Annotated in this window: 56 protein-coding genes (1 of these 56 running past the window's edge); 29 read left to right on the forward strand and 27 right to left on the reverse strand. The window is 64.2% G+C overall.

Translation table 11 applies throughout. The annotated features are described in order from the left end of the window. From D3242_RS20335 to bcoG, 7 genes are all read right to left on the reverse strand, one after another. Positions 1-790 (reverse strand): alpha/beta hydrolase (locus D3242_RS20335; protein WP_147377471.1); only part of this gene is annotated, 790 nt, incomplete at its 3' end. 216 nt (positions 791-1,006) lie between these two features. Next, a complete protein-coding gene (locus D3242_RS20345) occupies positions 1,007-1,789 on the reverse strand; it encodes a carnitinyl-CoA dehydratase (protein ID WP_064985154.1) in 783 nt (260 codons plus the stop codon). Further along, complete coding sequence (locus D3242_RS20350; RefSeq protein WP_027047642.1) at positions 1,782-3,860, reverse strand: acetate--CoA ligase family protein; 2,079 nt, start codon at positions 3,858-3,860, stop codon at positions 1,782-1,784. The genes D3242_RS20345 and D3242_RS20350 overlap by 8 nt, the downstream gene beginning before the upstream one ends. A gap of 82 nt (positions 3,861-3,942) precedes the next feature. Then, a complete protein-coding gene (locus D3242_RS20355; protein ID WP_019862645.1) occupies positions 3,943-5,106 on the reverse strand; it encodes an acyl-CoA dehydrogenase family protein in 1,164 nt (387 codons plus the stop codon). A gap of 4 nt (positions 5,107-5,110) precedes the next feature. Then, positions 5,111-6,205, reverse strand: coding sequence for a carnitine 3-dehydrogenase (locus tag D3242_RS20360; protein WP_019862643.1), 1,095 nt, complete (start codon positions 6,203-6,205; stop codon positions 5,111-5,113). Beyond that, a complete protein-coding gene (locus tag D3242_RS20365; protein WP_019862641.1) occupies positions 6,202-6,831 on the reverse strand; it encodes an HD domain-containing protein in 630 nt (209 codons plus the stop codon). The genes D3242_RS20360 and D3242_RS20365 overlap by 4 nt, the downstream gene beginning before the upstream one ends. 14 nt (positions 6,832-6,845) lie before the next feature. Further along, the gene (bcoG, locus tag D3242_RS20370; RefSeq protein ID WP_032933947.1) at positions 6,846-7,769 is read right to left on the reverse strand and encodes a 3-dehydrocarnitine:acetyl-CoA trimethylamine transferase BcoG; all 924 of its coding nucleotides are present in this window, start codon (positions 7,767-7,769) and stop codon (positions 6,846-6,848) included. Positions 7,770-7,848: 79 nt separating this feature from the next. Here bcoG and D3242_RS20375 point away from each other — a divergent pair, with 79 nt between their 5' ends. Beyond that, positions 7,849-8,829: a GlxA family transcriptional regulator gene (locus tag D3242_RS20375; protein WP_064985393.1), complete on the forward strand. Its 981-nt coding sequence runs from the start codon at positions 7,849-7,851 to the stop codon at positions 8,827-8,829. A gap of 14 nt (positions 8,830-8,843) precedes the next feature. On the opposite strand, the gene D3242_RS20380 is transcribed toward D3242_RS20375, so the two are convergent. The 3 genes from D3242_RS20380 to xylA form a co-directional block, all read right to left on the reverse strand. After that, positions 8,844-9,047, reverse strand: a complete 204-nt coding sequence (locus D3242_RS20380) for a hypothetical protein (RefSeq protein ID WP_019862638.1) — start codon at positions 9,045-9,047, stop codon at positions 8,844-8,846. 226 nt (positions 9,048-9,273) lie between these two features. After that, positions 9,274-9,486 carry a hypothetical protein gene (locus D3242_RS20385; protein WP_223217824.1) on the reverse strand — a complete coding sequence of 71 codons (213 nt, stop codon included), beginning with the start codon at positions 9,484-9,486 and terminating at the stop codon, positions 9,274-9,276. An 89-nt stretch (positions 9,487-9,575) separates the two neighbouring features. Next, positions 9,576-10,901, reverse strand: coding sequence for a xylose isomerase (xylA, locus tag D3242_RS20390; RefSeq protein WP_038651459.1), 1,326 nt, complete (start codon positions 10,899-10,901; stop codon positions 9,576-9,578). Between the two features lie 136 nt (positions 10,902-11,037). On the opposite strand from xylA, the gene D3242_RS20395 reads away from it, so the two are divergent. Next, complete coding sequence (locus tag D3242_RS20395; RefSeq protein ID WP_019862634.1) at positions 11,038-11,400, forward strand: nuclear transport factor 2 family protein; 363 nt, start codon at positions 11,038-11,040, stop codon at positions 11,398-11,400. Positions 11,401-11,432: 32 nt separating this feature from the next. Here the strand turns inward: D3242_RS20395 and xylB are convergent, their stop codons facing one another. Together xylB and D3242_RS20405 are read right to left on the reverse strand one after the other, a co-directional pair. Continuing rightward, positions 11,433-12,887: a xylulokinase gene (gene xylB / locus D3242_RS20400; RefSeq protein ID WP_064985156.1), complete on the reverse strand. Its 1,455-nt coding sequence runs from the start codon at positions 12,885-12,887 to the stop codon at positions 11,433-11,435. An 82-nt stretch (positions 12,888-12,969) separates the two neighbouring features. Continuing rightward, entirely contained in the window at positions 12,970-14,292 is a 1,323-nt protein-coding gene (locus D3242_RS20405) for a tetratricopeptide repeat protein (protein WP_019862632.1), read from the reverse strand. A gap of 227 nt (positions 14,293-14,519) precedes the next feature. On the opposite strand from D3242_RS20405, the gene D3242_RS20410 reads away from it, so the two are divergent. Then, on the forward strand, positions 14,520-17,366 hold the full coding sequence (locus tag D3242_RS20410) for an autotransporter family protein (RefSeq protein WP_081296164.1): 2,847 nt from the start codon (positions 14,520-14,522) through the stop codon (positions 17,364-17,366). A gap of 49 nt (positions 17,367-17,415) precedes the next feature. On the opposite strand, the gene D3242_RS20415 is transcribed toward D3242_RS20410, so the two are convergent. Both D3242_RS20415 and D3242_RS33590 read right to left on the reverse strand, forming a co-directional pair. Next, positions 17,416-18,039 carry a LysE family translocator gene (locus D3242_RS20415; RefSeq protein ID WP_019862631.1) on the reverse strand — a complete coding sequence of 208 codons (624 nt, stop codon included), beginning with the start codon at positions 18,037-18,039 and terminating at the stop codon, positions 17,416-17,418. Positions 18,040-18,195: 156 nt separating this feature from the next. Further along, a complete protein-coding gene (locus D3242_RS33590) occupies positions 18,196-18,477 on the reverse strand; it encodes a hypothetical protein (protein ID WP_167470444.1) in 282 nt (93 codons plus the stop codon). Positions 18,478-18,557: 80 nt separating this feature from the next. Between D3242_RS33590 and D3242_RS20425 the strand changes: the two genes are divergently transcribed. From D3242_RS20425 to D3242_RS20440, 4 genes are all read left to right on the forward strand, one after another. Next, positions 18,558-19,325 carry a L,D-transpeptidase gene (locus D3242_RS20425; RefSeq protein WP_019862629.1) on the forward strand — a complete coding sequence of 256 codons (768 nt, stop codon included), beginning with the start codon at positions 18,558-18,560 and terminating at the stop codon, positions 19,323-19,325. Between the two features lie 166 nt (positions 19,326-19,491). Beyond that, on the forward strand, positions 19,492-20,658 hold the full coding sequence (locus D3242_RS20430; protein WP_064985157.1) for a diphosphate--fructose-6-phosphate 1-phosphotransferase: 1,167 nt from the start codon (positions 19,492-19,494) through the stop codon (positions 20,656-20,658). Between the two features lie 35 nt (positions 20,659-20,693). After that, positions 20,694-21,413, forward strand: coding sequence for an MBL fold metallo-hydrolase (locus D3242_RS20435; protein ID WP_064985159.1), 720 nt, complete (start codon positions 20,694-20,696; stop codon positions 21,411-21,413). 196 nt (positions 21,414-21,609) lie between these two features. Then, positions 21,610-23,151, forward strand: a complete 1,542-nt coding sequence (locus D3242_RS20440) for a DegQ family serine endoprotease (protein WP_064985161.1) — start codon at positions 21,610-21,612, stop codon at positions 23,149-23,151. Positions 23,152-23,351: 200 nt separating this feature from the next. Here the strand turns inward: D3242_RS20440 and coaA are convergent, their stop codons facing one another. Genes coaA through hisB form a run of 8 tightly spaced genes read right to left on the reverse strand, consistent with a single transcriptional unit; the run spans position 23,352 to position 28,827 of the window. Beyond that, on the reverse strand, positions 23,352-24,311 hold the full coding sequence (gene coaA / locus D3242_RS20445) for a type I pantothenate kinase (RefSeq protein WP_019862624.1): 960 nt from the start codon (positions 24,309-24,311) through the stop codon (positions 23,352-23,354). Between the two features lie 24 nt (positions 24,312-24,335). Next, positions 24,336-24,659, reverse strand: coding sequence for a phosphoribosyl-ATP diphosphatase (locus D3242_RS20450; protein ID WP_064985163.1), 324 nt, complete (start codon positions 24,657-24,659; stop codon positions 24,336-24,338). A gap of 35 nt (positions 24,660-24,694) precedes the next feature. Beyond that, entirely contained in the window at positions 24,695-25,489 is a 795-nt protein-coding gene (gene hisF / locus D3242_RS20455; RefSeq protein ID WP_064985396.1) for an imidazole glycerol phosphate synthase subunit HisF, read from the reverse strand. Next, the gene (locus D3242_RS20460; protein ID WP_064985164.1) at positions 25,486-26,322 is read right to left on the reverse strand and encodes an arginase family protein; all 837 of its coding nucleotides are present in this window, start codon (positions 26,320-26,322) and stop codon (positions 25,486-25,488) included. The genes hisF and D3242_RS20460 overlap by 4 nt, the downstream gene beginning before the upstream one ends. Then, a complete protein-coding gene (gene hisA / locus D3242_RS20465) occupies positions 26,319-27,068 on the reverse strand; it encodes a 1-(5-phosphoribosyl)-5-[(5-phosphoribosylamino)methylideneamino]imidazole-4-carboxamide isomerase (RefSeq protein ID WP_019862618.1) in 750 nt (249 codons plus the stop codon). The genes D3242_RS20460 and hisA overlap by 4 nt, the downstream gene beginning before the upstream one ends. 27 nt (positions 27,069-27,095) lie before the next feature. After that, complete coding sequence (gene hisH, locus D3242_RS20470; RefSeq protein WP_038651438.1) at positions 27,096-27,746, reverse strand: imidazole glycerol phosphate synthase subunit HisH; 651 nt, start codon at positions 27,744-27,746, stop codon at positions 27,096-27,098. A gap of 1 nt (position 27,747) precedes the next feature. Continuing rightward, positions 27,748-28,224: a DUF2628 domain-containing protein gene (locus tag D3242_RS20475; protein ID WP_064985166.1), complete on the reverse strand. Its 477-nt coding sequence runs from the start codon at positions 28,222-28,224 to the stop codon at positions 27,748-27,750. A 3-nt stretch (positions 28,225-28,227) separates the two neighbouring features. Next, entirely contained in the window at positions 28,228-28,827 is a 600-nt protein-coding gene (gene hisB / locus D3242_RS20480; RefSeq protein ID WP_010912875.1) for an imidazoleglycerol-phosphate dehydratase HisB, read from the reverse strand. Between the two features lie 237 nt (positions 28,828-29,064). Here hisB and hslV point away from each other — a divergent pair, with 237 nt between their 5' ends. The 5 genes from hslV (at position 29,065) to D3242_RS20505 (ending at position 33,187) form a co-directional block, all read left to right on the forward strand. Beyond that, positions 29,065-29,616 carry an ATP-dependent protease subunit HslV gene (hslV, locus tag D3242_RS20485; protein ID WP_019862614.1) on the forward strand — a complete coding sequence of 184 codons (552 nt, stop codon included), beginning with the start codon at positions 29,065-29,067 and terminating at the stop codon, positions 29,614-29,616. Further along, positions 29,606-30,127 carry a GNAT family N-acetyltransferase gene (locus D3242_RS20490; protein WP_019862613.1) on the forward strand — a complete coding sequence of 174 codons (522 nt, stop codon included), beginning with the start codon at positions 29,606-29,608 and terminating at the stop codon, positions 30,125-30,127. The genes hslV and D3242_RS20490 overlap by 11 nt, the downstream gene beginning before the upstream one ends. A gap of 4 nt (positions 30,128-30,131) precedes the next feature. Next, on the forward strand, positions 30,132-30,731 hold the full coding sequence (locus D3242_RS20495; RefSeq protein ID WP_027047639.1) for a DUF2585 domain-containing protein: 600 nt from the start codon (positions 30,132-30,134) through the stop codon (positions 30,729-30,731). 2 nt (positions 30,732-30,733) lie between these two features. After that, entirely contained in the window at positions 30,734-32,044 is a 1,311-nt protein-coding gene (gene hslU / locus D3242_RS20500) for an ATP-dependent protease ATPase subunit HslU (protein WP_027047638.1), read from the forward strand. 168 nt (positions 32,045-32,212) lie between these two features. Next, complete coding sequence (locus D3242_RS20505; protein ID WP_019862610.1) at positions 32,213-33,187, forward strand: DUF1402 family protein; 975 nt, start codon at positions 32,213-32,215, stop codon at positions 33,185-33,187. Positions 33,188-33,193: 6 nt separating this feature from the next. Here the strand turns inward: D3242_RS20505 and D3242_RS20510 are convergent, their stop codons facing one another. From D3242_RS20510 to D3242_RS20520, 3 genes are read right to left on the reverse strand one after another with little or no spacing between them, the layout of a single operon-like run. After that, on the reverse strand, positions 33,194-34,423 hold the full coding sequence (locus D3242_RS20510; protein WP_080643853.1) for an NAD(P)/FAD-dependent oxidoreductase: 1,230 nt from the start codon (positions 34,421-34,423) through the stop codon (positions 33,194-33,196). Positions 34,424-34,428: 5 nt separating this feature from the next. Further along, on the reverse strand, positions 34,429-34,743 hold the full coding sequence (locus D3242_RS20515; protein WP_019862608.1) for a Rieske (2Fe-2S) protein: 315 nt from the start codon (positions 34,741-34,743) through the stop codon (positions 34,429-34,431). A gap of 38 nt (positions 34,744-34,781) precedes the next feature. Beyond that, positions 34,782-35,873: a fatty acid desaturase family protein gene (locus tag D3242_RS20520; RefSeq protein WP_027047636.1), complete on the reverse strand. Its 1,092-nt coding sequence runs from the start codon at positions 35,871-35,873 to the stop codon at positions 34,782-34,784. Positions 35,874-36,038: 165 nt separating this feature from the next. On the opposite strand from D3242_RS20520, the gene D3242_RS20525 reads away from it, so the two are divergent. The 7 genes from D3242_RS20525 (at position 36,039) to D3242_RS20555 (ending at position 43,693) form a co-directional block, all read left to right on the forward strand. After that, on the forward strand, positions 36,039-37,070 hold the full coding sequence (locus D3242_RS20525; protein WP_019862606.1) for a LacI family DNA-binding transcriptional regulator: 1,032 nt from the start codon (positions 36,039-36,041) through the stop codon (positions 37,068-37,070). Between the two features lie 315 nt (positions 37,071-37,385). Then, the gene (locus D3242_RS20530; protein ID WP_019862604.1) at positions 37,386-38,327 is read left to right on the forward strand and encodes a sugar ABC transporter substrate-binding protein; all 942 of its coding nucleotides are present in this window, start codon (positions 37,386-37,388) and stop codon (positions 38,325-38,327) included. Between the two features lie 106 nt (positions 38,328-38,433). Further along, entirely contained in the window at positions 38,434-39,510 is a 1,077-nt protein-coding gene (locus D3242_RS20535; RefSeq protein ID WP_019862603.1) for an ABC transporter permease, read from the forward strand. 2 nt (positions 39,511-39,512) lie between these two features. Next, entirely contained in the window at positions 39,513-40,280 is a 768-nt protein-coding gene (locus D3242_RS20540) for an ATP-binding cassette domain-containing protein (protein WP_010912863.1), read from the forward strand. 121 nt (positions 40,281-40,401) lie between these two features. Further along, positions 40,402-41,403 carry an inositol 2-dehydrogenase gene (iolG, locus tag D3242_RS20545; protein ID WP_064985168.1) on the forward strand — a complete coding sequence of 334 codons (1,002 nt, stop codon included), beginning with the start codon at positions 40,402-40,404 and terminating at the stop codon, positions 41,401-41,403. A gap of 75 nt (positions 41,404-41,478) precedes the next feature. After that, a complete protein-coding gene (locus tag D3242_RS20550; RefSeq protein WP_064985170.1) occupies positions 41,479-42,273 on the forward strand; it encodes an SDR family oxidoreductase in 795 nt (264 codons plus the stop codon). A gap of 328 nt (positions 42,274-42,601) precedes the next feature. After that, a complete protein-coding gene (locus D3242_RS20555) occupies positions 42,602-43,693 on the forward strand; it encodes a 3-deoxy-7-phosphoheptulonate synthase (RefSeq protein ID WP_038651418.1) in 1,092 nt (363 codons plus the stop codon). Between the two features lie 32 nt (positions 43,694-43,725). Here D3242_RS20555 and D3242_RS20560 read toward each other — a convergent pair whose 3' ends face one another. Beyond that, on the reverse strand, positions 43,726-44,361 hold the full coding sequence (locus D3242_RS20560) for a LysE family translocator (RefSeq protein WP_064985172.1): 636 nt from the start codon (positions 44,359-44,361) through the stop codon (positions 43,726-43,728). Between the two features lie 129 nt (positions 44,362-44,490). Between D3242_RS20560 and D3242_RS20565 the strand changes: the two genes are divergently transcribed. Then, on the forward strand, positions 44,491-45,186 hold the full coding sequence (locus D3242_RS20565; RefSeq protein ID WP_027047635.1) for a helix-turn-helix transcriptional regulator: 696 nt from the start codon (positions 44,491-44,493) through the stop codon (positions 45,184-45,186). A gap of 11 nt (positions 45,187-45,197) precedes the next feature. Here D3242_RS20565 and D3242_RS20570 read toward each other — a convergent pair whose 3' ends face one another. After that, a complete protein-coding gene (locus tag D3242_RS20570; RefSeq protein WP_064985173.1) occupies positions 45,198-46,307 on the reverse strand; it encodes a Gfo/Idh/MocA family protein in 1,110 nt (369 codons plus the stop codon). Between the two features lie 240 nt (positions 46,308-46,547). Between D3242_RS20570 and D3242_RS20575 the strand changes: the two genes are divergently transcribed. The 9 genes from D3242_RS20575 to phnN form a co-directional block, all read left to right on the forward strand. After that, positions 46,548-47,393 carry a MurR/RpiR family transcriptional regulator gene (locus D3242_RS20575; protein WP_064985174.1) on the forward strand — a complete coding sequence of 282 codons (846 nt, stop codon included), beginning with the start codon at positions 46,548-46,550 and terminating at the stop codon, positions 47,391-47,393. A 155-nt stretch (positions 47,394-47,548) separates the two neighbouring features. Beyond that, entirely contained in the window at positions 47,549-49,483 is a 1,935-nt protein-coding gene (locus D3242_RS20580) for a bifunctional 5-dehydro-2-deoxygluconokinase/5-dehydro-2-deoxyphosphogluconate aldolase (RefSeq protein WP_064985175.1), read from the forward strand. A 36-nt stretch (positions 49,484-49,519) separates the two neighbouring features. Beyond that, the gene (iolD, locus tag D3242_RS20585; RefSeq protein ID WP_064985177.1) at positions 49,520-51,370 is read left to right on the forward strand and encodes a 3D-(3,5/4)-trihydroxycyclohexane-1,2-dione acylhydrolase (decyclizing); all 1,851 of its coding nucleotides are present in this window, start codon (positions 49,520-49,522) and stop codon (positions 51,368-51,370) included. Positions 51,371-51,558: 188 nt separating this feature from the next. Next, the gene (gene iolE, locus D3242_RS20590; protein ID WP_038651404.1) at positions 51,559-52,476 is read left to right on the forward strand and encodes a myo-inosose-2 dehydratase; all 918 of its coding nucleotides are present in this window, start codon (positions 51,559-51,561) and stop codon (positions 52,474-52,476) included. Between the two features lie 43 nt (positions 52,477-52,519). After that, positions 52,520-52,738: a hypothetical protein gene (locus D3242_RS20595; protein ID WP_019862591.1), complete on the forward strand. Its 219-nt coding sequence runs from the start codon at positions 52,520-52,522 to the stop codon at positions 52,736-52,738. A 4-nt stretch (positions 52,739-52,742) separates the two neighbouring features. Further along, positions 52,743-53,555 carry a 5-deoxy-glucuronate isomerase gene (gene iolB / locus D3242_RS20600; protein ID WP_064985179.1) on the forward strand — a complete coding sequence of 271 codons (813 nt, stop codon included), beginning with the start codon at positions 52,743-52,745 and terminating at the stop codon, positions 53,553-53,555. Positions 53,556-53,706: 151 nt separating this feature from the next. Next, on the forward strand, positions 53,707-54,414 hold the full coding sequence (locus D3242_RS20605) for a DUF1045 domain-containing protein (RefSeq protein WP_064985180.1): 708 nt from the start codon (positions 53,707-53,709) through the stop codon (positions 54,412-54,414). Between the two features lie 35 nt (positions 54,415-54,449). Next, positions 54,450-55,589 (forward strand): alpha-D-ribose 1-methylphosphonate 5-triphosphate diphosphatase, encoded by a 1,140-nt coding sequence (locus tag D3242_RS20610; protein WP_064985182.1) that lies wholly within the window; start codon positions 54,450-54,452, stop codon positions 55,587-55,589. Further along, positions 55,586-55,940, forward strand: partial view of a phosphonate metabolism protein/1,5-bisphosphokinase (PRPP-forming) PhnN gene (gene phnN, locus D3242_RS20615; RefSeq protein ID WP_064985184.1) — the 5' portion only. The gene runs 275 nt beyond the window's last position; only the first 355 of its 630 coding nucleotides appear in the window; its start codon is at positions 55,586-55,588; its stop codon lies off the right edge, out of view. The genes D3242_RS20610 and phnN overlap by 4 nt, the downstream gene beginning before the upstream one ends.

Below are 55,940 nucleotides of genomic sequence, written 5' to 3' on the forward strand. Positions count from 1 at the left end.
CGATGATGCGGTCACGATAGGCCTCGCCGTCTGAAGACAGCGGATCGCACTGCGCGGTGACCAGCACGGTCGGCGGCAGCTTGGCGAAGTCGGTGTCGGCAAGCGGCGCCAGTGTGGCATCGCCGCTGCGATCCTGCCCGCCGGTGCGGATATGCTTGTAGAATTCGAGATCGCGCATGGTCAGCATCGGCGCTTCGGCATGTGTCACATACGAACCCTTCGAGCGGTCGCCGCCGAGGCCGGGATAGATCAGCACCTGGCCTGCCGGCCGTTTCGCATGGCCGCGCGTTGCGTGCGCAGTGGCGGCGCAGAGATTGCCGCCGGCGCTGTCGCCGCAAAGCAGGATGGGTCGGTCGTGGGTGGAGGCAGCCCATGCGAAAGCGCTCATGGCGTCGTCAAAGGCGGCCGGATGCAGATGCTCCGGCGCCAGCCGGTAATCGACGGAGACAATTTCGTAGCCAGTGCGGGCGCAGAGCTCGGCGCAGACGTCGTCATGGCTGTCCAGCCCGCCAAGGATGAAGCCGCCGCCATGGATGTAGAGCACTGTCGCCGCCGGTCGCGGGGCGCTTCGGTAGGTGCGGATCGGGATATTGTGCGTTGGTGTTGTAATGGCCGAGGTTTCGACCGTCACGCCCTGGGGATAGCCAGCAAAGAATTCCCGGCACATACGGTCATAGATCTCGCGCTGCTGCGCGATCGTGTAGTCGATCGTATCGGGCGGATAGTAGGAATTGGTCCGCTCGATGAAGGCCCAGGTCTCTGCGTCGATGAGTTTTGTGTAATCGGTCATGCTGGACACGCCGACTGCAAAGGTCGAGCCCAGTCACCCCCCTCTGTCCTGCCGGACATCTCCCCCGCAAGGGGGGAGATTAGCAACTTTGATCGCGGCGCTTTTCTTGCGGCGCTGGTCATTGGAGAAAGCAGAGATAACATCCGATCTCCCCCCTTGCGGGGGAGATGCCCGGCAGGGCAGAGGGGGGTGCTTCGCGCTGTCATCTCCGCGGAGTCACTTCCCCTTCCACACCGGATCGCGCTTTTCGGCGAAGGCGCGGAAACCTTCCATATTGTCTTCCGACCCATACAGCGCATCGACCGTCGCCAACTGGCGGCGCGTTACCTTGTTCATGGCGTCCTGGAAGGTCAGCGCTTCGGCCACGCGCGCGGTCTCCTTGATCGCGGCGAAGACCAGCGGCGGGCCGCTGGCGAGCAGGCGGGCGATCTCCCAGACGCGGTCCTCGAGCTTTTCCTTGGGCAGCACTTCGTTGACCAGGCCCCAGCGATGCGCCTCAGTGACATCCATCCAGCGGCCGGTGAGCAGAAGGTCCATGGCGACATGATAGGGAATGCGCTTCGGCAGCTTGATTGTCGCCGCGTCGGCCAGCGTGCCGGCACGGATTTCGGGCAGCGCGAAAGAGGAGTGGTCAGAGGCGTAGATGAGGTCACAGGACAGCGCCAGTTCGAAGCCGCCACCCACCGCCATGCCGTTGACGCAAGCGATGACCGGCTTGTTCAAGTCGCGCAATTCCTGCAGGCCGGCAAAGCCGCCGACGCCATAGTCGCCGTCGACCGCGTCGCCGCCGGCGGCGGCCTTCAGGTCCCAGCCGGCGCAGAAGAACTTGTCGCCGGCTGTCTTGACGATGGCGACGCGCAGTTCCGGATCGTCGCGGAACGCCTTGAAGGTTTGCCCCATCAGCCGCGAAGTCTTCAGGTCGATGGCGTTGGCCTTGGGCCGGTCGAGCGTGACCTCGAGGATAGAGCCTTCGCGGCGCGTCGAAATGACGTCAGACATTCTTGTTCTCTCCCAGCACCAGCAGCGCGTCGGCGATCCAGGCACCCTTGCCCTCGACGCAGACGATCAGCGGGTTGATGTCGAGTTCCTCGATCTCGCCGGCATTCTTCTGCACGAAGCCGGCAATGCCCGCGATGGCGTCGATGGCGGCCGCGACATCGGCCTTCGGCCGGCCGCGATAGCCTTCGAGCAGCGGGAACAGCTTCAGGCCGCGCAAAGCCGCCTCGATGTCGTCGCGGGTCGCCGGCAGCATCAGCGTGACGCTGTCGCGCAGCAATTCGACCAGCACGCCGCCAGTGCCCAGTGTCATGACAGCGCCGAACATCGGATCCCTGGTGAAGCCGACGATCAGTTCGGCGACGCCGTCGCGCACCATGCGCTCGACATAGAGGCCGGTGCCGAGCGGCAGCAGATCATGCGCCGCCGTGCTGACGGATTCGGCGTCCTTGAGATTGAGCCGGACGGCGCCGACCTCGGATTTATGGGTGACGCCCAGCGCCTTCAGCGCCACGGGAAAGCCGAGCGCCATCGAGGAGATCACCGCCTCGACCGCATTGCCGGCGCGCTCGCCCTTGGGCACCGGAAGCCCGGCCTTGATCAGCCGCGCCTTGGCTTCGGCTTCGTCTGGCGTGACATGCTCACCGCCGGCAGCACCTGCAGCGGATGTGTCGACCGGCTGCGCCTGCGGTTCAGCCCATGCCCAGCCGATGAAGGCCGCTGCACCTGCGGCATCCATGGCCTCGGAAATGCCGAACAAGGGCACCATGCCGCGCGCCATCAGTTCGGCGGTGTATTCCTCGGGCAGGTTCTCCGGCAGCGAGGAGACGATCGCGCCATGCGCCCTGTTGGTCTTCAGCGCCGATTCGAAGGCGCGCAGCGTCGCCCACCAGTCGGTGACCGAACAGCGGTCGGGGCGCGGAAAGTCGAGCACCAGCATGTTGAGGTCGAAACCGCCCGACACCATGGCGGTGAAGGTGGCGGTCATCGCCGGCTCGTTGTTCCAGATGAAGGTGTGATAGTCCAACGGATTGGCGACCGCGACCAGCGGCCCGAGCGTCGACTTGACATGGGCGCGATGGCTCTCGGTCAGAACCGGGAAATTGACCCAGCGGCCTTCGGCGCTGTCGGCCATGACGGAGGCCTCGCCGCCCGAACAGCTCATCGACGACAGCCTGTAGCCGGGCAGCGGCCCGGTGATGTGCAGCAGCTTCAGCGCCTCGATGAAGGCGGGGATGGAATCGACGCGCGCAATGCCGAGCCGCCTCAGGAAGGCACCCGAGGCCGCGTCCGAGCCGGCCAGTGAGGCGGTGTGCGAAACGGTCGCCTGCCGCGCCTGTTCGGAGCGGCCGACCTTCATGGCGATGATAGGCTTTTTCAGTTCGCGTGCGCGCGCCGCCAGCCGCTCGAAGCCGGCTACCGAATCGAAGGCCTCGATGTGCAGGCCGAGCGATGTCACCCGCTCATCCTCGATCAGGCCGAGCGCCATTTCGGAGAGGCCGGTCTGCGCCTGGTTGCCGGCGGTCATCAGGAAGGCGATCGGCAGGCCGCGCTTCTGCATCGTCATGTTGATGGCGATGTTGGAGGACTGGGTGATGATGGCGACACCCTTGCCGCCCTCCTCCAGCCGGATGCCGCCATGCTGGTCAGGCCACAAAAGCGCGCCGTCGGCATAGTTGATCAGGCCGTAGCAATTCGGCCCGATGATCGGCATCTCGCCAGCGGCCGAGACCAATTCGGCCTGCAGCCGCTCGCCGTCATCGTCATAGGCTTCGGTCTCGAGGAAGCCGGCGGCAAAGCAGACGGCGCCGCCGGCGCCGCGTTCGGCCAGCGCCTTGACGACCTCGATGGTCAGATGCCGGTTGACGCCGACAAAGGCGGCATCCGGCGCGCCGGGCAGATCGGCGACGGACCGGTAGGCCTTACGTCCGGCAACCTCGTCCTTGGTCGGGTGCACCGGCCAGATCTCGCCGGCAAAACCCATCTTGATCGATTGCGCGACGACGGCGGCGGCCTGCACGCCACCGAAGACGGCGATCGATTTCGGGCGCAGGAGACGTTCGAGTTTATGCATGGTCATCTTTTCGTTGGAGCATCTCAGGACAAACGATCTCGTTTGCCCGACAAAACCGAATCTCGGCTTTGGGGATCATGCTCTAAGCACCGAACGGACGCAGCAGCGCCCGCGAAATAATATGTCGCTGAATCTCCGACGTGCCCTCCCAGATGCGTTCGACGCGAGCGTCGCGCCAGATGCGCTCCAGCGGCAGGTCGTCCATCAGCCCCATGCCGCCATGGATCTGGATCGCCTCGTCGGCAACGTATGCGAGCATTTCGGTGGCCTTCAGCTTGGCCATGGCCATGTCCTGGTCGGTGACGGTGCCTTGATCGTACTTCCAGCCGGCTTCGAAGACCATGAGGTCGGCGGCCTTCAATTCGGTCGCCATGTCGGCGAGCTTGAACGACACGCCCTGGAACTTGCCGATCTGCTGGCCGAATTGCTGGCGCTGCGCGGCATACTCCACCGCATGGCCGAGCGCCCGCTCGGCGCGGCCGAGACAGGTGGCGCCAACCTGCAGGCGCGTGGCGCCCAGCCAGGAATTGGCAACATCGAAGCCCTTGTGCACTTCGCCGAGAACCTGGCTTGCCGGCAGCCGGCAATCGTCGAATTCGAGGATGGCGTTGGTGTAGCCGCGGTGGGAGACGTTGCGGTAGCCATCGCGCACCGTGAAACCCTTGGTGCCCTTGTCGACAAAGAAGGCGGTGATCTTCTTGCGCTTGCCACGCGGCGAATCCTCTTCGCCGGACGCCATGAAGACGATGGCGAAATCAGCGAGATCGGCGTGAGAGATAAAATGCTTGGTGCCGTTGAGCACCCAGTCATCGCCGTCCTGCACGGCTGACGCCTTCATGCCGCGCAAATCGGAGCCGGCGCCAGGCTCGGTCATCGCCAGGCAGTCCCATTTCTCGCCACGGATGCAAGGAAACAGATATTTTTCGCGCTGCTCGGGGGTGCCGGCCAGGAGGATGTTGGAAGGCCGCGCGACGCAGGTCCAGTGCAGCGCATAATTGGCGCGGCCGAGTTCCTTTTCGTAGAGCAGCCAGGTCACCGTATCGAGACCCGCGCCGCCGACGTCCGCCGGCATGTTGGCGGCATAGAGCCCGGCCTCGATCGCCTTGGCCTTGATCTCCTCGATCAGCTCGCGGCGCAGCACGCCGGTGCGCTCGACCTCGCGCTCATGCGGATAAAGCTCGTTCTCGACGAAGGCGCGCGTCGTCTCGACGATGAGTTTTTGTTCCTCCGAAAGACCGAAATCCATGGCCTCAGCCCTTCTTCTTTTTCTTCGGCTTCTCCGCCTTCTTCACCGGCTTGGAGGCCTTGGCCTTCTCGGCGGCCGTGGAAGCCGTCGGCTTCTTCGCCGCCAGCTTGGCCAGCTGCTTCGTATAATCCTTATGCAGCGCGCCGGCGCCCCAGCCCTTGCCCTTGTTCTGCTTCGACAGCGCATCCATGATCGCGACAAGATTGTCGTCGCGGATCTTTTCCAGCTCGCGGATCGACAGGCCATGCGCCTGGTCGTCCGACTGGGTGGCGATCAGGTCGACCAGCTCGTCGTTGAATTCCGGCACGTCCATCAGCTTGGTCCACGGCCATTTCAGGCACGGCCCGAACTGCGCCATGAAGTGGCGCATGCCGGCCTCGCCGCCGGCGACGCGGTAGACCTGGAACATGCCCATCTGCGCCCAGCGCAGGCCGAAACCGTAGCGCATGATGTCGTCGAGTTCCTCGACCGTGCAGATGCCGTCCTTGATCAGCCACAGCGCCTCGCGCCAGGCTGCTTCCAGCAGGCGGTCGCCGACGAAGGCCTCGATCTCCTTGCGGATGACGACAGGCTTCATGCCGATCGAGGCATAGATCTCCTTGGCGACCTCGATGGCCTCGGGAAAGGTCTGCTCGCCGCCGACGATTTCGACCAACGGCAGGAGATAGACCGGGTTGAACGGATGGCCGACGACCAGCCGCTCCGGGTGCTTCTTCATCGCCACCTGCATGTCGGTCGGCTTGATGCCGGAGGTCGAGGAGCCGACAATCGCGTTGGCCGGCGCATGGGCGTCGATCTCGGCCAGCACCTTGTGCTTGAGATCGAGACGCTCCGGCACGCTTTCCTGGATGAAATCGGCATCGGCGACCGCCTCGGCAATGGTCTTGGCGAAGGTGAGCTTGCCCTCTTTCGGCAAGCCGCCGGGCACCATCTGCTTGTAGGCGCGGCGCGCGCCCTTCATCACTTCCGAGACCTTGCGCGAGGCTTCGGGATCGGGATCGAAGATCGACACGTCGATACCGTTGAGCAGCAACCGCGCCACCCAGCCGGCGCCGATGACACCGCCGCCAATGGCGGCCGCCTTGTTGATGATGCTCATGCGGAAGCTCCGGTTCTTGTCCTGGCTGTTTCGGGATCGACGAGAGGCACGCGCTCGCCGGCGCGGATCACGGCCGGGTCGTAAGCCTTGCGGGCAAAGACCTCGAGCACGAAGGGTCGGAAGAAGTCGATCGGCAGCGTCTCGTAATCGGGATCGAAGCTCGACTGGTCCCAGCGCTCGCAAAACTGGTCGCAATCGTCGAAATAGGCGTGGCCGGCAAAGCGATCGCGCGCATGGCGGTTGCCGCCGAGATGATGGGCGTAGTAGAGCCGCTGGAAGTCACCGTGCTTTTCCACCACCCAGGTGCATTGCTCGCGCACGAAGGGCTTCAGGATCGAAGCGGCGTATTCGTCGTGATTGTAGGGCGCGTAGATGTCGCCGATATCATGCAGCAGCGCGCAGGCGATCCAGTCGGTGTCGGCGCCGTCGCGCCAGGCGCGCGTCGCCGCCTGCAGCGAATGGCCGAGCCGGGTGATCTTGTAGCCGGACAGCCCCTCGTCGAGCTGGACCAGCGCGTCGAGCAGCCGCTCGCCGGTTTTGGCGGCATAGTCGATTTCATGGGCGGTCAGGAACTCGTAATCGTCCCTGTCGCCATCCTTCATCGCGGTGAACTTGACGGTAGCCATGATCAGACCCCGTTTTACGCCGCGGCTGCGATCGGCGCCCGCTTGGTCAGGTTGAGCTTCTTGCGCACTTCCTCCGGCCCCAAGATCCGGGCGCCGAGATTGGTGACGATGCTGGCGGCGCGCTCGACCAGCTGCGCGTTGGTGGCCAGCACGCCCTTGTCGAGCCAGAGATTGTCTTCCAGACCGACGCGGACGTTGCCGCCGGCGAGCACGGCCGCGGCGGCATAGGCCATCTGGTTACGGCCGATGGCGAAGGCCGACCAATTCCAGGTCGACGGCACATTGTTGACCATTGCCATGAAGGTGTTGAGATCGTCGGGCGCGCCCCACGGCACGCCCATGCAGAGCTGCACCAGCGCATCGGGGTTAAGCACCTTTTCCTCGACCAGTTGCTTGGCGAACCAGAGGTGGCCGGTGTCGAAAGCCTCGATCTCCGGCTTGACGCCGAGCGCCGTCATCATGCCGCCCATGGCGCGCAGCATGCCGGGCGTATTGGTCATGACATAGTCGGCTTCGGCGAAGTTCATGGTACCGCAGTCGAGCGTGCAGATTTCCGGCAGGCACTGGCGCACATGTTCCATGCGGTTGGTGGCGCCGCCCATGTCGGTGCCCTTTTCGTTGAGCGGAAGCGGCGCTTCCGGCGAGCCGAACACCATGTCGCCGCCCATGCCGGCGGTGAGGTTGAGCACCACGTCGACATTCGCGTCGCGGATGCGCTCGGTCACTTCGCGGTAGAGATGCACATCGCGCCTGGGTTTGCCGGTCTCAGGGTCGCGGACATGGCAGTGGACGATTGCCGCACCGGCCTTGGCCGCGTCGATGGCCGAATCGGCGATCTGCTTGGGCGAACGCGGCACATGCGGAGAGCGATCCTGCGAACCGCCGGATCCGGTCACGGCACAGGTAATGAAGACCTCACGGTTCATCGCAAGCGGCATGGAATTCTCCTCCCAATCGAAACAGAAGCACAGCATTGCGCGACTTGCACGCGACTGTTTTGCGCTTTACGAAGGCTGCATGCCAAAAAACGAAAAAACGACAATCTTTCGCGCCGAGCAGTCGCCGCTCAAGGTGACGTTGCTGGTGTTTTCCGGGGCATCCATCATGTGCGTGGCGTGCGCCGTCGATCCGCTGCGCGCCGCCAACCGCATCGCCGGCGAAACCCTGTTCGACTTCAAGCTGGTTTCGGTAACCGGGGAGGCGCCGGTCACGACATGCGGCCTGCCCGTGGCGGTCAGCGGCCGATTCGATGCGACGGAACCAACCGATGTCCTGGTCGTGGTCGCGGGCTTCGGCACGCAGAACTATGCCACGTCTGCCTTGCTCGCCGGGCTGCGCCGCGCGGCGCGGTCGGCCCGCGCCTGCGGCGGCGTCGAGGCGGGCACCTGGCTGGTGGCGCGCGCCGGCTTGCTGGAAGGGCGCAGCGCCACCACCCATTGGGAAGACATGGAAGATTTTTCGTCGGCCTTTCCCGGCGTAGACGTGCGCCCCGATCGATACATCATCGATGGGCCGGTGTTCACCACGGGCGGCGCATCACCGACCCTGGACCTGATGCTGCACCTGATTCGCACCCGGCTCGGCATGGCCGTTGCGCTCGATGTGGCAAGCGCATTCATCTACGATCAGGCGCGCGTGGCGACGGATGCGCAACCGCTGGTCTCGCTTGGTCGGCTCGATGGCTACGATCCACGCCTGGCGCAGGCCATCCGGCTGATGGAAGCGCATGTCGATCAGCCGCTGACCATCGAAGCAATAGCCAAGCGTGCCGGCGTGACGGCGCGCACCCTGGAAAGCATCTTCCGCAAGTCGATTGGCGAGACGCCGGGCGCCTATTATCTGAGGCTGCGGCTAGGGGCCGCGCGCCGGCTGGTGGTCGACACGCGCGTGGCCATGGCGGATATTGCCGGGCGGACGGGATTCTCGTCCGCCGCGGCATTTTCCAGAGCGTTTTCAAGAGCTTTTGGCGAAGCCCCGGTCAGGTTGCGCCGGGGCTAAGTCAGTTCAGGGAATCAAGCAGCGTTCTGGCGATCGCTGCCGGCGTCGATCTGCGAGCGCATCTGTCTCACCAGCCGGACTTCAAAACGGTTGCTGACGGCGCGATCCCATTGGTTTTTCACGTCGTCGGTCGGCCGCGGCAGCGCCATCAGCCGGTCGATGATCGATCCGGTCTCCCCAGATGAGAGCAGGGCGTCGATTTCGCGTTCGTGCTGCATATCGGTTCGCCTCCTTCCTTTTCACCCGCCACAGGCCCCTCTTATACGAGATACGTGACGGCAGTTTGAAGGCAAGAGCGAGGTCATTGAGGGGCGGCCAAGGGCAAAACCTTGTCGCCGGATGAGCGCTTCGGCGCAAAGCCGTTCCGCGCGCCAAAACCCGAGTCAGGAAGATCAGCCGGGCCGTTTCACGAACAGCACGGTGGCGAAGCCGCTGTCCCATTCATCATCGGGATAGCGGTCTTTTTCGGATGTAGCCGACCGCCTTGTAGACATTGCGGGTGCGCTCGTTGAACGTGTCGGTCTCGACATAGCGCCGCGCCGATGCCTGGGTGACGTGCGGCAGCCAGGTGCCTTCAAAGGTTTCCCGCAGCGCCTGTGTCAAGGCTGCGACGTCGCCCGCCTGCGCCTTGCGCACCGTGATCCGCCCGTTTGCCATCGTCATCTCCCTTAGGAAGAGCGGATTAGCAAAAGGCGATCACGGCGGCTTTCGGCCACATCGGGCAGCTGTCTGTCCAGCGTCCGCCCTCAGACGTAGCGGTTGACGATGTTTTCCAGCAATTCCTGACGGCCGGAGCGCGGCTGCGGTTCGATCTTCTTCTTGACCACGCGCTCGGCGATGTCCTCGAGCGTGCGCTTGCCCGACAGCATTGCCTTGCCCTCTGCCGTGTTCCAGCCGGCATAGCGCTCGGCCAGCGGCGCCGACAGCGCCTTGTCCTCGACCATGCGGGCCGCGGCCTTGAGGCCGCGCGCACAAGAATCCATGCCGCCGATATGGCCGATCAGCAGGTCCTGCGGGTCGAGCGACTGGCGACGCAACTTGGCGTCGAAATTGGTGCCGCCGGTCTTGAAACCACCGGCCTGCAGGACCTGGTAGTAGGCCAGCGCCATTTCCGGCACGTTGTTGGGGAACTGGTCGGTGTCCCAGCCCGACTGGTAGTCGTTGCGGTTCATGTCGATCGAACCGAAGACGCCAAGCGCATTGGCGAGCGCCAGCTCGTGCTCGAAGGAATGGCCGGCGAGGATGGCGTGGCCCTGCTCGATGTTGAGTTTTACTTCCTTCTCCAGGCCGAAGCGCTTGAGGAAGCCATAGACCGTGGCGACGTCATAGTCGTACTGATGCTTTGTCGGCTCCTGCGGCTTTGGCTCGATCAGGATGGTGCCCTTGAAGCCGATCTTGTGCTTGTAGTCGACGACGAGGCTGAGGAAGCGGCCGGCCTGTTCCTGCTCGCGGGCAAGGTCGGTGTTGAGCAGCGTCTCATAGCCTTCGCGCCCGCCCCACAGCACATAGTTCTCACCCTTCAGCCGCTTGGTGACGTCGATGCAGCTCTTCACCGTCGCCGCCGCATAGGCAAAGACATCCGGATCGGGGTTGGTGGCGGCGCCCGACATGAAGCGGCGATGCGAAAAAAGGTTTGCCGTGCCCCAGAGCAGCTTGACCCCGGTCTGCTTCATCTTGCCGGCGAAATAGTCCGCGATCTCGTCGAGGCGGGCGGCACTTTCTGAAAAGTCCTTGCCCTCGGGCCGGACATCGGCGTCGTGGAAGCAGAAATAGGGCGCGCCGAGCAGCGAGAACATCTCGAACGCAACATCGGCCTTGAGCTTCGCCAGTTCCATCGTGTCGATGCCGCCGGCCTTGGGGAACCAGGGGCGATCGAAGGTCTGGCCGCCGAACGGGTCGCCACCCGGCCAGGCAAAGGAGTGCCAATAGGCGACGGCGAAGCGAAGATGGTCTTCCAGCCGTTTGCCGGCGACGACCTCGTCAGGATTGTAGAAGCGGTAGGCCAGCGGATTGGTCGAATCCGGCCCCTCATATTTGATCTTCTGAATGTCGCCGAAAAATCCGCTGCTCATGATTTCTGTCCTCTCTCGAATAGTTCGCCCTGATTACCTCAGGTAATTCGCCTTGATTACCTCAGGCGTAATTGGTTTCGCACTGCCGTGGGGTGAAAAGGGTTGCGTCAAAGCCACTCAACGAAGGAGACAGACCATGACCGACCTCAACAAAATCGCCGAGGGCTACATCACCGCCTGGAACGAAAGCGATGCCAGCCGTCGCGCCGAATTGCTGAAGGCCACGTTCACCGAAGACGTCAGCTATCGCGATCCGCTGATGCAGGGCGACGGCCATGACGGTGTCGCGGCGCTGATCGACGGCGTGCAGCAACGCTTTGCCGGCTTCCGCTTCTCGCTGAAGGGCACGCCGGACGGCTTCGCCGACAAGATCCGCTTCTCCTGGAACCTCGGGCCTGAAGGCGTTCCTTCGGTCATCGAAGGCACCGATATCGGCGTCATCGAAAACGGCCGCCTGAAGAGCATCACCGGCTTCCTCGACAAGGTCCCGGCGCAGTGAGGCCGGAAGTCGCGGCGTGGGCGAGAAATCGTTCACGCCGTGGCACCCCTGATTGCCGGATAGAGCGTCCGGTAGCGATGATAGGCATCGGCGTAGGCGCCGCCGAGCTTGGCATCCGGTTCGATCGTGGCATCCGTCCTTGGGGCGGAGCAGACGGCCAGCGGATCGGCACCCGTCGCCGCGATCAGGCCAAGCCTGGCGGCACCGAAGGCGGCGCCGAAATCGCCGTCGGCGGGAATATCCACCGGCACCTGCAGCGCGGTGGCGATCGATTTCAGCCAGTAGCGCGAGCGTGAGCCGCCGCCGATCGCCGTCACCCGCGTCAATGTGGTGCCGGCTGTCTTCAGGGCTTCGAGACTGTCGCGGAAGGCGAAGGCGACACCTTCGAGCACCGCCTGCGTCAGGACTGCCCGGCTCGATTCATGCGCCAGCCCGGTGAAGGAACCGCGAATGGCGGAATCATTGTGCGGCGTGCGCTCGCCCGAGAGGTAGGGCAGGAAGGATACACCGGTCGGCGCCTTCAGCGCGTCGCCGAGTTCAGCGGTCAGTTCACCCGCGCCCTTTCCAGTGATCTCCGACAGCCAGTTGAGCGAATCGGTCGCCGACAGGATGACGCCCATCTGGTGCCAGGTGTCGGGCAGCGCATGGCAGAAGGTGTGGACGGCACTTGCCGGGTTGGGCAGATAGGACGCGTTGGCGGCAAACAGCACGCCCGACGTGCCGAGAGAGACAAAGGCATGGCCAGCGCCGACCGTGCCCATGCCGCAGGCCGAGGCTGCATTGTCGCCGGCGCCACCGGCAATCGGGATGCCGGCCTCGACGCCCCATTTCGATGCCAATTCGCTGCGCAAACCGCCGGCCTTCTCGGTGCCTTCGACCAGGGACGGCATCTGCTTCTCGTCGAGCGACGTTGCCGCCAGCAATTCGGCCGACCAGCGGCGCTTGCCGACATCGAGCCAGGACGTGCCCGCTGAGTCCGACATTTCGGAAATGTGCTCGCCAGTCAGCCAAAGCCGCAGGAAATCCTTCGGCAGCAGCACCTTGGCCACTTTGGCGAAGACGGCGGGTTCGTTGTTCTTCACCCAGGCGAGCTTGGGCGCGGTGAAGCCGGGGAAAACGATGTTGCCGGTGAGCTTGCGGAAGCGCGGATCGGCGTCGAGCGCTGCTGCCTCGACATGGCTGCGCGTGTCGTTCCACAGGATGCAGGGGCGCAGCACATGATCAGCCGCATCGAGCAAGGTCGCGCCGTGCATCTGGCCGGACAGGCCGATGCCTTTCACCGCCGCGAACTGCCTGGGGTGCGAAGCCTTGAGTTCGGCGATCGCGTCTTCGCAGGCGCGTATCCAGTGGGACGGGTCCTGTTCGGACCAGCCGGGATGCGGCCGCGAAACGTCAAGCGAACCATGGCCGGAGCCGACGACGGTCTGTCCGGCATCGATCAGCAGCGCCTTGACGCCCGACGTGCCCAGGTCGAGGCCGAGATACATATCATCCTCCCATGCCAATTATTTTTTTCGGATCTCGAAAAAATTTGGCTGAGCCAGTTTTTAAGGCAAGATCGGCTTGCGGTCAATTCTCTGACAAATCGGCCGCGCGTCGCGCAAGCAGCACAGACAGCGGGCTATCCGGCCGCGCCATCGAACGCTCCGCCGTGAGCGCCCCGGCGAGCGCGCGGTCACCGGCCCGCAAGGCCGCTTCGATCAGCGTCAGGTCGATGACGTCGCGCTGTGCGTGGCTGCCGCCGAAGCGGTTGGCGATCGCCCGGATCGGCCGGATCAGGTGCACGGCCTCGCTGTAGTTGCCCTCGCCGAACGCCTTGATTGCCAGCGTCAGTGGATGGCCGACATCCCGCGTGAAAGCGACGTTGTCGCCGCCGCCATGCATCGCCTCGCGTTGCGCCTCGAGCAAGGCAAGGGCGGGTCCGTCGAGCCCGGCGCCAACGAAGGCCATCATCGCATGCGCATCGTTGAAGGCATAATCGCCGGCGCCGGCCTTGGGCCAATTGGCGGCGAGCGCCGTCCAGCGGTCACCGACATCGATGCCGCCGAGATGCAGCCGCCACAGGATTGCCGACGCATCGACCATGTTCAACGCCATCGCCGATGGCGTGCCATAGATCGGTCCGTCATAGAGCGCCAGCACCTGGTCGATCTCGCCGAGATCGTAGTGGAACAGCGCCAGGTGCCACCAATTGTGCACCTGCAGGAAGCTCTCCTTTGTCCAGGCTTCGGGATTGGCGCGCATCCAGGCGATACCGTCCTTTTGCCGGCTTTGCATTTCCATGACATGGGCGACCGCATGTTGCGCCCAGCCGTCGCGCGGCTCGATCTCGACCGCCGCGCGACCAAGCTTTTCGGCCCTGGTATAGTCCCCCATTTCCTCCAGCCCGAAGGCCTGCATGCCGAGGATGGCGTGGTAGCCCGGCATGCCGCTCTGCCATGACGGCAAGGCGCGGGCGATGCGATCACGCAGCATGCGGGCATTGCCGGTGAAGAAATCGATCTGGTGCCCGACCTGCAGCGCCAGCGCGTCGAGCGGGGTCTGGATGGCGATATCCTCGAGGATCCTGGCGGCGTCATGCCAGCGCCCGTTGGCGAGGTGGCCGAGGGCCAGAACATGCGCCGCTTCGCGCGCCGTCGCGGCAAGCGGCAGCGCCGCCTCGTGGCAAGCCCTGGCCACCGCCGTCGCGTCGCGCTCGGTGGCAAGGCCGAAGAGATAGCCCTTGAAGACATGCGCCATGACGAAACCGGGATCCGCCGATATGGCACTGTCGACGGAAGCGACGGGATCGCCGATGAAGCACAGCAGTTCACGCACGGCCTGGCTGTAGGGCGTGAACCCCGCTTCGGTGGCGCCCGAAAATGTCAGGCCGAATGTGTCCCTGATTGCCATGCAACATCCCTCTGATCGACCTGGAACAAGCCCCGGACCCTTCGGGCCAAGGCGATCTTAAATCATGGGCCACGGACGTGCCAATCGTGCACTGCATAAGGTCTATGCCAGCAGCCTTTGCAGTTCATCAACCATGGAATGCAGATTAGGCTTTGTAAAATCGAACGAATTGTGGCTTCATTGCGGCGCGGCGAAGGGCTTGTAATCGCGATCTGAGAGGGGACGCGATGCGGCATCTTGAAATACAGCGTCCGAACAGCCGTTCGGAAAACGTTGATGAGTCGATTTCTTTGTTGTGGCGAGAACCACGGCAAATCCATCCATGGTTTATTAGCTTACTTGCAACTACCGCGCTTGTGTTGCTGCCGAATTCCGCGGCCCTGGCGGCCTGCGTGCTGGTTCCGTCGGCTGGAAATACCACCTTCACCTGCGATAGCGGCGATTCGGGCGGCGGCCTTACTGATACAAGCGGCGACAACACGCTGACCTTTCCCGCCGGCGGCACCGGGCAGGTGAGCGGCAACGTCACCTTCGGCGCCGGTACGGATCGCATCGACATGCAGTCCGGCACCATTACCGGTACGGTCAACCAGGGCGACGGCACGGATTTCTTCACGATCGGCGGCGGCACCGTCTCCGGCAATGTCCAGCAGGGCGCCGGCATCGACGATTTCAACATGAGCGGCGGCCAGATCGGATCGCTCAACCAGGGAGACGGACTGGACACATTCACCATGACGGGCGGGCGCATCGTCGATTTCTTCGACGATGGCGACAACGCGGTGATGACCGGCGGCCGCATTGGCCGGGTCAACATGAAGCTCGACAAGAACTATTTCAACATGTCCGGCGGCACCATCGACCGCAACCTCGTCACCGGCTTCGACCAGGACACCATCATCCTCTCGGGCGGCACGATCGGCGGCAACATCAGCGTCAGCGGCGGCAATGACAGCGTGACGATATCAGGCGGCACGGTCGGCGGCGATGTGCTGATGAGCTTTGGCTCCGACAGTTTCGTCTGGAATGGCGGCGGCATCATCTATGGCGCCGTCGATCTCGGCGCCGACAACGATACCGCCAAGCTCAGCAACCTCACCAACGCCAATCTCGGCGACACGGATGCCCTGAATGGCGGCCTCGGTACCGATGCGCTGACCTTCGACAACGTCAAGCTGGAGGGGATCGCCAGAGTCCAGAACTGGGAAAGCATCAGCGCCACCAACGACACACAGCTGATGCTCGACGGCAATCTCAAGCTCGGCGACAGCGGCACCGGCACGGGCTCGCTCGGCGTCGATGCTTCGAGCACGCTCTATGGCGGCGGCTTCAACGCGACGATCCAGGCCTTCACGGCAGGCCAGTTGGCGGAAGTGACCAATGCCGGGCGCATCGACCTGACCAACGGCACCACCGGCGCGATCGATCGGCTGACGATTTCGGGCAATTATGTCGGCGCTGGCGGCGTGCTGCTTGTCCAGACCGAACTCGGCGACGATTCTTCCGCGTCCGACAGGCTGGTGCTTTCGGGCGGCACGGCTTCCGGCTCGACCGGCATTTCCGTGGTCAACGCCGGCGGCGCGGGTGCCGCGACCGCTCAGGACGGCATCATGCTCGTCCAGGCAGTCAACGGCGCCACTTCCGGCGCCTCGACCTTCGCGCTCGACGGGCCGGTCGCCGCCGGCGCCTTTGAATACTATTTGTTCAAGGGCGGCGTCAGCGCCGGCAGCGAGGAGAACTGGTATCTGCGCTCGACACTGATAACACCGACGACGCCGGCCGCGGCGCCACCGACGGTCGAGCCCTCCCCGCCGGTGGAACCCGTGCCGCCGGCGGCCGAGCCGCCACCCCCGCCGCCCTCCGAACTGCCGCCGACGCCACCGCCGAGCGAGGGTGACATCAACAATCCGCCGGTCGACCCGACACCGCCCGTGCAGGCCAGCGACCCGCAACCTGAACCGCCGCCGCCGCCGCCACCGGCGCCTCCGGCGGATCCGCCACCGCCACCACCGGTGGTGCCGACCGAAGCGCCGGCGCTTCCGGTGCCGACACTGCCTGGCCCGCCGCCTGTCCAGCCGGCGCCGCCGACACCCGGAGCGACCGCGGTGCAGGCAGCCGTGATCCCGCTCTACCGCATCGAGGTCCCGGTCTATTCGGCCTTGCCGCCGGTGGCCGAACACCTGGCGATGACGACGCTCGGCACCTTCCACGAACGGCGGGGTGAGCAAAGCCTGCTGTCGAACCCCGAGCTATCGCCGGTCTGGGGCCGCATCTATGGCCAGGACGCCAAGATGGGCTGGTCGGGAACGGTGTCGCCCTCCTTCGACGGCACGCTGTTCGGCCTCCAGGCGGGTTTCGACGTGTTCGGCCGCGACACCGCCTCGGGCGGAATCGATCGCGCCGGCCTGTTCGTCGCCTATGCCAGCATGAAGGGCGATTTGCGCGGCCAGGCGCTGGGATGGAACGATCTGTCCGTCGGCAGCCTCAACGTCACCGGCACCAGCGTCGGCGGTTACTGGACCCGGATCGGCCAAAGCGGCTGGTACCTTGACGGCGTCCTCATGGCCACGTTCTTCGGCGGCCACGCGACATCGTCGCGCGACATCGGCATCGATGTCGGCGGAACAGGCGTCACCGCTTCGCTGGAAGGCGGCTATCCCATCGCGCTGGCGCAGGGCTGGACGCTCGAACCGCAGGCGCAACTGGTCTGGCGGCATCTGTCGCTCGACGACACCAACGACCGCTTCTCGTCGGTTTCCTTCGACACCAACGACAGCGTCAGCGGCCGGCTGGGTGCGCGGCTGCAGGGCGAGACCACCATCAACGGCATGGCGCTGCAACCCTACCTCAAAGCCAACATCAGGCACGATTTCGGCGGCACCAGCCATGTCAATTTCGACACCACCGACATCTCGACCGAGGGCCGGTCGACCTCCTTCGAGTTCGGCGGCGGCGTGGTCGCCAAAGTGACCGACAAGGTCAGCCTCTTTGCCACCGGCGACTACACGACCAATCTGGGCGGCGACAAGCGCCGCATCCTCGAGGGCAATGTGGGGATCAGCGTGAAGTGGTGAACCACCATCCGAAACCGGTTCCGGTTCGGATGGTGGAATAAAGGGTCGCCTAGTTCCCCGAACGCATCGCCACCGTGGCGATGCCGGCGCCGACCAGCAGCGTGCCGCCGGTGCGGTTGAAGATGCGGATCGCCTTGGGATTGCGGACGACGTTTCGGGCGCGGGCCGCGACCAGCGCATAGCCGAAGGCATTGGCGAAGGCGAGCGCCAGGAAAGTCGTCTCGAAAATCAGCATCTGCGTCCAGAAATCGGCGTGCCGGTCAAGGAACTGTGGCAGGAAGGCGACGAAGAAGGTGATGCTTTTCGGGTTGAGCGCGGTGACCAGCCAGGCATGCGCCATCATCTTGGCCGAAGACACCACGTCGGTGCGCGGCTCGGCCTTCAGCGCGCCGCCGGCGCGGAACAGCTTTACGCCGAGATAGATCAGATAGCCGGCGCCGATCAGCTTCAAGATGGTGAAGACCGTCGCCGAAGCGGCGAGCAGCGCGCCAATGCCGAGCATCGACAAGGTCATGGCGGTGAAATCGCCGAGTGCCACGCCAACCGCCATCGGCAAAGCGGTGCGCCAGCCCTGGCCAAGCGCATAGGACACGACCAGCAGAATCGTTGGCCCCGGAATGATGAGCAGGATGGTAGACGCGGCGGCGAAGGCGGCCCAGTTCTCGAAGGACATGTCTGTCTCCCTTGGGTTAAGGAGAAGGATAAATCCTCAGCCCAGGGGCAATGTAAAGAGGCCTGATTTTTGTTTTTACGAAAATCCGGGCGGAAGACCGCCACGCACTTTCCTTGGAATTGCCGCGCCATCAATTGCGCCAAAGGCAGGTCGGCGTCAGTTCGCGCCGCTCAGCGTGCTCACGATATCGGCCAGGCTGACATCGGCACCGAGAACCAATGCGGCCGCGACAATGGCAGCGGCAAAAAGCGTGATGTCGGTTTTTAACGTCTTGCACATGGAGGCCCCTCGCTGATCGCCCGATGGGTAGGAAAGACCGGTGCCGGGATTATGACCCGGCCTGGGTCTTTTTGTGCAGGAACGCCCGGTTGCCAGTTCATTCGGCACGGTCAGGTGCCGCCAGGCCAGGCGCAAATCCAGGCAGCGCAACGCATTCACGCTTTATCAACCATGAATGATGAAAATGCCCGCTATCCGGCCGGACCGTGCTTCCCGCCGACAGCGTAGGGTTTGGGTATATGCGTGAGTTGCCGCAAGGTCTGACGCCGCCACGATACGGCGACGCAATCGATACCGATCATCATCTTTCCCGCCGCGCTATCCTGTCCGGGGCAGGCGCGCTGGCGCTGCTCAGCGCGGCCGGCTGCTCGACGTCCGGCGGCGGCATGCCGGCGCTCGAACTCGACAATACGGTCACCGGTTCCGTGCCGCCGATGCGGCCGGCGATCAGCGTCGACAGGAATATCACCAGCCCCGACCTGATGTACGCCGCCTTGACGGACAATGGTTTCAACGTGCCTGAAGTGCCGTATCTGAAGGTCAAGCCGGAATTCCGCCGCCAGATCGTCGTCGACACGACCGGCGAGGCGCCCGGCACCATCGTCGTCCATCTCAAGGAGCGCATGCTCTATCTCGTCCAGCCGGGCGGCGACGCCATCCGCTATGGCGTCGGTATCGGCAAGGACGGCTTCCGCTGGTCCGGCCGCGCCAACATCCAGTATGGCAGGGAATGGCCTACCTGGACGCCGCCGCCGGAGATGATCCAGCGCAAGCCCGAACTGGTGAAGTGGCAGGGCGGCCAGCCAGGCGGCCTCACCAACCCGCTCGGCGCGCGCGCGCTCTACATCTACCAGGACGGCAAGGATACCGGCTACCGCATCCATGGCTCGCCCGAATGGTGGAGCATCGGCCAGGCGATGTCGTCTGGCTGCGTGCGCCTGATCAACCAGGACATCATCGACCTCTACAGCCGCGTTTCGAAGAAAAACCCGGTCGTCGTCATGTGATCGTTTTGGGCGGCTCAGGCGGCCGCTTCCATCTTCCTGTTCGCGCATGAACTTTTCCCGAAAACCCGTTTCCACTTTTCGGGATCATGCTCAAGACTCTCCCGTTGCGTGACGCGGCAAGACAGGCCAAGGTGCCTTGAAAACCATCGCTCGGGAGACGTCAGGAATGGCCGGTACTTTTGTCATCGCACAAGGCGGCGGCCCGACCGCCGTCATCAACCAGACGGTGGTCGGCGCCACGCTGGAGATCCGCAAGCGGCATCCCGGCGCCAAGGTGCTGGGTTCCATCCATGGCGTGCGCGGCATCCGTGACGGTAATTATGTCGACCTTTCGGCCATTCCCGAGGATCGGCTGCGGCTGATCGCCGGAACGCCAAGCGCGGCCCTCGGCTCGACACGCGACAAGCCGGATGCCGCCTATTGCGATGTCATCCTCAACGGCCTGAAGAAGGCCGGCGCCGACGCCTTCATCTATATCGGCGGCAACGACACGTCGGGCACGCAGCAGATCCTGACCGATGCCGCCGGCGGCTCGATCGCTTTCGTCCATGCGCCCAAAACCATCGACAATGATCTGGAGGAGAACGACCATACGCCGGGATTCATCTCGGCGGCCGAGTTCGTCGCCGGCGCCTTCCTCTCGGTCGATCTCGATTTCCGCGCTTTGCCCGGCATCTATGTCGGCATCGTGATGGGCCGGCATGCCGGTTTTCTCACGGCAGCGGCGGCCGCCTGGCAGCTCGATCCCGACAGCGGCCCGCATTTGGTCTACGTGCCGGAACGGCCATTCTCGGCCGCGGGCTTCATCGACGATGTGCGTGCCACGCTCGACCGCCACAAGCGCTGCATCGTTGCCGTGTCGGAAGGGGTGAGCACCGCCGACGGCAAGGCGCTGGTCGAAAGCCTGGTACCGCCGGAGAAGCTCGAGCGCGACGCGCATGGCAACGTCAAATTGTCGGGCAGCGACCTGCCGGCAGCTCTCGAGCGCGCATTGGCCGAGGGCCTGCCGGGCAAGCGGGCCCGCGTCGACGCGCTCGGCTACATGCCGCGCGGCTATGTCGGCGCCATCAGCGCCGTCGACGCACAAGAGGCGTTCGATGCCGGCGCCTTCGCCGTGTCCGTCGCCGAACAGGGCGGCGGCTCCGTGGCGCTGCAATATGACGGCGCAAAGACCGTTCTGAAGAAGGTGCCGCTGAAGAACGTCGCCGGCAAGACCCGCCACATGCCTGACAATTTCATGAAGCCCGACGTCAACCAGCTGTCGGAGGCCGGCATGGCCTATCTCAAGCGGCTGGTGCCGGAAAAGTACAAGGTCGGGAAGCCTTTCGTTTGATGTCAGGCTTCCACCTGATACCGGGCTCACAAGTGATGCCGGAGTGGTTCAGCAAGAGCATCGTCGATGACAGGACGACGATGCTGACCGAGCCGTTCGTGCATGACTATGTGCGCGCCAACATCTGGCATCTGCGCGGCCGCGACGCCGACCTTTTGGTCGACACCGGGATGGGCATCTGCCCGCTGGCGCCGCAGATAGAGACGCCGCAAGGCAAACCGCTGCTGGTCGTCGCCACCCACATCCATCTCGACCATGTCGGCTCGCTGCACGAATTTGCGTGGCGGGCCGGGCCGAAGATGAGTGCGGCGCAATTCGAAAGCATGGATGAGGCGGCGACCTACGCCTACATGTTCCACGATCTCGAAGGCGCCGTGTCGATATTGCCGGCGCCGGGCTGGAAGGCCGCCGACTACAAGATCCCATCGGCGCCGCTGACGCGGACGCTTGACGAGGGCGACGTGGTCGATCTCGGCGACCGGCAATTGCGCGTGCTGCACCTGCCCGGGCATTCGCCGGATTCGATCGCGCTTTTCGACGAGGCCGACGGGCTTTTTTTCAGCGGCGATGCCATCTACGACGACACGCTGATCGACACGCTGCCGGATTCCGATCGGGCCGCCTATGCCAGCACCATGCAGCGCCTGCTCGACCTGCCGATCCGCATCGGCCATGGCGGCCACGGGCCGAGCTTCGACGGCAAGCGTATGCGCGAGATTGCGGCCGACTATCTGCGCCGGCATGACGATCCGTAAGCGCTCCCTGAATTAAATCTTCGTAAGGTCGGCCGAAAACCCTAATTCGGGCCGATCGGCACCCTAGATACCTCGGTGTCGATCCGGCCGGCCGCCATGTACGGCGAGACAGGCAATCCGGTCGTCGACACGCCGGCGGGCGCTTCTCCCAAGGTGCCCGCAGCGCCCGATCAACTCTCGCCCGGACAGAACGACCATGTCACCTCTTGGTATTCTTCGTAGGCATCGCGTCGCCGCCCTGCTGGGCGCTGCGCTGATCATCTCCCCCGTCGTCGTCTCGTTCGCCCAGAGCGCGAACAGTACCGGCGTCAGCAAGATTGTCGCGACGACCCAGACCCCGGTCGCCGGAATAACGGCCCCGAACGGCTCCTTTGCGCCGATCGTGGCGGCCGACAAGCCGGCAGTGGTCACGGTCACCACCATCATGAAGGCGCAGCCCACAGGCGCCGATGACGGCATGCCTCTCGGCAATTCGCCGTTCGACCAGTATTTCCGCCAGTTCTTCGGTGACCAGGGCATGCCCGCTCCGCAGACGCCGCCTCAGCAGGCACAACGGGCCGAAGCGCTCGGTTCCGGCTTCATCGTCAGTGCCGACGGCACCATCGTCACCAACAACCACGTCGTCGACGGCGCCTCTTCGATCAAGGTGACGCTCGATGACGGTACCGAACTTCCCGCCAAGCTCGTCGGCCGCGATGCCAAGAACGACCTTGCCGTGCTCAAGATCAAATCCGACAAGCCCTTGCCGACGGTCAAATGGGGCGATTCCGACAGGCTGATGACCGGCGACCAGGTGCTGGCGATCGGCAATCCGTTCGGCATCGGCACCACGGTCACCGCCGGCATCGTTTCGGCACGCGGCCGCGACCTGCATAGCGGGCCGTTCGACGATTTCATCCAGATCGACGCGCCGATCAACCATGGCAATTCCGGTGGCCCGCTTGTGGATGTGAACGGCAATGTCGTCGGCATCAACACGGCGATCTATTCGCCCAATGGCGGCAGTGTCGGCGTCGGCTTCGCCATCCCGTCGGACCAGGCGCAAAAGGTCGTCGCCAAGCTGATGAAGGACGGTTCCATCCAGTACGGCTATCTCGGCGTCGAGATCCAGTCGGTGACGCCGGACGTGGCAAGCGCCATCGGGCTCGATCACCCCGGCGGCGCGCTGGTTTCCAAGGTCAATGACAGCTCGCCCGCCGCCAGCGCCGGAGTCGAGGCCGGCGACGTCATCACCGGCTTCGCCGGACAGGACGTGAAGGATCCCAAGGATCTGTCGCGGGCCGTGGCCGATGTCGCGCCCGGCGCCAAGGAAACGCTTGATGTCTGGCGCAAGGGCAAGGCGATACAGATTTCCGTCAACGTCGGGCAAAACAGCGACGATGTTAAGACGGCATCGAGGGACGATTCCGGCGCACCGAGCACCGAGCAGGGCTCGCGCGCACCGGCGATCGGCCTCGGCCTGATGGACATCACGCCCGACATTCGCCAGGAAATGAACCTCGCCGACAATGAGCATGGCGCGGTGGTTGCGCGCGTCAATCCCGACAAGGCGGCCGCTGCTGCCGGCATTCAGCCCGGCGATGTCATCGTCGCCGTCAACCAGGCCCCGGTGAAGAGCGCCAGGCAGGTCACGCAGGCGATCGCGCAGGCGAGCAAGTCGGGCCGCAAGTCGGTGCTGCTTTTGATCGAACGCGATGGCAGCCAGATCTATGTCGCCGTGCCGTTCGCCAATGGCTGAGCCGCGATGCCGATGACATGAACGTCGAAGTGGCGGGCCTGCCGGAGGCGGGGCCGCCACCTCGGTATCTGGCTGGAGCAATTCCAGAAAAAGTGTGCGGTTTTCCCGGGAAAAGCGCGTAGCGCTTTCCCTTGGGAATTGCGCCAAAACAAAGAGTTAGAGCATTTCGCCGTTTCCATGAAACGGTGAAACACTCGGGTCTAAAGTTTGCGCAGCGCCACTTCCTCGACCAGATGGTCGGCGCCCTTGCGCAGGATGAGGTCGGCGCGGGCGCGTGTCGGCAGGATGTTCTCGCGCAAATTCTTCAGATTGATGTTGGACCACAGGCCTTCGGCGATGGCGCGCGCCGCTTCCTCCGAAAGCTGCGAGTAGCGGTGGAAGAACGAGTCCGGATTGCGGAAGGCGGTCTCGCGCAGCCGCATGAAGCGCGCGATGTACCATTCGTGGATCAGCTTCTCGTCGGCATCGATATAGATGGCGAAGTCGAAAAAGTCGGACAGGAAGGGCACGATCTTGCCGTCCTGCGGCAGCTTGCCCGGCTGCAGGACATTGATGCCTTCGAAGATCAGGATGTCGGGCCGGTCGATGGTGACGAACTCGCCGGGAATGACGTCGTAGGTTAGGTGCGAATAGACCGGCGCGCGGATATCGGGCAGCCCCGACTTGATGCCCGAGAGGAAACGTAGCAGCGCGCCGACATCGTAACTGTCGGGAAAGCCCTTGCGTTCCATCAGGTTCTCGCGGCGCAACACCTCATTGGGCAGCAGGAAACCGTCGGTGGTGATGAGATCGACCTTGGGGCTCGACGGCCAGCGCGCCAGAAGCTCCTTCAGCACGCGTGCGGTGGTCGATTTGCCGACGGCGACGGAGCCGGCGATGCCGATGATGAACGGCGTCTTGACGATATCGACGGCGTTGAAGAAAGCCTGGCGCTGCCGGAACAAGAGCTGGCTGGCCTCGACATGGGCGGACAAAAGCCGCGACAGCGACAGATAGATGCGCTTGACCTCCTCGAGGTCGACCGGATCGTTGAGCGAACGCAGGCGGCGGAATTCGTCCTCGCTCAGCGTCAGTGGTGTGTCGGCGCGGAATTGCGACCATTGCTCGGCCGAGAAGAAACGAAAGGGGGAATATTTCTCGGTTGGCGCGAGCTGATCCATCGAGATACCTGCCCTCCCTCGCGGTCAGCCCTGGGGCCGTGACGCCTTCTCGGCGATGCCCGAACGCCCGGTGCGGCTTTCGAGCTCCTTGAGCACGTCGCTCAGCGGAACACCCGAGAGGCCGAGAACGACGAGCCAATGATATATAAGATCGGCACTTTCGGAAACGAGGCCCTGTCTGTCGCCCTGGACGGCGGCAATCACCGTCTCGACCGCCTCCTCGCCGAGTTTCTGGGCCGCCTTGTCGATGCCGCGCGCGAACAGTTTCGCCGTCCAGGAGTCCGGGTCGCCGGAATGGGCGCGGTCCCTGATGATTGTCTCCAGATCGGAGAACGAAAATTCAGCCATGGCGCCTGGGGCCCTTTTCTTAGCCGGAACAGCCTCTAGGGCCGATCACCCGAGGAGTCCAGCCGCATCGGCAGGCCCGCGGCGGCCATATGCGCCTTGGCCTGGGCGATTGTATAGGTGCCGAAATGGAAGATGGACGCCGCAAGCACCGCGCCGGCATGGCCGTCGCGAATGCCTTCGACCAGGTGATCCAGCGTGCCGACGCCGCCCGAAGCGATGACCGGCGCGCGCACCGCATCAGCGATCGCACGCGTCAGCGCGATGTCGTAGCCGGCCTTGGTGCCGTCGCGGTCCATCGAGGTCAGCAGGATCTCGCCGGCGCCGCGATCGACCATTTGACGCGCGAATTCGACCGCGTCGATGCCGGTCTTCTCGCGCCCGCCATGGGTGAAGATCTCCCAGCGGTCGGCCTCGCCGGCGCCGGAGACCTTCTTGGCGTCGATGGCGACGACGATGCACTGGTTACCGAACTTGTCGGCGGCTTCGGCGACGAAATCCGGGTTCTTCACCGCCGCCGTGTTGATCGACACCTTGTCGGCGCCGGCCAGAAGCAGCTTCCTGATATCGGCGACCTGGCGCACGCCGCCGCCGACGGTCAGCGGCATGAAGCACTGTTCGGCGGTGCGGGCGATGACATCGAAAATGGTTTCACGGTTGTCGGACGAAGCGGTAATGTCGAGAAAGCAGAGCTCGTCGGCACCAGCGGCGTCATAAGCCTTGGCCGCCTCGACCGGGTCGCCGGCGTCGATGAGGTCGACGAAGTTGACGCCCTTGACGACACGGCCGTCCTTGACGTCGAGGCACGGGATGACACGGGCTTTCAGCATCAGCGGCCCTCTATCGTGGCGATGAGATCGTTTAGCAGCTCGCCGACCAGCGGCGGGACGTCGCCCTGCGCGTCGAAGGCCGGATCGTAGGCGGAAACGGTGATGCCGACGACCGGCACCGCCAGCGCCATGGCGCAGGCCGCGTCGCGCAACTGTTCCGGGCTGGGCCCGCCTGACGTGACGTATCGATTGGCCTGCAGTTCCTTGGGGTCGTGCACGTCGAGATCGAGATGCATGTGCACGCTTTTGGCGCCTGCGGCCTTCAGCTTCGCAGTTGCTGGTCCAATGCCTGGACATTCGGTGCGGATGACCGGCAAGGTCTTGAGCAGTTCTTCCTCGGCCGGATCGAGATCGCGGGCGTTGACAAGCACACAGCGTGACGGATCGATCGGCTTGAAACCTGGAATGGCCGCTGCCATCGGACGCCAGCACAGGCCAAGCACGGTCGCCAGCGCCATGCCGTCGAGAAAGCCGTATACCGAGGTCTCGGGCGTGTTGAGATCGCCATGCTGGTCGGCCCAGATGATCGCATCGGCACCCTCGCCGGCGACCGCGCCGGCCGATGTCAGGCAGTTTCCGGCCAGCACGATGGGGAACCGCCCCCTGTCGATGGCAATGCGGACCTCGCCCGAGACGACATTGCAGACGGCGAAACCGGTGGCGATCTCGCGTTCCTGGTCGTCACCGACCCTGCCGATATCCGCGACCGCGACCTCGTGGCCGGCAATGGTCAGGGCGTCGACCAGACCGCCTGCAATCAGCGCATCCGGGCCCTGTCCCATGCCACCGTGATAGTGGCCGCTGTCATAGGAGGCGAGGATGATGGTGATCTTCACGATTTCGCCTCCGCCGCCGGCCGGCCCTGCAGGATCGCCAGCGCCTCGGCGGGATCGATGCGGCCGTCATAGAGCGCGCGACCGGAGATGGCGCCTTCAAGCTTCTTTGCATCGGGCATCGTCATGCGCACGATGTCGGCGATCGAGGCGAGGCCGCCAGAAGCGATGACCGGGATCGATACGGCCTCGGCGAGGTCGATGGTGGCGTCCCAGTTGATGCCGGTCAGCACGCCGTCGCGATCGATGTCGGTGTAGATGATGGCGGCGACGCCGGCACCCTCGAATTTCCTCGCCAGTTCAATGACGCCGAGGCTCGACGCCTCGGCCCAACCCTCGACCGCGACCTTGCCGCCCTTGGCGTCGATGCCGACGGCCACCTTGCCCGGGAAAGCCTTGCAGGCCTGCCTGACAAGGTCGGGATCGCGCACCGCCACCGTGCCGAGGATGACGCGGGCCAGCCCGCGGTCGAGCCAGTCCTCGATCTGCGCAAGCGTGCGGATGCCGCCGCCGAGCTGCACCGGGTTCCTCGTCGCCTTGAGGATGGCGCCGACCGCCGCGCTGTTGACGCTCTGGCCCTTGAAGGCGCCGTTGAGGTCGACGACGTGCAGCCATTCGAAGCCTTGGTCCTCAAAGGCTTTTGCCTGCGCGGCCGGATCATCATTGTAGATGGTCGCGGTCGCCATGTCGCCGTGCTTCAGGCGCACGCACTGGCCGTCCTTGAGGTCGATGGCGGGAAACAGGATCACGATTCAGGCGCCCTTCTTGCTCATGCTCTAGGGCCTCCAGCGCAGGAAATTGGTGATCAGCGCCAGCCCCAGCGCCTGGCTCTTTTCGGGATGGAACTGCGTGCCGACGAGATTATCGCGGGCGACAGCCGCCGTCACCGGACCACCATAGTCGGCGACGGCCAGAACCTCGGCCGGCTTTTTCGCGTCGAGATGGTAGGAATGGACGAAATAGGCGTGCAGCCCCTCCGGTCCGGTCGGAATGCCGACAAACAGCGGGTGTTGGCGTCTGAGCTCGATCGTGTTCCAGCCGATCTGCGGGATTTTCAGAGCCGGATCGGCGGGCGTGATCTCCTTGACGTCGCCCGAGATCCAGCCAAAGCCATGGGTGACGGTCTTTTCCAGGCCACGCTCAGACATCAGCTGCATGCCGACGCAGATGCCGAGGAAGGGCCGGCCCTTGGCGATGGCGACGTCTTCGACCGCGTCCCACATGCCGTCGACCGCGCGCAGACCGGCCGCGCAGTCGGCATAGGCGCCGACGCCGGGCAGGACGATGCGGTCGGCGCTGCGCACCCGGTCGGCATCGGCCGTCAGGTCGATTTCGGCCGATATGCCGGCTTCGCGCGCGGCGCGCTCGAAAGCCTTGGTGGCCGAGCGCAGATTGCCCGAGCCGTAGTCGATGATTGCTACCCGCATGTCAGGGCCGTCCCGGTATGTGGGTCAGGCCCAGCGCCATGCCCGGCTGCGCCGGACGCGCCTGGGCGGCATCCGGAACGATGCGCGGCGGCGGCGCGGCTTCCTCCGCATGCCCCTCGATCTCCAGCGCATAGCGTATGTCGGCATCGTCGAGCCGGCCGGCCTGAACCGCGCCCCATTCATGCCAGCCGCGCCGGCGCAGGGCCGCGATGCGCAACCCCTGCCCTTCCAGGCCGATATAGAACGAAACCAGCGTCGACAGCAGCGAACTTGCCAATCCAAGGCCAAGGTTTTGCCCAGCCATCGAAAGCGCGCCCATGACGACGAAGGCAAGTCCGGCTTCGATCCACAGCCGGTGCCAGGCGAGCCAAAGCGGCGGCACCAGCAGGCCGAGCCAGGTGAAGCCGTCGCGGATAAAGGCCGTTGCGTCGACCTTCTCGCTGCGGCCGGGCGGTTCCATCACGACATAGGTGGCCATGGCCTATCCCTTCAACGATCCCTTGGTGGAGGGAACCGCGTCCGGCTGGCGCGGGTCGGGCTCGAGCGCGGCACGCAACGCGCGCGCCACCGCCTTGAAGCAGGTCTCGGCGATATGGTGGTTGTTGGCGCCGTAGTGGTTGGTGACATGCAGCGTGATGCCGGCATTTTGCGCCAGCGCCTGGAAGAATTCCCGCACCAGCTCGGTGTCGAAGGTGCCGATCTTGGGCGACGAGAAAGACACATTCCAGACCAGGAACGGCCGGCCCGACACGTCGATCGCCGCGCGCGTCAGCGTCTCGTCCATGGCAAGGTCGATCGAGGCATAGCGCATGATGCCGCGCCGTTCGCCCAGCGCCTTGGTCAGCGCCTGGCCGAGCGCGATGCCGGTGTCCTCGACCGTGTGGTGGTCGTCTATGTGCAGGTCTCCCTTGGCCCTCACCGTCATGTCGATCAGCGAATGGCGCGACAGCTGGTCGAGCATATGGTCGAAGAAGCCGACGCCCGTGGCGATATCGGATTTGCCTGAGCCGTCGACATGGACCGACACCGAGATGTCGGTTTCCTTGGTCTTGCGGCTGGCTTCGGCGGAACGGGGCGCCATGACCTTGTCCTTGTCTCAGGGTTTCAAAGCTCCGCAGACGAGCTTCGAACATTCACCGGCTTGAAAACGAAAGCCTTCTATCAGCATGATCCGGCGATTGCCAGTTGCCTCGGACAGAGGTATCGGCCTTGCCGGAGTGGCGATTTGCAATCATGGGTCCCGTGCATACATATGGCCGATAAAATCACTCGTACCGCGCCAATCGCCTTTTGGGATCGCGCGAATCGGAGCCAATAAATGTCTGATAATCTGACCATGCACGCCACGACCATCGTGACGGTGCGCAAGGGCAACAAGGTGGTGATCGCCGGCGACGGCCAGGTCAGCCTTGGCCAGACCATCATGAAGGGCAATGCCCGCAAGGTCCGCCGCATCGGCAAGGGCGGCAATGTGATCGCCGGTTTCGCCGGCGCCACCGCGGACGCCTTCACACTGCTGGAACGGCTGGAAGCCAAGCTCGAACAATATCCCGACCAGCTGACGCGCGCCTGCGTCGAGCTCGCCAAGGACTGGCGCACCGATCGCTATCTGCGCCGGCTGGAGGCGATGATGCTGGTGGCCGACAAGTCGGTCTCGCTGGCGCTGACCGGCACCGGCGACGTGCTCGAACCCGAACATGGCGTCATGGCCATCGGTTCTGGCGGCAACTATGCGCTGGCCGCGGCGCGGGCGCTGATGGACACCGACAAGGATGCCGAGGAGATCGCCCGCAAGGCGATGCAGATCGCCTCCGACATCTGCGTCTACACCAACAACAATTTCGTCGTCGAAACGCTCGATGCCGCCTGAGAAGGGTGTGCTCTACGATTTTCGGCCGGTTACCGAAAAGGACCTGCCGATGATCGCCGGCTGGCTCGCCGAGCCGCATGTTGCCCAGTGGTGGAACGATCCGGAGACGGAGATCGCCGAGATTCGCGATCATATCGACTCGATTTCGGTCGAGCCGCTGATCGTGGAACTCGACGGCAAGCCGATCGCCTATCTGCAGAGCTACGACCCGCATCTGGAAGACGACCATCCCTATGCCGACCAGCCGTTCGGCACGCTCGGCATCGATTTGTCGATCGGGCCGCCGGAGCTGGTCGGCATCGGCCATGGCTCGGCGATCGTACGCCAGTTCGTCGAAGATCTGTTCGAGGAAGGTGTGCCCCGCGTCATCATTGATCCCAACCCCGCCAACATCCGGGCCATCCGCGCCTATGAAAAAGCCGGATTCCGGGCCATAGACCGCAGGCAATCGGTCTATGGCGACGTCGTGCTGATGGCGATCGATGCCGACGATGAACAAATGGGGGAATAACCAGATGAGCAAGCCGACCGCGGATGATGGCTATTCGGCCTATGAAGACAGCTGGCGCATGGGTCTTCTGCTCGTCCTTGGCCTGCTCATCTTCCAGGCCGGGGCTCTCTATGGCATGGGCCGGACGCCGATCTGCACCTGCGGCTACGTGAAACTCTGGCATGGCGTGGTGAACAGTCCGGAGAATTCCCAGCACATTTCCGACTGGTACACCTTCTCGCACATCATCCACGGCTTCCTGTTCTATGCCTTGGCGAGGTTCCTGTTTCCGCGTTCGCCGATCGGCTTGCGGCTGGCCTTCGCCGTCCTCATCGAGGGCGGCTGGGAGCTGCTGGAGAACAGCCCGTTCATCATCGACCGCTACCGCGCCGGCACCATCTCGCTCGATTATTACGGCGACAGCATCATCAATTCGGTGTCCGACACACTGGCCATGGTGCTGGGATTTGTGATGGCGCGAAGGCTACCTATATGGGTGATCGTCAGCCTCGCCATCCTCTTCGAACTCGGTACCGGCTATCTCATCCGGGACAATCTGACACTCAACGTGATCATGCTGCTGCATCCGTTCGAGGCCATCAAGCAGTGGCAAAGTGGAATTTAGCTATGACGACATTTTCTCCCCGCGAAATCGTTTCGGAACTCGACCGCTTCATCATCGGCCAGAAGGACGCCAAACGCGCCGTAGCCATCGCCTTGCGCAACCGCTGGCGCCGCCAGCAGCTGGAAGGCCAGATGCGCGAAGAGGTGATGCCGAAGAACATCCTGATGATCGGCCCGACCGGCGTCGGCAAGACCGAAATCTCGCGCCGCCTGGCGCGGCTGGCCGGCGCGCCTTTCGTCAAGGTCGAGGCCACCAAATTCACCGAGGTCGGCTATGTCGGCCGTGACGTCGAGCAGATCATCCGCGATCTCGTCGAGATCGCCATCGGGCTCGTCCGCGAAAAGATGCGCGAGGACGTCAAGGCGCGCGCCCACATCAATGCCGAGGAACGTGTCCTGGAAGCGCTGGTCGGCAAGACCGCCAGCCCGGCGACGCGCGACTCTTTCCGCAAGAAGCTGCGCGACGGCGAGCTCGACGACAAGGAAATCGAGATCGAAGTGGCCGACACCGGCAATGGCGGCATGCCCGGCTTCGAGATCCCCGGAATGCCGGGCGCCAATATCGGCGTGCTCAACATCAACGACATGCTGTCGAAGGCGATGGGCGGCAAGAAGACCAAGCTGCGCAAGACGACGGTGAAGGAGTCCTACGATCTGCTGGTCAGCGACGAGTCCGACAAGCTGCTCGACCAGGACGAGGTGGTGCGCCGGGCGCTCGATGCCGCGGAAAATGACGGCATCGTCTTCCTCGACGAGATCGACAAGATCGCCGCCAGATCCGACATTTCCGGCGGCCCTTCGCGCGAAGGCGTGCAGCGCGACCTGCTGCCGCTGGTCGAAGGCACCACGGTGGCGACCAAATACGGGCCGTTGAAGACGGATCACATCCTGTTCATCGCCTCGGGCGCGTTCCACGTGTCGAAGCCGTCCGACCTATTGCCCGAATTGCAGGGCCGCCTGCCGATTCGCGTCGAACTGCGGGCCTTGGAGAAGCAAGATTTCGTCCGCATCCTGACCGAGACGGAAGCGAGCCTGATCAAGCAATATATCGCGCTGATGAAGACCGAGGGTGTCGACCTGACCTTCACCGACGACGCCATCGATTCGCTGGCCGGCATTGCCGTCGACCTCAATGACAGCGTCGAGAATATCGGCGCCAGGCGGCTGCAGACGGTGATGGAGCGGGTGCTGGACGAAATCTCCTACGACGCGCCCGACCGCAACGGCACATCGGTCACCATCGACGCCGCCTATGTGGAAAAGCATGTGGGCGACCTGTCGCGAAACACAGATTTGTCGCGATTCATCCTTTAAAGCACGGCGCCGGCTGGTCCGGCGCCGGTTCAGGCAACCCGGCAGAACAATCATGTGTGGCCAGATGGTACCATCTGGCCACCTTTCGTCTTGCCGGGTGAAGGGGCGCTCTCGACTCGAACGGGAGCACTACCCTAGTTTGCCCGCAAGATTGCAGGCGGCGGACGCATGAAAAAACTCATCCCAATCATTCTCAGGCCAGTCATTCTCGGCTTGACGCTGGCGGCGACGCTGTTCGCGGCTGAGGCGGCGACATTGGTGCCGGCGGGAAACCGCAATGCCGAGCAGCCCGATATCCCCGGCGCGTCGAGCCGGCGCACGCAGGCGACCAACACCACCTTCCAGGCGAAATACCGCAAGGTCTATGCCTTGCTGCAGAACGACCCCGACCTGCGCGGCAAGATCAAGAAGGCCGCTGCCGCCTATGGCATCGATCCGATGCATATCGTCGGCGCCATCGTCGGCGAGCACACCTACAATGTCGACGCCTATGACCGGCTGCAGACCTATTACGTCAAGGCGATCTCCTACCTCTCCAGCAAGCTCTCCTTCGCCTATGATGGCGAGGACATCACCGATTTCGTGCAGCGGCCGGAATTCAAGAAATGCGCCGGGATGTCGGACAGCTACGACCTCTGGGAATGTCGTGAACAGGTCTGGAACCATACGTTTCGCGGCAAGAACGTCGGCGGCGAGGACTTTCCCGATGACCGCTTCGGCGCCACCTTCTTCCAGCCCTATTATGCCGGCCAGACTTTTGGGCTCGGTCAGCTCAACCCGCTGACCGCGCTGCAGATGAGCGATCTCGTGCACAAGGTGTCGGGCCTGCCGAAGCTCGATGTCGGTGACCCCAATTCGGTCTACAAGACCATCATGGATCCCGATCTGACACTGCCTTATGTCGCCGCGACGATCAGGAAATCGATCGATGCCTACAAGAGCATTGCCGGCTTCGACATTTCGGGCAATCCTGGGCTGACCGCGACTCTCTACAATGTCGGCAATCCGGAGCAGCGCGCCGATGCGCTGAAGGCGGAGAACGACAGGCGTCGCGCCGCAGGCGAGCCGGAAAAACTGCCGGAGGAGAATTATTACGGCTGGCTGGTCAACGACAAGCTGCCGGAGCTGAAGGCGCTTTTTTAGACCGGTTCACGCCGCCAGCAACGACTTCAGCTTGACGGCCTGCGATCCCAGCGCCTCCGGTGCCGGCTTGGCCCGCTTGCCGATCAGCATTTCGGCCAGCCGGATGTCGCGGGCGACCGCATTGCCGGGGCCGATGCCGCTGGCCGCCACCAGCCTGCCGTCTTCGGCGAGATGGAAAAGTATGAAAGCGCCGTCACCGAGATCGCGGCGCACCGTGTTTCGGCCTTCGTCCGAAAGTCCGGCTATCTGCAGTGACAGGCCATACTGATCCGACCAGAACCACGGCACCGCCGCATGCGCCTCGCCGGCACCGAGCATGTTCTTTGCCGCCAGTGCGCCTTGTTCCTGGGCGTTGCGCCAGGCCTCCAGCCGCACGCGGCGGCCGCCATAGACGGCAAGCGGGAACGAACAGCAGTCGCCGGCGGCAAAGATGTCGGGATCGCTGCTGCGCAGCTCGGCATCGACAGCGATGCCATTGTCTATCGTCAGGCCGGCCTCGGCCGCGAGCCCGGTCACCGGCACGGCGCCGATGCCGATAATGGCGAGGTCGGCTGATATCTCGCGCCCGCCGGCGAGTGTCAGGTACACTTGCCTGCCGTCGTCGGCGATGGAGGCAATACCTTGACCACACACGATGTCGACGCCTTCGGCGACATGGGCCTGATGGATGATTTCGGCGATCTCGGCCGGCACGCCGCGCATCAGGATGCGCGGCTGCGCCTCGATGACCGTGACCGCAGCACAGAGCTTGCGGGCCGCGGCGGCGAGTTCGAGGCCGATGAAGCCACCGCCGATGACGGCAATGCGGTTGCCGGCGCCGAGATGGCCGCGAATGGCCAGCGCATCGGCGAAGGTCCTGAGATACACGCAGCGCACGCCAAGGCCCGGCATCGGCAGCTTGCGTGGGGTCGAGCCGGTGGCCAGCAGGAGCTTGTCGTAAGGCAGGACCGAACCATCCGACAGGCGCACCCTATGTGCGGCGCGATCGATCGCCACGGCCTGGACGGAATGGATATGGCGGATCGACCTCTCGACCAGCACCGCGTCGCTGGCGATCGCCTTGATTTCCGGCGCGTCGCTAGCCATCGCCTCCTTGGAGAGCGGCGGCCGTTCGTAGGGAAGATGCGGCTCGTCGCCGACCAGCGTCACCGGCCCATCATAGCCGAGATCGCGCAGCGCAAGTGCTGCCCGCCCGCCGCATTCGCCGGCGCCGATGATGACCATGCCCCGCGCCATCTCCGTCACCCGATCTGAACGAGGACTTTGCCGGCGTCGACCTTGACCGGATAGGTTTTCAGATTGACGCAGACCGGGGCGCCACGGGCCGCGCCCGTCTTGTAGTTGAAGCGGCCATTGTGCTTGGGGCATTCGATGATGTCGTCCATCACCAGACCGTCGGCGAGATGCACCTTTTCATGCGTGCAAAGCCCATCGGTGGCGAAATAGTCATCGTCGGGACTGCGATAGATGGCGAAGGTGCGGCCGCCATGATCGAAGCGCATCACGTCCTCTTCATCGATGTCACCGGCGGCACACGCCTCGACCCAGTCGCTCATTCAGTCCTCCCCTGGAAGATCGGATAGCCAGCGCGCGATCATTCCGCAGCGGCGGCGACGACATCGTTGTGGAATTCCTCGCGGTATGGCCTGGCGGTCGGCGGCAGTTCGCGCTTGAGGAAATAATCCTCGTTGCGCAGCTGACGCAGGAAGACCGGGACCATCTCGCGATAGCCGGCCAGGATCGACGGCGTCGGCGCCGGCAGATCATGCTTGATCAGTTCATGCAGCCTAGGCAGCGCATGGTAGGGCACCATCGGGAACATGTGATGCTCCACATGGTAGTTCATGTTCCAGTAGATGAAGCGGCTGATCGGGTTCATGTAGACGGTGCGGCTGTTCAGCCGATGGTCGATGACATTGTCGGCGAGGCCGCCATGCTGCAGCAGGCCGACCATGACGTGATGCCAGGCGCCATAGAGCCTGGGCAGGCCGACCAGCATCAAGGGCAGGAACGAGCCGGAATAGAGCGCCAGCGCGATGGTTGCGGCATAGATCGCCGTCCAGATGCGGGCAATGCGGATCGCCTTGCCCTGCTCCTGCTCGGGAACGAAGGTCTTTTCGGCGGCGCTGATGTTGCCGGCAGCGTTGCGCAGCATGTCCGACATCGCATGCCAGGCGTCAAGCACGCCGACAAAGCCGAGCAGCGCGCGCACCAGGTCCGGCGGCCGCATGACCGAGATTTCCGGGTCACGGCCGACCATGATGGTGTCGGTGTGATGGCGCGTGTGGCTCCAGCGCCAGGTCACCGGATTGCGCATGATCATGAAGCAGGCGATCTGATAGACCGCATCGTTCATCCACTGCGTCCGGAACGCCGTACCGTGCCCGCATTCATGCCAGCGTGAATCCGTCGATGAGCCGTAGAGGACGCCGTAGACGAAGAAGAACGGCACGCACCACCAGCTGCCCCAGAACCAGGCGCCACCGGCGCCGCTGGCGATGAGCGCGGCCAGCCAGATCGCGGTGTCGCGGATCGCCGGCCCGTCGGAGCGCTGCATCAGCTCCTTCATCTGCTTGCGGGACACGTCGGTGTGATACCACTCGGCCGCCGACAGGCCGGTTTCCACGGCAAGTTTGGCGTCGCGGCCGATCAGGCTGTAGTCCCGCCGGGACGGCGCAGTGATCATGATTGCCTCCTCGGCAGGCACTCGCCCAGGCGAATGCCGGTTGCCCATATGGCTTCTAGCGTGAAAGTACCGCTTGCCCATGATAGACTCAATATCACAAAGATAGTTTCTATCATTTCCTATCAGAATGATGTATCGTGCCCGGCAACGCAACCGAGGGCGACCATGGCGAAACGGCCGACCATATCCGATCTGGCACGCATCTCCGGCGTAAGCGTTGCCACGGTGGACCGCGTGCTCAACAATCGCCTGCCGGTGCGCGAGGAGACCGCGCGGCGCGTCTATGAGACCGCGACCGAGATCGGCTACCACGCGGCCGGCCTGATCAAGCAACGGATGCGCCATGAATTGCCGGAGTACCGGCTCGGCTTCCTGCTTTTGCGAGGCAACGATGTCTTCTACGGCGATTTCGCGGCGGAGCTCGAACTGGCGGTGTCGCAATCGCAGCGGTTCCGTGGCGCCGCAACCATCGACTTCGCCAGTTCCCTGGTCCCCGACGAGATCGCCGCCCAGATGCGCAAGCTGGCGGCAAAATCGAGGGCCATCGCCGTTGTCGGCCCGGACCATCCGACCCTGACGGCGGCGGTCGAGGTGTTGAAGGCGAGAGGGCAACCGGTCTTCTCGCTGCTGTCCGATTTTGCCGCCGGTATCCGCGAGGGCTATGTCGGCCTCGATAACCGCAAGGTCGGTCGTACCGCGGCCTGGATGATCGCCAGGGCGGCGCGGCAGCCCGGCAAGGTCGCCCTCTTCGTCGGCAGCCATCGCTTCCATGGCCACGAGTTGCGCGAGATCGGCTTCCGCTCTTTCTTTCGCGAGCATGCACCCGACTTCAGCGTGCTGGAAACGCTGGTCAATCTGGAGGCAAACCAGGTGACCCACGATGCGATGATCGATCTTCTGGCGCGCTATCCGGATCTTGCCGGCTGCTACGTCGCGGGCGGCGGCATGGAAGGCGCGGTATCGGCGCTGCGGGCAGCAAGGCCGGTGCATATGCCGGTGGTCGTCTGCAACGAGATCAACGCCGAGTCGCGCGCGGCACTCGCCGACAACATCCTCACCATGGTGATCTCCACGCCGCTCGCCGCGCTCTGCCGCGAACTGGTCGATCGCATGGTGCATGCCATCGAAACCGGCGCGGCCAATGCGCCTGGCCAGACCTTCCTGCCCTTCGACATCTATCTGCCGGAAAATATCTGACCTTTGCCGGGCGGGAGCAGCCGCCGGAAATGATAGAATCCATCAGGACGATCCGAAAATCCGGCGGCAGGCCGCGGAATCGCCCTTGACGTTCCGCTGGAATGGAATAAATATTTCACCCACTGTACATTTTGGTTCTTTCGTTCCGGAACGTCGGTTTCAAACAGAGGGTTTGGCATTCCAGCTCAAGCAGGGGCCAGCCCAAGTAGGGGATGCGACACGGAGCGAAGCGATATCAGGGAGAGATTCCCCGGGGAGATCGGGGATTCCGGATAGATCGGTGCAACCGGACACCAAAAGTGGAGGAGAGATACAATGAAGAAACTGCTTTTGGGCGTCGCCTTCGCGGCGCTGATAAGTTCATCGGCTTTTGCCGCCAAGATCGGCGTATCGATGGCCAAGTTCGATGACAACTTCCTCACCGTGCTGCGCAACGGCATGATCGCCCAGGCCAAGGGCATGAGCGGCGTCGAACTGCAGGTCGAAGACGCACAGAACGACGTTGCCAAACAGCTCGACCAGATCAAGAACTTCGCCGCTTCGGGCGTCGACGCCATCATCGTCAACCCGGTCGACACCTCGGCCACGCAGGCGATGTCCGACGCTGCCGCCGCCGCCAAGATCCCGCTGGTCTATGTCAACCGCGAGCCGGTCAACGTGAACTCGCTGCCCGACAATCAGGCCTTCGTCGCCTCGAACGAGGCCGATTCCGGCACGCTCGAGACCAAGGAAGTCTGCCGCCTGTTCAAGGAAGCCGGCAAGAAGGAAGCCAATGTCTATGTGATCATGGGCGAGCTTTCCAACCAGGCCGCCGTGCAGCGCACCAAGGACATTGAAGAGGTGATCGCCACGCCGGACTGCAGCTTCATCAAGATCATCGACAAGCAGACCTCGAACTGGAACCGCGACGAGGCGCAGAACCTGATGACCAACTGGCTGTCGACCGGCAAGAAGTTCGACGGCGTCATCGCCAACAATGACGAAAGCGCCATCGGCGCCATCCAGGCGATGAAGGCCGCCAACATCGACATGAAGTCGGTTGTCGTCGGCGGCGTCGACGCCACGCAGGATGCGCTTGCCGCCATGCAGGCCGGCGACCTCGATGCAACCGTGTTCCAGGACGCCGCCGGCCAGGGCGCAGGCGCGCTGGATGCGGCGCTGAAACTGTCCAAGGGCGAGAAGGTCGAGCACAAGGTCTACGTGCCGTTCCAGCTTGTCACCCCGGCAAACATCGACAAGTTCCTGAAGAAGAACTGAGCCGCGGACATAGGAGCGGCGCGCGCGCAGAAGGCAGCGCCGCTCCCCTTTCCCTCGGCGCCTGACGGCGCTCGAGGCGCGACCGCGGCTGACGGAGGATAGAAGATTGGCACAGACATCTCATGGCGTCGGAGGGCTTACCTACGATGCGAAGAAGCGCGCCTGGCCGGCCGAATTCAACGTTTTCCTGGCGCTCGTCATTCTCGTCGTCATCTTCGAACTGATCGGCCGCATCTTTCTCGGCGACAGTTTCCTGTTCAACACCCGCAGCGACGTCTCGGGGATCTTCAATGAGGCCCGCCTGCAGATCATCATCCTGCAGGTGTCGATCGTCGGCATCATCGCCATCGGCGTGACGCAGGTGATCATTTGCGGCGGCATCGACCTGTCTTCGGGTTCGATCGTCGGGGCCACCGCCATGATCGCGATGAGTTTCGCCCAGGTGGCGACCGTAAACGGCAACCCGAACCCGAAGGCAATGTTCCTGGCGCAAGGCTGGACCGACCTGCCCGTCATCGTGCCGCTGCTGGTGGCGATCGGCTGCGGGCTGCTCGCCGGCCTCGTCAATGGCTCCTTGATCGCCTACACGCGCATTCCTCCCTTCATCGCCACGCTCGGCATGATGGTGACCGCGCGCGGCATCGCCAAATGGTGGTCGAAGGGCCAGCCCATCTCGTTTCCCACCGACAGTTTCGCGGCGATCGGCAAGGGCCTGATGCCCGTCATCATTTTCCTGTCGCTGGCCGTGCTGTTCCAGCTCATCATGAGCTACACACGCTACGGCAAGCACTGTTACGCGATCGGCTCCAATGAGGACGCCGCGCGCATGTCCGGCATCAAGATCGCCAACCACAAGATCCTGGTCTACGTCATCGCCGGCATCCTCGCCTCGCTCGCCGCGGTGGTGCTCTCGTCCAAGAACCTCACCGCCCAGGCCGGCATGGGGGTGATGTACGAACTCGACGCCATCGCCATGGCGGTCATCGGCGGCGTCTCGCTGTCGGGCGGCCGCGGCTCGATCATCGGCACGGTGATCGGCTCGCTGATCTTCGGCGTCATCATCTCCGGCTTCACCTTCCTGCGCCTCGACGCCTACTACCAGGAGATGGTCAAGGGCGTGATTATCGTCGGCGCGGTCGTTCTCGACCAGTGGCGCCAACGCCTGCGGGCATTGAGGGCTTGACCATGTCAGACATCGTCCTGAAGACCGAAAACCTGACCAAGCGCTATGGCGGCGTGCACGCGCTGGAAGGCGCCAATTTCGAGCTGCGCAAGGGCGAGCATGTCGCCATCATGGGCGACAATGGCGCCGGCAAATCGACCTTCGTGCGCCAGATCACCGCTGTCGAGCAGCGCACCAGCGGCCAGATCTGGTTCGACGGCAAGGAAGTGAATTTTGCAGGGCCGATCGAGGCCCGCACCGCGGGCATCGAGACAGTGTTCCAGAACCTGGCGCTGGCAGACGATCTCGACGTGCCGTCGAACCTGTTCCTCGGCCGCGAAAAGGTGCTGTTCAATCTCGGGCCCTTCTCGATCCTCGACCGCAAATACATGCGCAAGGCAACCGAGGCGGCGCTGGTGCGCACGGCGGTGAAGATCCCCAATCTCTCCAACACCATCCGCCACATGTCGGGCGGCCAGCGGCAGTGCGTGGCGATCGCACGGACCGCGACCTTCGCCTCCAAGCTGATCATCATGGACGAGCCGACAGCCGCACTCGGCGTGCAGGAGACGGCGCAGGTCGAAAACATCATCCGCACGCTGAAGGACAATGGCGAGCCGCTGATCCTGATCAGCCACAATATGCGCCAGGTATTCGACCTGTGTGACCGCATCGTGGTGTTCCGGCGCGGCCGCATCGTCGCCAATCTGCGCAAGGAGAATACCGACGGCCAGGACATCGTCTCCTACATCACCGGCGCCAAGACCGGGGAGGCGGAACTCGCGGCTTGAGGCTAGGCGATCGCCCGCTTCCGGGACGATCTGCCGCGCCAACAAAATACCCCAGGCACCTTTCCCTAACAGGAAGGTGCGGACACAACGCTCTCGAACCCATCCCTCAGAGGAAACATCCATGACTGTTCGTTTCGCCCTCCTCGGTGCCGGCCGCATCGGAAAGGTCCACGCCCGCGCCGTCGGCTCCAACCCCGATGCAAAACTGGTGGCGGTGGCCGATGCCTTCGAGAAGGCGGCGACCGAACTGGCAACGGCCTATGGCGCCGAAGTGCGCAGCATCGACGCCATCGAAAAGTCCAAAGACATTGACGCCGTCGTCATCTGCACGCCGACCGACACCCATGCCGATCTGATCGAGCGTTTTGCCAAGGCCGGCAAGGCGATCTTCTGCGAGAAGCCGATCGACCTGAACGTCAAGCGCGTCGAAAAATGCCTGGCCGTGGTCGAGAAGGCCAAGGCGACGCTGATGGTCGGCTTCAACCGCCGCTTCGACCCGCATTTCGCGGCCGTGCGCAAGGCAATCGACGACGGCGCCATCGGCACGGTCGAGATGGTCACCATCACCTCGCGCGATCCCGGCGCGCCGCCGATCGACTACATCAAGCGCTCGGGTGGCATTTTCCGCGACATGACCATCCATGATTTCGACATGGCACGCTTCCTGCTCGGCGAGGAGCCGGTGGCGGTCAGCGCGCACGCTTCGGTGCTGGTCGACAAGAAGATCGGCGAGGCCGGGGATTTCGACAGCGTCAGCGTCATCCTTGAGACGGCTTCCGGCAAGCAGGCCGTCATCTCCAATTCGCGCCGCGCCACCTATGGCTACGACCAGCGCATCGAGGTGCATGGTTCGAAAGGCATGATCGCGGCCGAGAACCAGCGGCCGGTTTCGATCGAACTGGCCAACGAGAAGGGGTATACGCGCCCACCGCTGCACGATTTCTTCATGACCCGCTATCTCGACGCCTACGCCATCGAGATCGCCTCGTTCATCGCCGCCGCGACATCAGGCAAGAAGGCGGCGCCGAGCGGCGCCGACGGCCTCGTGGCGCTGAAGCTGGCCGATGCGGCGCTGAAGTCGGCGACGACGGGCAAGACCGTCCGTCTCGACACGGTGCGTTGATATTCGGGTGAGGCCGGCCTGACCCGAATCTAAACACACCTTGAGTTGTTTGGAACCTAACAAAGGAGTAGGGCGATGAGCGCATCCGCCGATCGTAATTCACAGACACGCGCCATCGTCACCGGCGGCGCGCAAGGCATCGGCTTTGCGGTCGCCGAGGCGCTGGCCGACGAGGGCTGCCGGGCATTGGCACTCATCGGCCGCTCGCAGGAGAAGGGCGACAAGGCGGTCGCCCATTTCAAAAAGGCCGGCGTCGACGCGATCTTCATCAGCGCCGACGTCTCGAAGGTGGCGGATTGCAAGCGCGCGGTGGCGACCGCGCTCGCTCATTTCGGCACGCTGAACGCGCTGGTCAACGCCGCCGCCACCTCGGCGCGCGGCTCGCTGGTCGAAACCTCGGAAGAGCTTTTCGACCAGATCTTCGCCACCAATGTGCGCGGACCCTTCTTCCTGATGCAGGGGCTGGTCGCCCATCTCCTGGAGCGCAAGGCGCCGGGCTCGATCGTCAACGTGCTGTCGATGTCGGCGCATACAGGCCAGTCCTTCCTGACGCCCTACTCCACAAGCAAGGGCGCGCTGATGACGCTGACCAAGAACGTCGCCAACGCCTATCGCTTCAACCGCATCCGCTGCAACGCGGTGCTGCCGGGATGGATGGATACCGAGGGCGAGGACATCGTGCAGAAGAAATGGCACGACGCCCCGGACGACTGGCTGGCGAAGGCCGAAGCCGCGCAGCCTATGGGCCAGTTGGTCAAACCGGACCAACTCGCGCGGCTGATCAGCTACATGGTCAGCCCGCAATCGGGCGTCATGACGGGATCGCTGGTTGACTACGACCAGAGCGTTGCCGGGTCGTCGCCGGAGTAGCAGCGAGCCCTGCGCAAACGCTCCTCACTTCGTCATCCACGGGCGGAGAAAGGAGCGAAGCGACGCGGTGCAGCCTGAGGATGACGAAATCGGGAGGGCACGGCTCATCCCAAATTGACTGTCGTCGAGGGGACGTGACAAACGCCTCCGCTTCGACTATATGAGCCGCATGATCCACCTGTCCGCCACCTATTGGTACTTTAGCAGCTCGCTGGCGGCGGGAGGATTGCGCTCAATCTGAAGATTGCAGCAACAAGATCCGAACAGCCGCCAGACCTGGCGGCTTTTTTGTTTCAGCCGGCAGGTCTCCTAACAGGAGCAGAAAGCCGTGTTGACCACCACAGACGACCTTCGGGTCAAGGAAATCCGAGAACTGAGCACGCCGGACCAGGTGATGCGGGAGATCCCGCGCACGCTGACGGCGACGCGCACCGTGAGCGCCTCACGTAATGCCATCCACGCCATATTGAACGGCACCGACGACCGGCTGCTTGTCGTCGTCGGACCTTGTTCGATCCACGATCCGGTCGCGGCCGTTGACTATGCCAGCCGTCTGGCGGCGCTGCGCGAGACCCTGTCCGACCGGCTCGAGATCGTGATGCGGGTGTATTTCGAGAAGCCGCGCACCACGGTCGGCTGGAAGGGCCTGATCAACGACCCCGACCTCGACGGCAGCTTCAACATCGACAAGGGGCTCAGGATGGCGCGCAATGTGCTGTCGGCGGTCAACAATCTCGGCCTGCCGGCGGCGACCGAATTCCTCGACATGACCACGCCACAATACATTGCCGACCTCGTCGCCTGGGGCGCCATCGGCGCGCGCACCACCGAGAGCCAGATCCACCGCGAGCTGGCCTCGGGCCTGTCCTGCCCGGTCGGCTTCAAGAACGGCACCGACGGCAATCTCAGGATCGCCGGCGAGGCGGTAAAATCGGCCGCCCAGCCGCATCATTTCATGGCGGTGACCAAGGGGGGACGCAGCGGCATTGCCACCACCACGGGCAATGAAGACTGCCACGTCATCCTGCGCGGCGGCGTCCAGCCGAACTATGACGCGGCAAGCGTCGAGGCGGCCTCGCTCGAACTCGCCCGCCTCGGTGTCGCGCCGCGGCTGATGATCGATGCCAGCCACGCCAACTCGACCAAGAAGCCGGAGAACCAGCCCAAGGTGGCGGCCGATGTGGCCGGCCAGGTGGCGGCGGGCGACGAGCGCATCATCGGCCTGATGATCGAGAGCAATCTCGTCGCCGGCCGGCAGGACGTGGTGCCCGGCAAGCCGCTCGTATATGGCCAGAGCATCACGGATGGCTGTATCGACTGGGCGACCACCGAGACCGTGCTGCACGGCCTTGCCGGCGCCGTCGAATGGCGCCGGTCGGCACGCCGCGCCATGCTGGAAAGCCGGCAAGGCGCTGCCTGACAGGACGGCAATGTGGGAAGGGCGACGCTGGATTACGCCGTCCTCAGCCCTTCCCAGGCGGTGAACACCGAGACCGCAAAGAGCAACAGCCCGGCCGCGCGGCCGGCAAGGATGGTCGCCCGCGGATTGGCGATCAGAAGCTTGCGGCTGCGGCCGGCGGTGATTGCAAGCCCGCCATAGATCGCGGCCTGCGTGATCACCGTCATCAGACCCATGACAGTCGCCTGCACCCAGATCGGGCCGTAGTCCGGCTTCAGGAACTGCGGATAGACGGCAAGCACGAACAGATAGGCCTTCGGATTGATCAGGCAGGTCACCAGCCCCTGGCGAAACGCCTTCCATGCGGAGCGGCTGCCGACAGGCCCGTCCTGACCGACGGTGATGGAGCTGCGCATCAGCGTGATGCCGATGAAGGCCATGTAGGCGGCGCCGGCGATCAGCAGCGGCTTGAACAGGATCGGCACGAAATGCATCAGCAGGCCGACGCCGATCGCCCCGTTCAGCGTGTGCACCATGCCGCCGACCATGATGCCGCCGGTCGCGGCCAGACCCCTGTCGCGGCCGCCGGTCAGCGCATTGGCCAGCACGAACAGCATGTCCATGCCCGGAACGGCGATGATGCCGAACAGCAGGATAAAGAAAAGCCAGAGATTTTCCGCGTAGCCCATGTCAGTTGCCTGTCGCCTCGTTCCACCAAGCCGCAGCGGAACCTGTTGATTTTCAATTCGATAGGCAGTCCTATAGGTCGACCCAACTGACAAGGGTGTGTCAGTTGCGGTCGGAGCCGGGTGAGGAATATGCGCAAGGCGTCACGCCTGTTCGAGATCATCCAGATCCTGCGGCTGGCGCGGCAGCCGGTGACGGCCGCCATGATCGCCGAACGGCTGGAAGTGACGATCCGTTCGATCTATCGCGACATCGCCGCACTTCAGGCGATGCGCGTGCCGATCGAGGGTGGGCGCGGCATCGGTTATATCTTGCGCCCCGGTTTCGACCTGCCGCCGCTGATGTTTTCGATCGAGGAGATGGAGGCGATCGTGCTGTCGCTGGCGCTGCTGGAGCGCACGGGCGACGACGAACTCAAGCAGGCGGCCAAGCGCGTCAGCAGCAAGATCGCCGGCGCGGTGCCGCCGCCGCTGCGCCAGACATTCGACGCCAATGCCCTGCATGCCTGGGGCTTTGCCGCCCCCTCGGCCGGCACGATCGACCTGGCGCTGGTGCGCCGCGCCGTCCGCGACGAGGAGAAGCTCGACCTCTCCTATCGCGACGAAGCAGGCCGGACCACGCAACGCATCATCCGGCCGATCGCGCTGATCTACTACGCCGAGTCCGCCAACATCGTCGCCTGGTGCGAACTGCGGCACGCGATCCGCAATTTCCGCAGCGACCGCATCGAGGACTGCCAGCCGACCGGGCTGCACTTCAAGGGCGAAGGCGACCGCCTGCGCCAAATCTGGGTCGACGGCTGGGAAACCCCGGCCCCCGGCGGCTAGACGAGCAGGTATTACCGCACATCCACCCAGCGCTTTTCCTCGAAGGAGCGTGCCATGGCGTGCACGGTGCGCTCGATCTCCAGACCCTCGGCGAATTCGATGAGGCGCGCCGGTCGGCCGGCGAGCCGCGTCAGCAATTCGTGGCACTCGATGATCTTGAGGTCGTTGAAGCCCAGGCCATGGCCGGGCGCCGGCAGGAAGGCGTCGTAGGGCTTGTGGTGCGGCGCCACCAGGATGGTGCGGTAGCCCTGTTCGGTCGGGCGATCCGCGGTGAGATAGAGCTGCAATTCGTTCATTCGCTCCTGGTCGAACAGGATCGAGCCCTTGGAGCCGAAGATCTGGATGGCGATGCGGCCCTTGCGGCCCCAGGCCGAGCGGTTGACCTGGAGCGTGCCAGCAATGCCGTTTTCCAGATGCATCAAGATGCTGGCGATGTCGTAGGTCTCGACCGCGCGGCGGCCGCCCGCCGCCAGCTTGCGGTCGGCATAGGGCTTGGCCATATCGCAGATGACGCTGGCGACGCGGCCGAACAGGACAGAGACCAGCGACAGCGGATGCACGGCGAAATCGTCGAGGGCGCCATACCCGGAAGCGGCCTCGTGCTTCCAGAAGAACAACGCCTCGGGATCGGCCATGAAATCCTCGTCCATCTCGATGCGCAGATGGTTGACCTCGCCGATTATCTTCTCGTCGAGCAGCGCGCCGATGTGACGGATGGCCGGGCTCTGGATGTAATTGTAGCCCAAGGCAGTGACCTTGCCGGATTTCCTGGCCGCCTCCGCCATCGCCTCGGCTTCGGCAAAGCTCGGAGCCATCGGCTTTTCGCACCACAGATGCTTGCCGGCCTGGAGGATGGCGATGGCCATTTCCGGATGGAACTGGTTGGGCGTGGTCAGCGAGACGATATCGACCTCCGGGTCGTTGACGACGGCGCGCCAGTCGCCTGAGGCCTTGGCAAAGCCGAACTCCCCGGCCTTGCGCCGCGCCAACTCCTCATTGACCTCGCCGAGATGAACGAGCCTGGGCTTGGCCACGTCGGGAAAGACGGCGCCGACGGCACTCCACGCGATGGCGTGGCATTTGCCCATGAAACCCGTGCCGATAAGACCGACGCCGACCATTTTCCGTTTCCTCCGCTGCCTGAAGCACTTCGTGGATGAATTAGTCCATTTTCTCTCCAAATGGAATGTCTGCCTCATTTTTTATGGCGTTCTTGCGCAGGCTCGCTATGATGGGGCAGAGAGGACGCTTCCAATACATGTCGCCCAAAAGTGCGCAGCGGTTTTGGGACGACGACTTGCATGGGATCAAACGGTCTAAAGCGCGCTGACGCGCTTTGGGCAAGCTTGGACGGGCCGACGATGGACGAACGGATACCTCGCGACTTCGAGACGCTGCGCGCCACCATCCTCGACCGGCGCGAAAGCCTGCCGAAGCGCATCGCCCAGATCGCCGCCTACGCGCTGGACAATCCCGACGACATCGCCTTCGGCACCGCCGCCAGCATCGCCGCCTCGGCCGGCGTGCAGCCTTCCACCCTGATCCGCTTTGCCCAGCAGCTCGGCTTCGACGGCTTCACCAGCCTGCAGCAGGTGTTCCGCGAGCGGCTGCGCGAGCGCAACTCATCCTATGACGAGCGGCTGCAGGCGCTGCGCGCCAAGGCCGAGGGCGGCGCCGGTCACCGCGCGATCTTCGACGGCTTCGTCGCCGCCGCCAGCACCTCGCTCAACGACATTTCGCGCACGCTGGACGATGCGCATCTGGAAGAGGCGATTTCGCTGCTGGCAAAGGCGCAGACCATCTATGTCCTGGCCAAGCGGCGCTCCTATCCGGTGGCGACCTATATCGCCTATGCGCTGGGCAAGCTGAAGATCCGCAACCAGCTGATCGAATCGGCCGCCGGCCTGAACGCCGAGATGATCGCCTTCGCCACGCCGGCGGACGCCGTCATCGCCATCTCCTTCTCGCCCTATGCGCCGGCCACCATCGAGGAAGCACGCACCATTTCGGAACAGGGCGTGCCGATCGTCGCCATCACCGACAGCTCGTTTTCGCCGCTCGCCCAGTTCGCCAGGGTCTGGTTCGAGGTTGCCGAGGCGGATTTCGCCGGCTTCCGTTCGCTGTCGGCGACGATGGCCCTGGCCATGGCGTTGACCGTTGGCGTCGGCGAGAAGCGGCGCGATACCGCCCGCAGGCGCAAAGCCTGATCGGGCACCTAAAAGCCAATTTTAGATCCGGGAATGCTCATTCCATATTGACTATGGATTGGAATTATTATTTCATATTCCCGGCACCACGCCGCCGCTCGCGCGTGTTACCCAAACAATGTTGTTCCTGACAACAAGACTGACGGGAGGTTCCAATGAGCGAAGCCGTGGACGCCAGACAGGCGCCGCTCGACGTCATCACCATCGGTCGCGCTTCCGTCGACCTCTATGGCCAGCAGATCGGCTCGCGGCTGGAGGACATCACCTCTTTCGCCAAGTCGGTTGGTGGCTGCCCCGCCAACATTTCGGTCGGCACGGCGAGGCTCGGCCTGCGTTCGGCGCTGCTGACGCGCGTCGGCGAAGAGCAGATGGGCCGCTTCGTCCGCGAACAGCTCAAGCGCGAAGGCGTCAACACCGACGGGCTGAAGACCGACAAGGAGCGGTTGACCGCCCTGGTGCTGCTTTCGGTCGAGAGCGAAGGCGTTTCGCCGATGATCTTCTACCGCTCGGACTGCGCCGACATGGCGCTGGCGCCGGAAGACATTGACGAGGCGTTTATCGCTTCGGCCCGTTCGATCGTCGTCACCGGCACGCATTTTTCCCGACCCAACAGCGACGCCGCCCAGCGCAAGGCGATCCGCATCATGAAAGCCAAGGGCGGCAAGGTTATCTTCGACATCGACTATCGGCCCAATCTGTGGGGCCTTGCCGGCCATGCCGAAGGCTTCGAGCGCTATGTCAAATCCGACCGGGTCTCGGCCCAGCTGAAGACCGTGCTGCCCGATTGCGATCTCATCGTCGGCACCGAGGAAGAGATCATGATCGCCTCGGGCGCCGACGACTGCCTGAGCGCGCTGAAGACGATCCGCGCGCTGTCGGCGGCCACCATCGTGCTGAAACGCGGCGCGATGGGCTGCATCGTCTATGACGGACCGATCAGCGACGATCTCGAGGACGGTGTGGTCGGCAAGGGTTTCCCGATCGAGATCTACAATGTGCTGGGGGCCGGAGACGCCTTCATGTCCGGCTTCCTGCGCGGCTGGCTGGGTGGCGAAGACCATGCGACGGCGGCGACCTGGGCCAATGCCTGTGGCGCCTTCGCCGTGTCGCGGCTGCTCTGCGCGCCGGAATATCCGACCTTCGAGGAGCTGCAGTTCTTCCTCAAGAACGGCAGCAAATACAGGGCGCTGCGCAAGGACGAAGCGATCAACCACATCCATTGGGCAACCACCCGGCGGCGCGACATCCCCTCGCTGATGGCACTCGCCTGCGATCACCGCGTGCAGCTCGAGGATGTGGCGGCGAAGGCCGGCGCCGATCCGGCGCGCATCCGCGATTTCAAGGTGCTGGCGGTCAAGGCGGCGGCGAAGGTCGCTGCCGGCCGTGACGGCTACGGCATGCTGATCGACGAGAAACATGGCCGCGAGGCGATGTTCGAATTCGCCAGGCATTCCTTCGCCTGGCTCGGACGCCCCGTGGAACTGCCAGGCTCGCGGCCGCTGCGCTTCGAGTTCTCGCAGGATATCGGCTCGCAACTGGTGGAATGGCCGGTCGACCATTGCATCAAGTGCCTGTGCTTCTACCACCCCGACGATCCGGCGGCCTTGAAGGAGGAACAGCAGCAGAAATTGCGCACGCTGTTCGAGGCGGCGCGGAAAGTCGGCCGGGAACTGCTCGTCGAGATCATCGCGGGCAAGCACGGCAAGCTCGACGACACGACCATTCCGCGCGCGCTGGAAGAGCTTTATGCGCTCGGCATCAAGCCGGATTGGTGGAAACTCGAACCGCAGGCTTCAGCCGGTGCCTGGACCAGGATCGAAGCGGTCATCCTGAAGCATGATCCGTGGTGCCGCGGCATCGTGCTGCTTGGGCTGGAAGCGCCGCAGGACGAGCTGGAAGCCGCCTTTGCGGCCACCGCCAAGGCGCCGATCGTCAAGGGTTTCGCCGTCGGCCGCACCATCTTCGTCCATGCGGCCGAAGAGTGGCTGGCCGGCAGGATGACGGATGACGAGGCTGTCGCCGACATGGCCTCGCGCTTCGAACAGTTGACCGAGGCGTGGCTTGCCGCGCGCGGCCGCAAGGCGGCATAAGAAGGCGCGGCAGAAGAACTGCGGAGGAAACCTATCATGAGCAAGACAATCCGCCTGACGATGGCGCAGGCGCTGACCCGCTTCCTCAGCCGCCAGATGACCGAGATCGACGGCAAAAAGATGCCGATCTTCGGCGGCGTCTGGGCGATCTTCGGTCACGGCAATGTCGCCGGCATGGGCGAGGCGCTCTACCAGGTGCGCAACGAATTGCCGACCTTCCGCGCCCACAATGAACAGGCGATGGCGCATGCGGCTATCGCCTATGCCAAGGCCAATTTCCGCAGCCGCTTCATGGCCGCGACCTCTTCGATCGGCCCCGGCGCGCTCAACATGGTGACGGCGGCGGCACTTGCCCATGTAAACAGGTTGCCTGTCCTGTTTTTGCCCGGCGACGTCTTCGCCAACCGCATCCCCGATCCGGTGCTGCAGCAGGCCGAGGACTTTTCCGACGGCACGGCGACGGTCAATGACTGCTTCCGTCCGGTGTCGCGCTATTTCGACCGCATCACGCGGCCGGAGCAGATCATCCCGGCGCTGAGCCGCGCCATGCAGGTGCTGACCGATCCGGCCGATTGCGGCCCGGTGACGCTGTCGCTCTGCCAGGATGTGCAGGCCGAGGCGTATGACTATCCCGAAAGCTTTTTCGCCGAACGGGTCTGGCACCAGCGCCGGCCGCGCCCGGACCGCCACGAACTCGCCGCCGCTGTGGCGGCACTCAAGGGCGCGAAGAAGCCGCTGATCATCGCCGGCGGCGGCGTTCTCTATTCGCAGGCCTCCGATGCGCTGGCCAAATTCGTCGAGGGCGCCGGCATTCCGGTCTGCGAGACACAAGGCGGCAAATCCTCGCTGCCGGACGATCATCCGCTCAACATGGCGGCGGTCGGCGTCACCGGCACCTCGGCGGCCAACCGGCTGGCGGAAGAAGCCGATGTCGTGCTCGCCATCGGCACGCGCCTGCAGGATTTCACCACCGGCTCATGGGCGCTTTTCAAGACTTCCGGCAAGACCATCATCGGGCTGAACGTCCAACCTTTCGATGCCGGCAAGCACCGGGCACTCCCGCTGGTCGCCGACGCGGCCGAGGGACTGGCCGAACTCGGCGCGGCGCTGAAAGGCTGGAAGGCGCCTGCCGCCTGGACCGACAATGCGGCCAAGGGCAAGAAGGCCTGGCAGGCCGACGCGGCCAAGGTGACGGCCTCGACCAACGCTGCTTTCCCGTCCGACGCGCAGGTGATCGGCGCCGTGCAGCGGGCCATGGGCTCCGGCGTGACCTTGTTGCATGCAGCCGGCGGTCTGCCCGGCGAATTGCACAAGCTTTGGCAGGCCGGCGCGCCGGGTTCCTACCACGCCGAATACGGCTTCTCGACCATGGGCTACGAGATTGCCGGCGGACTCGGCACCAAGATGGCCAAGCCCGGCGAAGAGGTGGTCGTCATGATCGGCGACGGCTCCTATCTGATGCTGAATTCGGAGATCGCCACGTCGGTGATGCTGGGTTTGAAGCTCACCATCGTGCTGCTCGACAACCGTGGGTATGGCTGCATCAACCGGCTGCAGATGGCGACCGGCGGCGCCAACTTCAACAATCTCCTGAAGGATTCGCGCCACGAAATCCTGCCCGACATCGACTTCGCCGCGCACGCGGCGAGCATGGGCGCAATTGCCGAGAATGTGCCGTCGATTGCCGGCCTGGAAAACGCCCTGCAGAAGGCGAAGACGAACGACCGCACCACCGTGCTGGTCATCGACACCGACCCGCTGGTCTCCACCGACGCCGGCGGCCATTGGTGGGATGTGGCGGTGCCGGAAGTCTCCGCGCGGCCGCAGGTGAACGCGGCGCGCAAGGCCTATGACGAAAAGCGCCAGATGCAGAGCGTTGGCGATTGATGCTAAGTCGGCGCTGCTCCCTACCTCCCCCTTGTGGGGAGGTCGGACCGAGGGTCCGGGTGGGGGTCGGCGTCGCACCCCCACCCCGCTGCTTCGCAGCGACTTGCCGGGGCGAGCCACGGGTCTCGCCCGTCCTTCGGACCCCCACAAGGGGGAGGACAGATACGAACTGAAACTGGAGTGACGACTTGAAAGCCAAACTGGGCATGTCCCCCATCGCGTGGTGGAACGACGATCTTGCGGAACTCAGCGATGACGTGTCGCTGGAAGAATGCTTGCGCCAGTCGCGCTCGGCCGGCTTCACCGGCATGGAGATGGGGCGGCGCTTCCCCAACGATCCCGCTGTCATGCTGCCGATCCTGAAAGCCGCCGACGTGACGCTGTGCGGCGGCTGGTTTTCCGGCACGCTGGTCGATGAGGAGATGAGCAAGAACAAGGATCGCATCCAGCCGATGATCGAGCTGTTCAAGGCGGTCAACGCGCCTTGCATCGTCTATGGCGAGGTCGGCCGCTCGATCCAGGGCGACCGCTCGAAGCCGCTGGCCACCAAGCCGAAACTCACCGGCGACGAGATGAAGGCCTATGCAAGGCGCCTGACCGAATTCGGCGAATGGTGCGCCGAACAAGGCATGCCGCTGTCCTATCATCACCACATGGCGGCGGTGGTCGAGACCGAGCCGGAGCTCGATGCATTCATGCGCCATTCCGGCGAAGGCATTCCGCTGCTGCTCGATGCCGGACACCTGGCCTTTGCCGGCGGCGATGTGCTGCGCGCCATCGACAACCACCACAAGCGCATCAGCCATGTGCATGTGAAGGATGTGCGCATGGATGTGATCGACAGGCTCGACCGCACGAAACAGTCGTTCCTCGACGCCGTGGCGCTCGGCGCCTTCACCGTGCCGGGCGACGGCTCGCTCGACTTCGGCGCCATCGTGCAGCGCTTCGCCGACCATGGCTATGAAGGCTGGTTCGTGGTCGAGGCCGAGCAGGACCCGAAGAAGAACCCGCCGCTCAAGATGGCGCAGGTCGGCCACAAGGAGCTGATGCGGGTGATGACATCAGCCGGCTACACGGTCGAAACCCAGGGTTTTCCGAATGCCTGACGCGACGGGTTCACGGCGAGGCAGGTTGCTGTAGATTGGCCCGATGAAAGATTCCGAGCACCCCTTCTTCCGCCCGTTGTGGCGGCGTGTCGCCGTCGTCGCGGTCTGTATCATCTGGTCGATCATCGAGTTCACCACCGGCACGCCATTCTGGGGCACCATCGCGCTCGGCTTCGCCGGCTATGCCGTCTGGCAGTTTTTTTATCTGTACAAGCCGGTTGATGAGAACAAGGCGCCGGCCGAGTCCGAACCGAAGGAGTAACCCGATGTCGAAGCTGCTGGTGAAGGCCGACAAGGGCCATGGCCGCGTTGCCCATGTGACGCCGAAAAGCGCCGGCTGGACCTATGTCGGTTTCGACCTGCATCGGCTGCAGCCCGGCGAAAGCGCCTCGGGAAAGACGCAAGACCGCGAAGTCTGCCTGGTGTTCGTCACCGGCAAGGGCAGCGCGACAGCCGGCGGCAAGGATCTCGGCCTGCTCGGCGCGCGTATGTCGCCTTTCGAGGGCAAGCCGTGGTCGGTCTATGTGCCCGAGGGATCGGACTGGTCGGTGACAGCGGACACCGAATTGGAGCTCGCAGTCTGCTCGGCCCCCGGCCTCGGCGGCGGCTTGCCGGTTCGGGTGATCGGGCCGGACGATCTCGGCCAGGAGGTGCGCGGCAAGGGCACCAACACGCGCTACGTCACCAACATCCTGCCGGAAGGCAAGCCGGCCGATTCCTTGCTGGTGGTCGAGGTCATCACGCCGGGCGGCCACACGTCGAGCTATCCGCCGCACAAGCATGACCAGGACAATCTGCCGGCAGAATCCTATCTCGAGGAGACCTATTACCACCGCCTCAACCCGCCGCAGGGCTTTGCCTTCCAGCGCGTCTACACCGATGCCGACACGAATGGCCATCGCGCGCTGGACGAAGCCATGGCGATTGAGGATGGCGATGTCGTGCTGGTGCCCAGGGGTTATCACCCCTGCGCCGCCTGCCATGGCTACGATCTCTACTATCTCAACGTCATGGCCGGGCCGAAGCGGACGTGGAAATTCCACAATGCGCCCGAGCACGAATGGTTGATGAAGGCCTGACCGGTCCGAGATTCCTCCTGAACCTGTTGGTCCAGCTCGGAAAAATCGTCGGCTAAGGACCTATTGGGTCGATTTGCCTTCGAAAACCCTTCAAAGCTTCGTCAATCCGTCATGGAAATCACCTATGGCAGCGGTCTGACGAGGATTTTCGATGCGTTATGCCATCTACTTCACCCCCCGGCAGGACGAACCGCTGGCGCGGATCGCCGCCAACTGGCTGGGCCGTGACCCATTCGGCGCGGCGACAATGCCGGTTGAGGCCGTGGCCGATCTGGCGGCGGAGGAAGTTGCCTTCCACACCGCCTCGGCACGCCGCTATGGCTTCCACGCGACGCTGAAGGCACCCTTTCGCCTGGCCGCCAGCGAGACCGAGACGTCGCTGCGCGCCGCAATCGACCATTTTGCCGAAGCGACGCCGGTTGTGACGATCCCGCGTCTCGTCGTCAGCCAGATCGACAGCTTCTTCGCGCTGGTGCCGGAAGGACCGCTGCCGCCGCTCAACCGTTTCGCCGACGAGGTGGTGCGCGATTTCGACCGCTTCCGCGCGCCACTGACCGAGGCCGAGATCGAACGGCGCAGCCCGGATTCGCTGAAGCCGGCCGAGTTCCGCAATCTCTGCCAGTGGGGTTACCCCTATGTCTTCGAGACCTTCCGCTTCCACATGACTCTGTCGGGCCGCGCCGGGCCACAGGAAAGCCCTCGTTTGCGCGCAGCAATCGACAGCCTGTTCGCGGATGTGTTGCGGCAGCCGGTGCTGGTCGACGCGTTGACGCTGTTTATCGAGCCCGAACCGGGCGCGCCGTTCATGGTGCTTTCGCAGCACGCGCTGGGACGCCGCCCGGCAAGGAAAACTGCCTGAACTAACCTGCTCGAAGAACCAAAGGACTGCTCGAAATGACCGCCGAAACCGTTCTTTCCAACGCCCGCATCGTGCTTGCCAACGAGATCGTCGAGGGGTCGCTGGTGCTGCGTGACGGCTTTATCGCCGGCATCGATGCCGGCGGCAGCCGGTCGGGCGAGGACATGGGCGGCGACTATGTCATTCCCGGGCTGGTCGAGCTGCACACCGACCACCTGGAAGGCCATTACGCACCCCGGCCTAAGGTGCGCTGGAACCCGATCGCCGCGGTGCTTGCCCATGACGCGCAGGTGGCGACGGCCGGCATCACCACCGTGCTCGACGCCTTGCGCGTCGGCATGGACGAGGACGCCGACCTCACCTTAGCCGATATCCGCAAGCTGGCCGATGCCATCGAGGACAGCGTCGCGCAGGATCGTCTGCGCGCCGATCACTTCCTGCATCTGCGCTGCGAGGTTTCGGCGCCGGACTGCCTGCAGGCCTTCGCCGATTTCGACCGGGACGACCGGGTCAAGCTGGCCTCGCTGATGGATCATGCGCCCGGCCAGCGTCAGTTCGTCAATCTCGAAACCTATGCCTATTACTACCAGCGCAAGCTGAAGCTGACCGACCGCGACTTCAAACTGTTCTGCGAGAAGCGGATGGCGGAATCGGCGCGCTATTCGGCGCCGAACCGCGCGGTGATCGCGGCTGCCTGCCGTGAGCGCGGCATTGTGCTTGCCAGCCATGACGACGCCACATCGGGCCATGTCGACGAGGCGATCGAGCAGGGCGTGCGCGTTGCCGAGTTCCCGACCACCGAGGAAGCGGCGCGCGCTTCGAAGGCCGCGGGCCTGGGTGTTCTGATGGGTGCGCCGAATGTCATGCGCGGCGCCTCGCATTCGGGCAATGTCTCGGCGCGCGCGCTGGCCGGGGACGGCCTGCTCGACATCTTGTCATCAGACTATATTCCCTTCAGCCTGATCCAGTCGGCCTTCTTCCTCGGCGACATGGTCGAAGGCATTTCGCTGCCGCAGGCGGTCGCCATGGTGTCGAAGAACCCGGCCGAGGCCGTTGGCCTGACCGACCGCGGCGTCATCGAGCAGGGCCGCCGCGCCGACCTGGTGCGCGTGCGCGTCGACGACCATGTTCCGGTGGTGCGCACCGTCTGGCGGCAAGGGCGCCGGGTCGCATGATGGTGTCGGCCTTGATCGAGCGCGAGTTGTCCGCTGAAACGTTCCCTGTGCGTCATGGCGTCTTTGTCGCCGTCGTGGGGCCGAGCGGCGCCGGCAAGGACACGGTGATCGGTTACGCCCGTGCCCTCTTCGCCGATGAGACCCGGCTGGAATTCGTCCGCCGCGTCATCACCCGGCCAAGCGATGCGGCGAGCGAGGATCACGACACACTGGCCGACGCCGCCTTCGTCGAGGCCGAGGCCGACGGCGCCTTCGCCATCTCCTGGGAAGCGCATGGCTTGCGCTACGGCCTGCCTGCCGATGTCGACTGGTCGGTCGCCAATGGCCATGTGGCGGTGGCGAACGTGTCGC

It is taken from the genome of Mesorhizobium jarvisii, assembly GCF_003601985.1.
Lineage (GTDB): Bacteria > Pseudomonadota > Alphaproteobacteria > Rhizobiales > Rhizobiaceae > Mesorhizobium > Mesorhizobium jarvisii.

Bases quoted from the DNA above. Each gene is read 5' to 3' on its own strand.
- D3242_RS20565 (WP_027047635.1), top strand. From the start codon at position 44,491: ATGCGCAAGGCGTCACGCCTGTTCGAGATCATCCAGATCCTGCGGCTG.
- D3242_RS20355 (WP_019862645.1), bottom strand. From the start codon at position 5,106: ATGGATTTCGGTCTTTCGGAGGAACAAAAACTCATCGTCGAGACGACG.
- coaA (WP_019862624.1), bottom strand. From the start codon at position 24,311: ATGGATCAGCTCGCGCCAACCGAGAAATATTCCCCCTTTCGTTTCTTC.
- D3242_RS20525 (WP_019862606.1), top strand. From the start codon at position 36,039: ATGGCGAAACGGCCGACCATATCCGATCTGGCACGCATCTCCGGCGTA.
- D3242_RS20490 (WP_019862613.1), top strand. From the start codon at position 29,606: ATGCCGCCTGAGAAGGGTGTGCTCTACGATTTTCGGCCGGTTACCGAA.
- bcoG (WP_032933947.1), bottom strand. From the start codon at position 7,769: ATGCCGCTTGCGATGAACCGTGAGGTCTTCATTACCTGTGCCGTGACC.
- D3242_RS20595 (WP_019862591.1), top strand. From the start codon at position 52,520: ATGAAAGATTCCGAGCACCCCTTCTTCCGCCCGTTGTGGCGGCGTGTC.
- D3242_RS20540 (WP_010912863.1), top strand. From the start codon at position 39,513: ATGTCAGACATCGTCCTGAAGACCGAAAACCTGACCAAGCGCTATGGC.
- D3242_RS20515 (WP_019862608.1), bottom strand. From the start codon at position 34,743: ATGAGCGACTGGGTCGAGGCGTGTGCCGCCGGTGACATCGATGAAGAG.
- D3242_RS20380 (WP_019862638.1), bottom strand. From the start codon at position 9,047: ATGCAGCACGAACGCGAAATCGACGCCCTGCTCTCATCTGGGGAGACC.
- iolB (WP_064985179.1), top strand. From the start codon at position 52,743: ATGTCGAAGCTGCTGGTGAAGGCCGACAAGGGCCATGGCCGCGTTGCC.
- D3242_RS20405 (WP_019862632.1), bottom strand. From the start codon at position 14,292: ATGGCAATCAGGGACACATTCGGCCTGACATTTTCGGGCGCCACCGAA.
- xylA (WP_038651459.1), bottom strand. From the start codon at position 10,901: ATGAGCAGCGGATTTTTCGGCGACATTCAGAAGATCAAATATGAGGGG.
- D3242_RS20365 (WP_019862641.1), bottom strand. From the start codon at position 6,831: ATGGCTACCGTCAAGTTCACCGCGATGAAGGATGGCGACAGGGACGAT.
- D3242_RS20530 (WP_019862604.1), top strand. From the start codon at position 37,386: ATGAAGAAACTGCTTTTGGGCGTCGCCTTCGCGGCGCTGATAAGTTCA.
- D3242_RS20360 (WP_019862643.1), bottom strand. From the start codon at position 6,205: ATGAGCATCATCAACAAGGCGGCCGCCATTGGCGGCGGTGTCATCGGC.
- D3242_RS20580 (WP_064985175.1), top strand. From the start codon at position 47,549: ATGAGCGAAGCCGTGGACGCCAGACAGGCGCCGCTCGACGTCATCACC.
- D3242_RS20560 (WP_064985172.1), bottom strand. From the start codon at position 44,361: ATGGGCTACGCGGAAAATCTCTGGCTTTTCTTTATCCTGCTGTTCGGC.
- D3242_RS20435 (WP_064985159.1), top strand. From the start codon at position 20,694: ATGCCGGAGTGGTTCAGCAAGAGCATCGTCGATGACAGGACGACGATG.
- D3242_RS20575 (WP_064985174.1), top strand. From the start codon at position 46,548: ATGGACGAACGGATACCTCGCGACTTCGAGACGCTGCGCGCCACCATC.
- xylB (WP_064985156.1), bottom strand. From the start codon at position 12,887: ATGTATCTCGGCCTCGACCTGGGCACGTCGGGCGTCAAGGCGCTGCTG.
- hisH (WP_038651438.1), bottom strand. From the start codon at position 27,746: ATGCGGGTAGCAATCATCGACTACGGCTCGGGCAATCTGCGCTCGGCC.
- D3242_RS20440 (WP_064985161.1), top strand. From the start codon at position 21,610: ATGTCACCTCTTGGTATTCTTCGTAGGCATCGCGTCGCCGCCCTGCTG.
- D3242_RS20605 (WP_064985180.1), top strand. From the start codon at position 53,707: ATGCGTTATGCCATCTACTTCACCCCCCGGCAGGACGAACCGCTGGCG.
- D3242_RS20505 (WP_019862610.1), top strand. From the start codon at position 32,213: ATGAAAAAACTCATCCCAATCATTCTCAGGCCAGTCATTCTCGGCTTG.
- hisB (WP_010912875.1), bottom strand. From the start codon at position 28,827: ATGGCGCCCCGTTCCGCCGAAGCCAGCCGCAAGACCAAGGAAACCGAC.
- D3242_RS20520 (WP_027047636.1), bottom strand. From the start codon at position 35,873: ATGATCACTGCGCCGTCCCGGCGGGACTACAGCCTGATCGGCCGCGAC.
- iolD (WP_064985177.1), top strand. From the start codon at position 49,520: ATGAGCAAGACAATCCGCCTGACGATGGCGCAGGCGCTGACCCGCTTC.
- D3242_RS20350 (WP_027047642.1), bottom strand. From the start codon at position 3,860: ATGCATAAACTCGAACGTCTCCTGCGCCCGAAATCGATCGCCGTCTTC.
- hslV (WP_019862614.1), top strand. From the start codon at position 29,065: ATGTCTGATAATCTGACCATGCACGCCACGACCATCGTGACGGTGCGC.
- hslU (WP_027047638.1), top strand. From the start codon at position 30,734: ATGACGACATTTTCTCCCCGCGAAATCGTTTCGGAACTCGACCGCTTC.
- D3242_RS20430 (WP_064985157.1), top strand. From the start codon at position 19,492: ATGGCCGGTACTTTTGTCATCGCACAAGGCGGCGGCCCGACCGCCGTC.
- D3242_RS20550 (WP_064985170.1), top strand. From the start codon at position 41,479: ATGAGCGCATCCGCCGATCGTAATTCACAGACACGCGCCATCGTCACC.
- D3242_RS20510 (WP_080643853.1), bottom strand. From the start codon at position 34,423: ATGGCGCGGGGCATGGTCATCATCGGCGCCGGCGAATGCGGCGGGCGG.
- D3242_RS20570 (WP_064985173.1), bottom strand. From the start codon at position 46,307: ATGGTCGGCGTCGGTCTTATCGGCACGGGTTTCATGGGCAAATGCCAC.
- D3242_RS20450 (WP_064985163.1), bottom strand. From the start codon at position 24,659: ATGGCTGAATTTTCGTTCTCCGATCTGGAGACAATCATCAGGGACCGC.
- D3242_RS20425 (WP_019862629.1), top strand. From the start codon at position 18,558: ATGCGTGAGTTGCCGCAAGGTCTGACGCCGCCACGATACGGCGACGCA.
- D3242_RS20395 (WP_019862634.1), top strand. From the start codon at position 11,038: ATGACCGACCTCAACAAAATCGCCGAGGGCTACATCACCGCCTGGAAC.
- iolG (WP_064985168.1), top strand. From the start codon at position 40,402: ATGACTGTTCGTTTCGCCCTCCTCGGTGCCGGCCGCATCGGAAAGGTC.
- D3242_RS20345 (WP_064985154.1), bottom strand. From the start codon at position 1,789: ATGTCTGACGTCATTTCGACGCGCCGCGAAGGCTCTATCCTCGAGGTC.
- D3242_RS20610 (WP_064985182.1), top strand. From the start codon at position 54,450: ATGACCGCCGAAACCGTTCTTTCCAACGCCCGCATCGTGCTTGCCAAC.
- D3242_RS20495 (WP_027047639.1), top strand. From the start codon at position 30,132: ATGAGCAAGCCGACCGCGGATGATGGCTATTCGGCCTATGAAGACAGC.
- D3242_RS20475 (WP_064985166.1), bottom strand. From the start codon at position 28,224: ATGGCCACCTATGTCGTGATGGAACCGCCCGGCCGCAGCGAGAAGGTC.
- D3242_RS20410 (WP_081296164.1), top strand. From the start codon at position 14,520: ATGCGGCATCTTGAAATACAGCGTCCGAACAGCCGTTCGGAAAACGTT.
- D3242_RS20415 (WP_019862631.1), bottom strand. From the start codon at position 18,039: ATGTCCTTCGAGAACTGGGCCGCCTTCGCCGCCGCGTCTACCATCCTG.
- D3242_RS20375 (WP_064985393.1), top strand. From the start codon at position 7,849: ATGCCAAAAAACGAAAAAACGACAATCTTTCGCGCCGAGCAGTCGCCG.
- D3242_RS20385 (WP_223217824.1), bottom strand. From the start codon at position 9,486: ATGGCAAACGGGCGGATCACGGTGCGCAAGGCGCAGGCGGGCGACGTC.